General features: G+C 70.0%; 48 protein-coding genes and 1 pseudogene (2 of these 49 running past the window's edge). 29 read left to right on the top strand and 20 right to left on the bottom strand.

Going from position 1 to position 55,734, the window contains the following annotated elements:
* The 5 genes in view from SYV04_RS38750 to SYV04_RS38730 are tightly spaced (each overlapping or abutting the next) and all read right to left on the bottom strand, a layout consistent with a single transcriptional unit that may run on beyond the window.
* A protein-coding gene (locus SYV04_RS38750) for a hybrid sensor histidine kinase/response regulator (protein ID WP_321551098.1) crosses the window boundary here: on the bottom strand, positions 1-1,955 show its 5' portion. The gene continues 208 nt to the left of window position 1, outside the view; the window shows 1,955 of its 2,163 coding nt (coding positions 1-1,955); its start codon is at positions 1,953-1,955; its stop codon lies off the left edge, out of view.
* The gene (locus tag SYV04_RS38745) at positions 1,955-3,595 is read right to left on the bottom strand and encodes a methyl-accepting chemotaxis protein (protein ID WP_321551097.1); all 1,641 of its coding nucleotides are present in this window, start codon (positions 3,593-3,595) and stop codon (positions 1,955-1,957) included. Before SYV04_RS38745 ends, SYV04_RS38750 begins: the two co-directional genes overlap by 1 nt.
* Positions 3,592-4,212, bottom strand: coding sequence for a chemotaxis protein CheW (locus SYV04_RS38740; RefSeq protein WP_321551096.1), 621 nt, complete (start codon positions 4,210-4,212; stop codon positions 3,592-3,594). Before SYV04_RS38740 ends, SYV04_RS38745 begins: the two co-directional genes overlap by 4 nt.
* A complete protein-coding gene (locus SYV04_RS38735) occupies positions 4,212-5,696 on the bottom strand; it encodes a CheR family methyltransferase (protein ID WP_321551095.1) in 1,485 nt (494 codons plus the stop codon). The genes SYV04_RS38740 and SYV04_RS38735 overlap by 1 nt, the downstream gene beginning before the upstream one ends.
* Positions 5,693-6,166 (bottom strand): chemotaxis protein CheW, encoded by a 474-nt coding sequence (locus tag SYV04_RS38730; RefSeq protein WP_321551094.1) that lies wholly within the window; start codon positions 6,164-6,166, stop codon positions 5,693-5,695. The genes SYV04_RS38735 and SYV04_RS38730 overlap by 4 nt, the downstream gene beginning before the upstream one ends.
* Positions 6,167-6,328: 162 nt before the next feature.
* On the opposite strand from SYV04_RS38730, the gene SYV04_RS38725 reads away from it, so the two are divergent.
* The 4 genes from SYV04_RS38725 (at position 6,329) to SYV04_RS38710 (ending at position 9,447) form a co-directional block, all read left to right on the top strand.
* Positions 6,329-7,870, top strand: coding sequence for a phytoene desaturase family protein (locus SYV04_RS38725; protein ID WP_321551093.1), 1,542 nt, complete (start codon positions 6,329-6,331; stop codon positions 7,868-7,870).
* A gap of 133 nt (positions 7,871-8,003) precedes the next feature.
* On the top strand, positions 8,004-8,231 hold the full coding sequence (locus SYV04_RS38720; RefSeq protein WP_321551092.1) for a hypothetical protein: 228 nt from the start codon (positions 8,004-8,006) through the stop codon (positions 8,229-8,231).
* A 75-nt stretch (positions 8,232-8,306) separates the two neighbouring features.
* Positions 8,307-9,140, top strand: coding sequence for a hypothetical protein (locus SYV04_RS38715; protein ID WP_321551091.1), 834 nt, complete (start codon positions 8,307-8,309; stop codon positions 9,138-9,140).
* 115 nt (positions 9,141-9,255) lie between these two features.
* Entirely contained in the window at positions 9,256-9,447 is a 192-nt protein-coding gene (locus SYV04_RS38710) for a CsbD family protein (protein WP_321551090.1), read from the top strand.
* Between the two features lie 72 nt (positions 9,448-9,519).
* Here SYV04_RS38710 and SYV04_RS38705 read toward each other — a convergent pair whose 3' ends face one another.
* The gene (locus tag SYV04_RS38705) at positions 9,520-9,672 is read right to left on the bottom strand and encodes a hypothetical protein (RefSeq protein WP_321551089.1); all 153 of its coding nucleotides are present in this window, start codon (positions 9,670-9,672) and stop codon (positions 9,520-9,522) included.
* A 339-nt stretch (positions 9,673-10,011) separates the two neighbouring features.
* Between SYV04_RS38705 and SYV04_RS38700 the strand changes: the two genes are divergently transcribed.
* Positions 10,012-11,871: an ABC transporter ATP-binding protein gene (locus SYV04_RS38700; RefSeq protein WP_321551088.1), complete on the top strand. Its 1,860-nt coding sequence runs from the start codon at positions 10,012-10,014 to the stop codon at positions 11,869-11,871.
* Positions 11,872-11,876: 5 nt separating this feature from the next.
* Here SYV04_RS38700 and SYV04_RS38695 read toward each other — a convergent pair whose 3' ends face one another.
* Positions 11,877-15,953 carry a DUF3857 domain-containing protein gene (locus SYV04_RS38695; protein WP_321551087.1) on the bottom strand — a complete coding sequence of 1,359 codons (4,077 nt, stop codon included), beginning with the start codon at positions 15,951-15,953 and terminating at the stop codon, positions 11,877-11,879.
* Between the two features lie 282 nt (positions 15,954-16,235).
* On the opposite strand from SYV04_RS38695, the gene SYV04_RS38690 reads away from it, so the two are divergent.
* Both SYV04_RS38690 and SYV04_RS38685 read left to right on the top strand, forming a co-directional pair.
* Positions 16,236-18,062 (top strand): HAMP domain-containing methyl-accepting chemotaxis protein, encoded by a 1,827-nt coding sequence (locus SYV04_RS38690; RefSeq protein WP_321551086.1) that lies wholly within the window; start codon positions 16,236-16,238, stop codon positions 18,060-18,062.
* Between the two features lie 23 nt (positions 18,063-18,085).
* Positions 18,086-20,290, top strand: a complete 2,205-nt coding sequence (locus SYV04_RS38685; RefSeq protein WP_321551085.1) for a cache domain-containing protein — start codon at positions 18,086-18,088, stop codon at positions 20,288-20,290.
* 7 nt (positions 20,291-20,297) lie between these two features.
* Here the strand turns inward: SYV04_RS38685 and SYV04_RS38680 are convergent, their stop codons facing one another.
* Positions 20,298-20,861, bottom strand: a complete 564-nt coding sequence (locus tag SYV04_RS38680; protein WP_321551084.1) for an imm11 family protein — start codon at positions 20,859-20,861, stop codon at positions 20,298-20,300.
* A 203-nt stretch (positions 20,862-21,064) separates the two neighbouring features.
* On the opposite strand from SYV04_RS38680, the gene SYV04_RS38675 reads away from it, so the two are divergent.
* Entirely contained in the window at positions 21,065-22,336 is a 1,272-nt protein-coding gene (locus SYV04_RS38675; protein ID WP_479691457.1) for a type I restriction enzyme HsdR N-terminal domain-containing protein, read from the top strand.
* Between the two features lie 19 nt (positions 22,337-22,355).
* Here the strand turns inward: SYV04_RS38675 and SYV04_RS38670 are convergent, their stop codons facing one another.
* A complete protein-coding gene (locus SYV04_RS38670) occupies positions 22,356-22,703 on the bottom strand; it encodes a thioredoxin family protein (RefSeq protein ID WP_321551082.1) in 348 nt (115 codons plus the stop codon).
* A gap of 39 nt (positions 22,704-22,742) precedes the next feature.
* Positions 22,743-24,557, bottom strand: a complete 1,815-nt coding sequence (locus tag SYV04_RS38665; RefSeq protein ID WP_321551081.1) for a CotH kinase family protein — start codon at positions 24,555-24,557, stop codon at positions 22,743-22,745.
* A 332-nt stretch (positions 24,558-24,889) separates the two neighbouring features.
* Here SYV04_RS38665 and SYV04_RS38660 point away from each other — a divergent pair, with 332 nt between their 5' ends.
* Positions 24,890-26,155 carry an SMI1/KNR4 family protein gene (locus SYV04_RS38660; RefSeq protein WP_321551080.1) on the top strand — a complete coding sequence of 422 codons (1,266 nt, stop codon included), beginning with the start codon at positions 24,890-24,892 and terminating at the stop codon, positions 26,153-26,155.
* A gap of 62 nt (positions 26,156-26,217) precedes the next feature.
* Here the strand turns inward: SYV04_RS38660 and SYV04_RS38655 are convergent, their stop codons facing one another.
* The 4 genes from SYV04_RS38655 to SYV04_RS38640 form a co-directional block, all read right to left on the bottom strand.
* The gene (locus tag SYV04_RS38655) at positions 26,218-27,336 is read right to left on the bottom strand and encodes an AI-2E family transporter (protein ID WP_321551079.1); all 1,119 of its coding nucleotides are present in this window, start codon (positions 27,334-27,336) and stop codon (positions 26,218-26,220) included.
* A gap of 3 nt (positions 27,337-27,339) precedes the next feature.
* Positions 27,340-27,612, bottom strand: a complete 273-nt coding sequence (locus SYV04_RS38650; RefSeq protein ID WP_321551078.1) for a hypothetical protein — start codon at positions 27,610-27,612, stop codon at positions 27,340-27,342.
* Between the two features lie 110 nt (positions 27,613-27,722).
* On the bottom strand, positions 27,723-28,379 hold the full coding sequence (locus SYV04_RS38645; RefSeq protein WP_321551077.1) for a SanA/YdcF family protein: 657 nt from the start codon (positions 28,377-28,379) through the stop codon (positions 27,723-27,725).
* Positions 28,380-28,457: 78 nt separating this feature from the next.
* A complete protein-coding gene (locus tag SYV04_RS38640) occupies positions 28,458-28,883 on the bottom strand; it encodes a response regulator (RefSeq protein ID WP_321551076.1) in 426 nt (141 codons plus the stop codon).
* A 229-nt stretch (positions 28,884-29,112) separates the two neighbouring features.
* Between SYV04_RS38640 and atpG the strand changes: the two genes are divergently transcribed.
* The 15 genes from atpG (at position 29,113) to SYV04_RS38565 (ending at position 43,585) form a co-directional block, all read left to right on the top strand.
* On the top strand, positions 29,113-30,009 hold the full coding sequence (gene atpG, locus SYV04_RS38635) for an ATP synthase F1 subunit gamma (RefSeq protein ID WP_321551075.1): 897 nt from the start codon (positions 29,113-29,115) through the stop codon (positions 30,007-30,009).
* A gap of 110 nt (positions 30,010-30,119) precedes the next feature.
* Entirely contained in the window at positions 30,120-30,914 is a 795-nt protein-coding gene (locus tag SYV04_RS38630; RefSeq protein WP_321551074.1) for a prohibitin family protein, read from the top strand.
* 166 nt (positions 30,915-31,080) lie between these two features.
* On the top strand, positions 31,081-32,526 hold the full coding sequence (gene atpD, locus SYV04_RS38625; protein ID WP_321551073.1) for a F0F1 ATP synthase subunit beta: 1,446 nt from the start codon (positions 31,081-31,083) through the stop codon (positions 32,524-32,526).
* 30 nt (positions 32,527-32,556) lie between these two features.
* Positions 32,557-33,108, top strand: coding sequence for a hypothetical protein (locus tag SYV04_RS38620; protein WP_321551072.1), 552 nt, complete (start codon positions 32,557-32,559; stop codon positions 33,106-33,108).
* Between the two features lie 28 nt (positions 33,109-33,136).
* A complete protein-coding gene (locus tag SYV04_RS38615) occupies positions 33,137-33,541 on the top strand; it encodes a F0F1 ATP synthase subunit epsilon (protein WP_321551071.1) in 405 nt (134 codons plus the stop codon).
* Between the two features lie 171 nt (positions 33,542-33,712).
* Positions 33,713-34,078 carry a group I truncated hemoglobin gene (locus SYV04_RS38610; protein ID WP_321551070.1) on the top strand — a complete coding sequence of 122 codons (366 nt, stop codon included), beginning with the start codon at positions 33,713-33,715 and terminating at the stop codon, positions 34,076-34,078.
* A 15-nt stretch (positions 34,079-34,093) separates the two neighbouring features.
* A complete protein-coding gene (locus SYV04_RS38605; RefSeq protein ID WP_321551069.1) occupies positions 34,094-35,110 on the top strand; it encodes a 2Fe-2S iron-sulfur cluster-binding protein in 1,017 nt (338 codons plus the stop codon).
* A complete protein-coding gene (locus tag SYV04_RS38600; protein ID WP_321551068.1) occupies positions 35,088-35,543 on the top strand; it encodes an RrF2 family transcriptional regulator in 456 nt (151 codons plus the stop codon). The genes SYV04_RS38605 and SYV04_RS38600 overlap by 23 nt, the downstream gene beginning before the upstream one ends.
* Before the next feature lie 11 nt (positions 35,544-35,554).
* Complete coding sequence (locus SYV04_RS38595) at positions 35,555-35,818, top strand: hypothetical protein (protein ID WP_321551067.1); 264 nt, start codon at positions 35,555-35,557, stop codon at positions 35,816-35,818.
* A gap of 66 nt (positions 35,819-35,884) precedes the next feature.
* Entirely contained in the window at positions 35,885-36,910 is a 1,026-nt protein-coding gene (locus SYV04_RS38590; RefSeq protein ID WP_321551066.1) for an ADP-ribosylglycohydrolase family protein, read from the top strand.
* Between the two features lie 173 nt (positions 36,911-37,083).
* Positions 37,084-37,488: a phage holin family protein gene (locus SYV04_RS38585; protein WP_321551065.1), complete on the top strand. Its 405-nt coding sequence runs from the start codon at positions 37,084-37,086 to the stop codon at positions 37,486-37,488.
* On the top strand, positions 37,485-38,063 hold the full coding sequence (locus tag SYV04_RS38580; protein ID WP_321551064.1) for a hypothetical protein: 579 nt from the start codon (positions 37,485-37,487) through the stop codon (positions 38,061-38,063). The genes SYV04_RS38585 and SYV04_RS38580 overlap by 4 nt, the downstream gene beginning before the upstream one ends.
* A gap of 43 nt (positions 38,064-38,106) precedes the next feature.
* Complete coding sequence (locus tag SYV04_RS38575; RefSeq protein WP_321551108.1) at positions 38,107-39,426, top strand: cytochrome ubiquinol oxidase subunit I; 1,320 nt, start codon at positions 38,107-38,109, stop codon at positions 39,424-39,426.
* A complete protein-coding gene (locus tag SYV04_RS38570) occupies positions 39,416-40,420 on the top strand; it encodes a cytochrome d ubiquinol oxidase subunit II (RefSeq protein ID WP_321551063.1) in 1,005 nt (334 codons plus the stop codon). Before SYV04_RS38575 ends, SYV04_RS38570 begins: the two co-directional genes overlap by 11 nt.
* A gap of 450 nt (positions 40,421-40,870) precedes the next feature.
* Positions 40,871-43,585, top strand: coding sequence for a beta-propeller fold lactonase family protein (locus SYV04_RS38565; RefSeq protein ID WP_422724018.1), 2,715 nt, complete (start codon positions 40,871-40,873; stop codon positions 43,583-43,585).
* A gap of 59 nt (positions 43,586-43,644) precedes the next feature.
* Here the strand turns inward: SYV04_RS38565 and SYV04_RS38560 are convergent, their stop codons facing one another.
* On the bottom strand, positions 43,645-45,234 hold the full coding sequence (locus SYV04_RS38560; protein ID WP_321551061.1) for a glucose-6-phosphate isomerase: 1,590 nt from the start codon (positions 45,232-45,234) through the stop codon (positions 43,645-43,647).
* A gap of 267 nt (positions 45,235-45,501) precedes the next feature.
* Between SYV04_RS38560 and SYV04_RS38555 the strand changes: the two genes are divergently transcribed.
* Entirely contained in the window at positions 45,502-47,082 is a 1,581-nt protein-coding gene (locus tag SYV04_RS38555) for an OmpA family protein (RefSeq protein WP_321551060.1), read from the top strand.
* A gap of 304 nt (positions 47,083-47,386) precedes the next feature.
* Here the strand turns inward: SYV04_RS38555 and SYV04_RS38550 are convergent, their stop codons facing one another.
* From SYV04_RS38550 to SYV04_RS38540, 3 genes are all read right to left on the bottom strand, one after another.
* A complete protein-coding gene (locus tag SYV04_RS38550; RefSeq protein ID WP_321551059.1) occupies positions 47,387-48,820 on the bottom strand; it encodes an amidohydrolase family protein in 1,434 nt (477 codons plus the stop codon).
* 85 nt (positions 48,821-48,905) lie between these two features.
* A complete protein-coding gene (locus SYV04_RS38545; RefSeq protein WP_321551058.1) occupies positions 48,906-49,799 on the bottom strand; it encodes a sterol desaturase family protein in 894 nt (297 codons plus the stop codon).
* A gap of 11 nt (positions 49,800-49,810) precedes the next feature.
* Entirely contained in the window at positions 49,811-50,470 is a 660-nt protein-coding gene (locus tag SYV04_RS38540) for a TetR/AcrR family transcriptional regulator (protein ID WP_321551057.1), read from the bottom strand.
* Positions 50,471-50,674: 204 nt separating this feature from the next.
* Between SYV04_RS38540 and SYV04_RS38535 the strand changes: the two are divergent.
* A pseudogene (locus SYV04_RS38535) lies at positions 50,675-51,106 on the top strand (M23 family metallopeptidase); the annotation flags it as partial.
* Positions 51,107-51,283: 177 nt separating this feature from the next.
* Here SYV04_RS38535 and SYV04_RS38530 read toward each other — a convergent pair.
* Positions 51,284-52,990: a GTPase gene (locus SYV04_RS38530; RefSeq protein ID WP_321551107.1), complete on the bottom strand. Its 1,707-nt coding sequence runs from the start codon at positions 52,988-52,990 to the stop codon at positions 51,284-51,286.
* Positions 52,991-53,097: 107 nt separating this feature from the next.
* Here SYV04_RS38530 and SYV04_RS38525 point away from each other — a divergent pair, with 107 nt between their 5' ends.
* From SYV04_RS38525 to SYV04_RS38515, 3 genes are read left to right on the top strand one after another with little or no spacing between them, the layout of a single operon-like run.
* Positions 53,098-53,997 carry a dimethylarginine dimethylaminohydrolase family protein gene (locus tag SYV04_RS38525; RefSeq protein WP_321551056.1) on the top strand — a complete coding sequence of 300 codons (900 nt, stop codon included), beginning with the start codon at positions 53,098-53,100 and terminating at the stop codon, positions 53,995-53,997.
* A 1-nt stretch (position 53,998) separates the two neighbouring features.
* Positions 53,999-54,781, top strand: a complete 783-nt coding sequence (locus SYV04_RS38520) for a hypothetical protein (protein ID WP_321551055.1) — start codon at positions 53,999-54,001, stop codon at positions 54,779-54,781.
* Positions 54,782-54,817: 36 nt separating this feature from the next.
* Positions 54,818-55,552 carry a hypothetical protein gene (locus tag SYV04_RS38515; protein ID WP_321551054.1) on the top strand — a complete coding sequence of 245 codons (735 nt, stop codon included), beginning with the start codon at positions 54,818-54,820 and terminating at the stop codon, positions 55,550-55,552.
* A 3-nt stretch (positions 55,553-55,555) separates the two neighbouring features.
* On the opposite strand, the gene SYV04_RS38510 is transcribed toward SYV04_RS38515, so the two are convergent.
* On the bottom strand, positions 55,556-55,734 hold the 3' portion of the coding sequence (locus SYV04_RS38510) for an MBL fold metallo-hydrolase (RefSeq protein ID WP_321551053.1). The gene runs 472 nt beyond the window's last position; 179 of the gene's 651 nt are visible here — the last part of the coding sequence; the start codon falls outside the window, past its right edge; the stop codon is at positions 55,556-55,558.

The following is a 55,734-nucleotide window of genomic DNA, read 5'->3' as shown; positions in this document are numbered from 1 at the left end:
TCGGAGATGAGCGCGTCGGCGCCCATCCGCTGGAGTCGCTCCCAGGCCTCGGCGCCGTCGGCGCAGGCCGTCACCTCGTAGCCGGCGGCCTCCAGCAGGCTCTGCTCCAGGGCGCGCGTCGTCGGCGAGTCATCCGCAAGCAGGATGCGCTGGCGGACCCGCTGAGCGGCAGGCATGGGGAAGAGGGGAGCGGCCACGGGGCGGCCTCCGGCGGCGCGAATCAGGGAGGCGGGGTGGAGCATCAGCTCCATGCGCCCGTCGGGCAGCACCGCGGCGCCGGAGACATGGCGCGCCCGGCGCACGCGAGGGCCCAGGCCGCGCACGAGCACCTCCTGCTCGGCCAGCACCTCCTCCACGGCCAGCGCGGTGCGCCAGGGGCCCACGCTGAGCACCACCGTGGTGAGGCGGGGCCGAGGCGCTCCCGGGGTGAGCCCCAGCACCGTCGCCAGCGAGGTGAGGGGCACGAGCGCGTCCTCGGCCGCCCACATCTGCCGGCCCTCCACCTCGCGCACCTCGCCAGGGGCCAGCCGCAGCAGCCGGTGGACGTTCTCCGCGGGCAGGGCGAAGTGCTGGCCGCCGGTGCTCACCCGCAGCACCCGCAGCGTGCTCAGGGTGAGGGGCACGTCCATCACGAAGCGCGTACCCTGCCCGGGCAGGAAGTTCACGTCCACGCTGCCGCGCAGCGCCTCCACCTGCGTGCGCACCACGTCCAGGCCCACGCCACGCCCGGCGACGGTCGTCACCTGGGAGGCGGTGGACAGGCCCGGCTGGAAGATGAGGCGGGCGGCGGTGACCGCGTCATCGGGCACCTCCCAGCCCTTGGCGTGGGCCTTCGCGCGGATGGTGTCCAGGTCCAACCCCCGCCCGTCATCCTCCACGGACACCTGGACGCGGCCGCCGGGCATGCGCGCGGCGAGAGTCACGCGCCCCTCCTCGGGCTTGCCGGCGCGGCGCCGCTCCTCGGGAGTCTCCAGCCCGTGGGCCACGGCGTTGCGCACCAGGTGCAGCAGCGGCTCGCGCAGGCCCTGGAGCAGGGTGCGGTCCAGCTCCAGCGCGCCGCCGTGGACCTCGAGCCGCACCTGCTTGCCGGAGGCGAGCGCCACGTCCCGCACGGTGCGCTCCAGCCCCGCGCAGGCCTCCGCGAAGGGCAGGGTGCGCGCGCGCCGCACCTCCTCGTCCAGCCCGTTCACCGCCTGCATCAACGTCAGCCGGTCCGCCAGCAGCTCCCGGGAGAGCTGCGACAGCCGCGTCTCCAACCGGCGCGCGCTGGCCTCCTCGGGCCCTCGCAGCCGGGCGCGCAGCAAGCCCAGCTCCTCGCGCAGCGACTCCACCCGCTCCGAGCGCCCCTCCAGCCGCAGGCTCGCCACCCGCAGCTCGCCGCTGCGTCCCAGCAGCGCATCCAGCTTCTGCGCCGACACCCGGACGGGCAGGGCCTCCGCACCGGAAGCCTCCGCGGGGGGCTCGGCGCGAGCGGCCGGGGCCTCGGCGGGGGCCGGGGTGGGCAAGGGGGGCGGGGTGGGGACCGTCTTGCCCGCCTGGGCCTGAGCGTGGGCCTGGGCCTGTCCCGCCGCGGTCAGCCGGGGCAGCAGGGCCTCCAGCGGAGAGCCCACCAGGTCCTGCTTGCGCTGCAGGCGTTGGCGCGCGTCATCCAGCGCGTCCGCCACGGCGAAGCCCAGCTCGTACACCTCGGCGGGGGCGGACTGCCCCTTGGGCGCCGTGGCCAGCACCTCCTCCAGCCGGTGGCACACCGTCTCCACCAGGGTGAGGCTCACCGCGCGCGAGGCGCCCTTGATGCTGTGGACGGTGCGCAGCAGCGACGTCACCAGCTCGCGCGCCCGTCCCGAGCTCGTCGCCTTCTCCCAAGCGAGGAGGTCTCGGTTGAGCGCGGCCACGTGTCCCTCGAGCTCCTCGAGGAACGTGGCCATCAGCGCTTGTGCCAGCCGGTCCCGGTCCATCAGCGTCCGTAGTCGCTCAGCAGGCCCTTGAGCTTGAGGCCCATGGCGTTGAGGTCCTGCACCGCGCGCTCCGTCTGACGCGTGGAGGCCAGCGCCTGCTGCGCGGACTGGTTCACGTCCCGCATGGCCTGGCGAATCTGTCCGATGCCCGTGGCCTGCTGGTTGGCCGAGGCGGCGATCTGCGCCGCGGTAATCGACGCCTGCGCCAGCAGCTCGCCCAGGGACTGGATGGTGGCGCCCGCCTGGCCCACCACGCGGGTGGCGGAGGAGACGCTCTTGGTGCCCTCCTCGGTGCCGAGCACCGCCGAGTGGGTGGCCTTCTGGATGTGGCCCAGAATCTGCCGCACCTGAGCGGTGGCCTTCTTGGACTGGTCGGCCAGCGCCTTCACCTCGGCGGCCACCACGGCGAAGCCCCGGCCCTGCTCGCCGGCGCGGCTGGCCTCGATGGAGGCGTTGAGCGCCAGCATGTGCGTCTGCTCGGAGATGTCGTTGACGGTGTTGATGATGTCGCCGATGGACTGAGCCTGCTCGGCCAGGGCGAGGATGCGCGAGGCGATGGATTCCACCTGCTCGCGCACGGTGGCCATGGCGTTCACGGCCTCGTCCACGGCCCGGCGGCCGCTCTTGCCCAGCTCCTCGGACTGGCGGGCCGACTCGCTCACGGCGCGGGCGCGGCCGGCGGCCTCCTCGGAGGTCTGGGCGATCTCCTCCACGGTGCTCACCGTCTCGGACACGGCGCTGCCCTGCTCCTGGGCGCTGGCCACCTGCTCGCTGGTGCTGGAGAGGATCTCCGCGCTGGCGCCGGCCAGCTGGTTGACGAACTCGGCCACGGTGCGCAGCACCTGCTCGCGCTGGGTGGACTGCTGGGCCAGCTTCGCCTCCGACTCCTGCCGTCGCTCGGCCATGGCGTTGAAGGCGCGCGCGAGCCGGCCCGTCTCGTCCTCGTTGTCGACGACGATGCGGTGGGCGAGGTTGCCCTGGCCCAGCTGCTCCACGCCCTTCATCAGCCGATCCAAGGGGGTGGTGATGCCCCGGGTGATGATGACGCTGCCCGCGGTGACGCTGATGACCGCCAGCGCCGAGCAGATGGCGAGGATGATGAGGCCGCGCTCGGCGTTGCCGCGGGCCCCCTCCTGCATCTCGGTCCATTGCTGCTCGCCGGTCGCGAGCATCGAGTCGGCCTCCTCGCGGATCTGCTGCATCGTCTTCAGGCTCGTGCCGCCGCGGATGTTCTCCATGGCGGGCTCCATGCCTTTCTCCCGGCGCAGGCGCACGTTGTCCTCCAACTGCCTCAGCCGGGTGTCGATCAGTGCCTCGAGCCGGGGCAGCCGCTCCTGCAGGCTCGAGCCCACCATCAGCTGGCGCAGCTGCGGCAGGTTCTGCTTCAGCGCCTCCACCGCCTCGGAGTAGGGCTCCAGGTACTTCTCGTCCCCGGTGATGATGAAGCCGCGCTGGCCCGTCTCCGCGTCGACGATGAGCGAGCGCACGTCGCGCAGCACGCGCAGCCGCTTGCGCTCCTGGAACAGCTCCTCGGAGGTGCCCGTCATCTGGTGGGCGATCTGGTAGGCCACGGAGGCCACCACCAACAGGATCAGCAGGGACAGGCCATACCCGAGACCGATCTTCTTCCCGATACTCATGAGGTTCCTTCGTCGGCGATGTCGAAGATGAGGCGACTGTCGCTCAGCAGGGCCTCGCCCTCTAGCAGGATGAGGCCTTCACGGTGGATGCCGGACATCAGCTCGCTGGAGGCGAGGTCCAGGGTGGTGGGAGGGGGCAGCAGCTCCTCGCGGTCCAGGAGGGTGACTTCCTCGACCTCGTCCACGCACAGGCCCAGCTCCGGGCGGGTGGTGCCCACCACGAGGACGACGTCCCCGGTGCGCGTGGGCGGGCGGCCGAAGAGCGGGGCCAGCTCCACGAGGGGGAGCACCTCGCCGCGCAGCAGGGTGAGGCCTCGGAGCAGGGGAGGGGCGCCCGGCAGCGGGGTGAGCTCCACGTCGCGAAGCACCTCGTGGACGAAGCGCGTGGCCAGCGCGTAGAGCTGCCCGCCGGAGCGGAAGCGCGCCACCTCCAACACACTGCCCGCGGCCTTCTCGGCGCTGGGGGGCCGTGCCAGCTCGCGCGCGCGCGCATCGAGCACCGCGCGCTCCTCCTCGGGAGTCGAGGCGTGCGCCGTCTCGGCGGTTCGGGCCAGGCGCTCCAGCCGCGCGTGGGCCTGGGCCCAGTCCAGGCCGCCCCCTGTCTTGTTCTCCGCCATCAGCCCTCCTCCCGCGTGTGCTCCAGCCGCTCGAGCTCGGCGCCGGCCACCCGCGCCAGCGCTCCGGCGCGCTCGCCCTCACCCAGGGGCAGGGGGGCGTCCGGAGGCAGGGCGGCGCAGAGGCGCTCCGTGGCGCGGAAGGCCCGCAGGGCACCGGCGGTGTCCCCCAGGCGCCGCAGCACATGGCCCAGGGTGAGGTAGGCCACCGCGAGCGAGGGCTCCAGGTAGAGCACCTGCCGCACGGCGCGCTCGGCCTCGGCGAGCCGGCCCAGGCCCAGCAGGAGCACGGCCTCCAGGTAGCGCAGCTCGGCGGAGAGCGGGTAGCGGGCGGCGGCCTCGGCGCAGGCCCGCACCGCCTTCTCGGGCTCCACGTTGGCCAGGGCGCGCACCGCCACGAGCGCTGTCTCGGGGCTGTCCACCTCTGCCTCGGCGAGCCGCGCTGCCTCGCGCCAATCGCCTCGCGCCAGCGCCTGCCGCGCGGGCTCCAGCGGCGGGGGCGCCACCACGGGGGCCAGAGGGGGCGCGGGGGGAGGCTCCCGGGGCGCGGGAGGAGGGCTCACGGGAGGCGGAGAGAAGATGGCGGGAGGGGGCGTCGGAGGCGCGGGAGGCGGGGAGTAGACGGAGACAGGAGGCAGGAGCGCGCGAGCGGTGCCCGCGGGGGCACGGCGCCAGGCGATGCCCCACGGCAGGAGCAGGGGCTCCAGCGGGGCCAGCCCGTGGAGGGATGGATCCGAGGGGCCGGTGAGCAGGAAGCCCCCCTCGGCCAGGCTCTCATGGAGGCGGCGGGCCACGGCCTCGATGGTGGCGCGGGTGAAGTAGATGAGCACGTTGCGGCAGAAGATGATGTCCATGCCGTGGACGCCGCTGTCGGTGGAGGGCCACGTGTCGAGCGCGAGGTTGAGGTGGCGGAAGCGCACGCGCCGGCGCACCTCGGTGTCGAGCACGTACTGCTTGTCGTCCGGGCGCAGGAAGGGCGTCATCCGCTCGGCGCCTTCGCCCCGCAGGGACCACGGGCCATAGCGGGCCTTGTGGGCGCGTGCGAGCGCGGCGCGGGAGATGTCGGTGGCGACCACCTCCATGTGGTCGCCAAGGCCCTCCTCCATCAGCAGCACGGCCAGCGAGTAGGGCTCCTCGCCGGAGGAGCACCCCGCGCTCCACACCCGGAAGGTGTGCCCCGGGCCGCGCAGCCGCCGCAGCTCGGGCAGGGCCTGCTGGCGCACGAAGTCGAAGTGCTCGTGGGTGCGGAAGAAGTACGTCTCGCCGATGGTGAGCTCGATGAGCAGGTCATCGAAGGCGCTCGGCTCGGTGGAGAGCCGCGCCAGGTAGAGCTCGAAGTCGGAGCAGCCGGCGCGGGCCATGGCGCGGCTGATGCCCTCCTCGGCGGCGGGAACGCAGGTGGGGGCCAGCAGCCCGGCGCGGGCCTGGACCTGCTCGAAGACGCGCCCGTAGCTCGGGTGGCTCCAGGCGACGAGGAAGGGGCTCACGAGGCCCCCGGGGCGTTCGCCAGCGCCGTGTCGAGGGCGAGCGCCTCGGCCTCGGACAAGAAGCTCCGCAAGTCGTGGACGAGCACCAGGCCCTCGGGGAGCTTCACGACGCCGGCCACGTAACCCACGCCGGGCAGGGCGCTGGGGGCCTCGTCCACCGCGCCGGGCTCGAGCGTGAGCAGCCCCTCGGCCCGGTCCACGCGCAGCACCACGGTGCGGGAGCCGGCCCGGGCGACGATGAAGTGGTCGAGCGGGGCCAGGGGGCGAGGGGGCAGCCGGAAGCGGCGGCGCAGGTCCAGCACGGGCAGCAGCTCGCCGCGCAGGTTGAGCAGTCCCTCCACCACGTCGGGGGCCTGGGGCAGGGGGGTGAGCCGCGCGGCGCGGACCAGCTCCCGCACATCCGCCGAGGGCAGGGCGTAGCGCAGGCCTTCCAGGGTGAAGAGCAGGACCTCTCGGGGAGTGGGAGTCATTCGCGGGAGGCTCGGGCGTCCAGACCCCTCGCTTAACAGGGGTTGGCGGGGACGCAAACCACCGTGTTCGCGAGCTGTGTACCTTCAGAAACGAGGGGTCGGCGGCCCCCCGGGGCCACAAGTCGGCTGCAACCGGGGGCGGGGCGGGGCATCGTAGGGGGCATGGTGCGACACGTCATCGTCGTGGGAGCGGGGCCTGGAGGGCTGTCGACGGCCATCAACCTGGCGGGCCAGGGGTTGAAGGTCACCGTGGTGGAGAAGGACGCGGTGCCCGGAGGGCGGATGAAGGGGCTGGCGCTGGGCGAGCGCGGCGAGTACGCGCTGGACACGGGCCCGTCGATTCTCCAGTTGCCGGGAGTGCTGGAGCGCATCTTCGTGCGCTCGGGCAAGCGGCTGGAGGACTACGTGAAGCTGGTGCCGCTGGAGCCCAACACACGGGTCCACTTCTGGGACGGCACGCACCTGGACACCTCGAAGGACCCGGAGCGCATGGCGGCGCAGCTGGCCCAGTACGGCGCCGACAAGCCGGAGGCGCTGCGGGCGTGGCTGGCGGAGGGGCGGGAGAAGTACGCCATCGCCTACGAGAAGTTCATCGCCACCAACGCGGGGAGCCTGGGCTACTACGCGCCATGGCGGCTGGCCTCCACGCTGCGCTTCAAGCCGTGGCAGACGCTGTACCGGCACCTGGATGGGTTCTTCCACGATGACCGGATTACGTACGCGCTGGCGTACCCCTCGAAGTACCTGGGGTTGCACCCGACGACGTGCTCCTCGGTGTTCAGCGTGATTCCGTACCTGGAGCTGGCCTTCGGGGTGTGGCACGTGGAAGGGGGCTTCCGGGAGCTGGCGCGGGGGATGATGCGGTGCGCGCAGGACCTGGGGGCGACGTTCCGGATGGGGGAGGCGGTGGAGCAGGTGCGGGTGGACGCGGGGCGAGCGGTGGGGGTGCGGCTGGCGAACGGGCAGACGCTGGAGGCGGACGCGGTGGTGGTGAACGCGGACCTGGCGTACGCGGCGCAGAACCTGGTGCCGGCGGAGGCGCGTGCGGGCACCCAGCTGTCGGACGCGGCGCTGGAGAAGGCGAAGTACTCGTGCAGCACGTTCATGGCGTACTACGGGCTGGACACGGTGTACTCGGACTTGCCGCACCACCTCATCTATCTATCGGAGAACGCGCGGCGTACGGACCGGGATGCGCTGGAGGACCGGTACGTGGACCTGGAGGATCCTCCGTTCTACGTGTGCAACCCGTGCGTGACGGATGCGTCGGGAGCGCCGAAGGGGCACTCGACGTTGTACGTGCTGGTGCCGACGCCGAACACGGCGCAGCCGGTGGACTGGGCGGCGACGGAGCGGGCGTTGCGCGAGCGGATTCCGGACATGCTGGCGAAGGTGGGGCTGAAGGACGTGCGCCGGCACATCCGCTCGGAGCGCTACTTCACGGCGGAGACGTGGCGGGACGACTTCCACGTGTTCCGAGGGGCGGTGTTCAACCTCTCGCACACGTGGCTGCAGCTGGGCCCGCTGCGGCCGAAGGTGAAGAACCCGGACGTGGAGGGGCTGTACTGGGTGGGCGGAGGAACGCACCCGGGCAGCGGGCTGCTCACCATCATGGAGAGCGCGAACATTGCTGCGGACTACCTGACACGGGAGGCGGGCAAGGGACCGTTGCCGCAGTGGCCGTACGTGCCGCCGCTCGCCTGAAAACCTCATTTCCGGCCAGGACCCGCTACAGTGACGGGGATGAGCCGGAAGCGCCAGGAGCCAGTGCCGGAGGACGCCACCCAGGTCGACGAGGTCGGGAGATGAGCTTGGCGAGGGGCTCGAATCCCTGCCGATGTCGAGCCGCCTCGGGACCATCAAGGGCACGCTCCACCGCCTCTCCATTCGTCTCCTGGCGGATCAGGGCTCGGATGTGCTGGTCGATGGCACCTGTCTGGTACTGCCAGACTGGGAAGGGCCCACAATCCTTGGGGTTCACGGCTTCCTGGAGCGGATTCGCTTCGCTCTGGAACCTCCCACCAGCGCGGGTGCGCTGGCCCGTATCCATTTCAGCGGAGTGTGAGCCTGCTCGCCTGCTGGAGCGAGCGACGCGGTGGGTTATAGGTTTCAGCGATTCGCGCTCAGGAGAGCCCGTCCCATGCCCATCTTCCTTCCCTTCGCGTTGGGAGGCCTCGCGCTGGCCGCGCTGGGGCTGGGGGTGAAGCGGGCGCTGGAGCAGCAGCCTCCACGGCCTGCGTTCCCGGAAGGCACCCGCGCCCGCGAAGCCTGGGCTCGGCACCCGCAGGCCCTGGAGGCGCTGAAGGCCGCGAGGCAACGCGTGAAGCGCCAGGCCCAGGCCTACAGCGAGCGCCAGGAACGCGCGCGTCAGGAGACGCTGGAGCCCTTCGGCGCGCTGCTGGCGAGGCTGGAGCGCTGGGAGCACGCCCGTGCGACCGAGGTGCTCACCCCCGAAGGGCAGGCGGCGCTGCGAGCCCTCCCCGAAGGGCCCACCCCCCGAGCCCTGCGCGTCGCCTGGGCCCTGTGGGGCGTGGGCGCCGAAGCCCCCTCGTCCCTGTGGCCGGTGCTGCAGTGGCTGGAGAATGGCTGGCTGGCGGAGGACATGCCACCGGTCCGCATCGACGGCGTCTCCCTCTACGCCGCAGCTTCCCGGGACTCCACCCCGACGGACGAGACCGAGGCGGCCCAGGCCCTGGAAGCCGCCTGCGCGGAGCTCCACCGCGCCACCGCCTTCCTCGACACCCTGCACGAGCGCCTGCAGGCCCTCGATGCGCGCGTGACCATCCTCCATGGCCGTGCCGCCGCGCAGCTCGCCTACCTGGACGCCTCCAGCTTCGAGCAGGAGCACCCCGAGCCCCGCGAGCGCTTGCGAAGGCTGGGCCAGCTCACCGGTGCCCTGGCCGAGGCGCTGCGCCTGCCGGTGCTCGAAGTCAGCGGAAGCCTGGCGCCGCCCCTCGCGCCCCTGGAGGGCTGAGGCCGCTGCTCGGTGGGCAGACGGGCGGACGAGCCCCTGTCACCTGTCATCCCCTACCGGTGTGCCCATCTTCGTTGCACGCAAGACACCTCGCGCGACGAAGGGAGGCAGGACCATGGGTGAGTGGAACGACAAGATTAAGGGCAAAGTGAAGGAGACGGCGGGCGTGGTGACGGGGGACCGTGAACTGGAGGCCGAAGGCAAGGCCGACACGCTCAAGGGCAACGTGAAGGAGAAGATCGAGGACGCGAAGCGGGCCATCAAGGATGCGGTGGATCCGGACCGTCCGAGCCGTCGGGAGCCGTGAGCGGAGTGAGTCACGGCGGAAGGGGACGCAAGGGCCGTGGGAGCTGGAGGGCTCCCGCGGCTCTTGGCTTGCTCATCGCTCTGGCTGACACGCCACCTCGAGAAAGGTGGTGGACTTACCGCTGACGAGCACCCAGAGACAGCGCACGAGGCAGCTCGCGCCAAACTCCCGGTAGATGAGGCCCAGGTTGGCGACCACCTCACGGCCTGTGATGACTCCGCGCATGACTGCTCCCCCTTCTACGCTCCCGCTGTGTCACCGCCGGTGACGCGCACCTCCTCTGCAAAGCGCTGGCCGACCCGCCCTCTCCGGCCGCGGGAGCGCGGTGTCGGGGGGCGGACGTCCTAAAGGTGTGGATCCCCGTGGAGGGTTGCACGTGTATCTCGGTACAAGTGCGGAGAACTGCGCACACGGCCTGTAACTCTTTCAAAAGGCCATGAGCTGGCGGACGGAATACCTGGGGGCTGTACGCAGGGCTGCACACGGCCGCGTGGCGAGCGTCGCAGGGGCCTCGGTGGGAGAAGCGCGGACTTTGGAGCCCCTGTCGGTTAGGAACAGGAGATCGTGGCCCCACCGCTCCCTTCCGCGCCTCCGCCTTCGCTCAAGTCCCGCCTGAAGAACGCGGGCAGCCTGTTCAGGCAACTGCCGGGAACGTTCCGGCTCTTCTGGCAGGCCAGCCCGAAGCTGGCGGTGGTGTTGGGGGTGCTGACGCTGGTGGCGGCGGTGCTGCCGGCGGCGATTGCCTACGTGGGCAAGCTGATCGTGGACGGGGTGGTGGCGGCGTCCAAGGAGGGCGGGGCGGAGGTGCTGCGCTCGCGGGTGCTGGGGCTGGTGGGGCTGGAGTTCGGGCTGATGTTGGGCTCGGCGCTGGTGGACCGGAGCCTGGCGCTGACGCGGGAGCTGCTGCGGGCCAACCTGGGCAACCTGCTCAACGAGCGGATTCTGCACAAGGCGTTGGAGCTGGAGCTGCGGCACTTCGAGGACTCGGACACCTACGACAAGATGCAGAACGCGCGGCGCGAGGCGAACAGCCGGCCGCTGTCGCTGGTGATGCAGGCGTTCACGATTGTCCGCAACCTGGTGACGCTGTCGACGTACGCGGTGCTGTTGGTGGCGCTGTCGCCGTGGAGCGTGGTGGTGCTGGTGGCGGCCTCGATTCCGGCGTTCATCGCCGAGGCGCGGCTGGCGGCGGCGGGGTTCCGGCTGTACTCGTGGCGGGCGCCGGAGGGGCGCAAGCTGAACTACCTGGAGTGGATCCTCACGCGGGACAACCACGTGAAGGAGGTGAAGCTGTTCGGGCTGGGGCCGCTGGTGCTGGGGCGTTACCGGACGCTGTTCCAGAAGTTCTTCAGCGAGGACCGGGCGCTGGCGCTCAAGCGGATGGGGTGGGGGTTGGGGCTGGGGATTCTGTCGTTGGGGGCGTTCTACGGATGCTACGCGTTCGTGGCGAACCGGGCGGCGACGGGGACAATCACCGTGGGCGACATGGTGCTCTACCTCTCGGTGTTCCGGCAGGGGCAGGCGGCGTTCCAGGGAATCCTGACGAGCATCGGTTCGATGTACGAGGACGCGCTCTTCATGAGCAACCTGTTCGCGTACCTGGAGATACCGACGGGCTCGGAGCAGCCGCGGGTGCTGCCGGCGAAATCGCCGCCGCGGGGGCCGGGTAATGCCATCGAACTGAGGGATGTGTCCTTCCGCTATCCAGGGAAGGAAGCGTGGGCGCTGCGGAACGTGACGTTGAAGCTGCAGCCGGGAGAGAAGCTGGCGCTGGTGGGGGAGAACGGCGCGGGAAAGAGCACGTTGGTGAAGTTGCTGCTGCGCCTGTACGAGCCGACGGAGGGCAGCATCCTCTACGGGGGCGTGGACATCCGAGACATGGACGTGGCGGATCTGCGGAGCCGCTTCGGAGCGGTGTTCCAGGACTTCGTGCGCTACCAGTTCAGCGTGGCGGAGAACATCGGGCTGGGGCACGTGCCGGCGCTGGAGGACCGCAACCGAATCGTGCGAGCGGCGGACCTGGGAGGAGCGAGCCCGGTCATCACGGCGCTGCCACAGCAGTACGACACGATGCTGGGCGGGTGGTTCGAGAAGGGGCAGGAGCTGAGCGCGGGGCAGTGGCAGAAGCTGGCGGTGGCTCGGGCGTTCATGCGCGAGGACGCGGAGGTGCTCATCTTGGACGAGCCGACGGCGAGCATCGACGCGGAGGCGGAGCACGCGCTGTTCGAGCGCTTCCAGGCGCTGGCGGCGGACCGTATCGCCATCGTGATTTCGCACCGGTTCTCGACGGTGCGGATGGCGGATCAGATCGCGGTGCTGCACAACGGGCAGGTGGAGGAGCTGGGCAGCCACGACGCGCTGATGGCGAAGGACGGGCGCTACGCGCACCTGTTCAACCTGCAGGCGCGCGGTTACCGGGACTGAACCTGTCAGGGCGCGGGCTTGGCGATGGCCTTGGGCGCCGAGTCCAACGCCTTGAGCCGCGAGTCGGTCAACGCGTTCACGTTGTTGATGTCTGGCTCGGAGCTCCGCGCCTTCGCGTACGCCGCCCGGGCCTCCTCCTGGAGCCCATACCCCTCGGCGATGCGGCCCACCACGTACCAGTCATAGGGCAGCGGCGTGCCCGTGCCCCTCAACTCCAGGGACTTGAGGAGCAACTGGCGTGCCTGTTGCCCATCGCCCACCTCCGCATAGAGCGTGGCCAGCGTGTGGACGTAGGACGCATTTCCATAGTTGGTGAGGGTGTTGGCCTTGAGCGCATCCGCCACCGCCGCCTCGTCCACCGTGCCCAGGAACAGCGTGTTCCACGCCAGCTCGTTGTACGTGTGCGCCGTGGCCTTGCCCGTCTCGACGATGCGCCGCCGGTACTCCTGCGCCTTCGCCAGCTCCCCACGCATCCGCGCCACGTTCGCCAGCGTCTCCAGCGCGATGTCGTCCTCCGGCAGGAGCTTCATCCGCGCCTCGGCGCGCTTCGCCAGCTCCTCCGTCCGATTCGTCTGTCGCAGCGCGTAGGTGGCGTGGAAGTACGCCAGCTCGTCCACGGGCGCCGCCTCCAGCAGGCGGTCCGCCGTCTCCAGCAACTCCGGCATGCGCTTGAGCGTGTAGTACGCCCCCATCAGGTCCCGGTCCAAGCCCCGCCGCTCCGCGTCCGTCGTCGCCTTCTCGCGCGCCAGGCTCAGGAAGGGAATGGCCCGCACCGCCTGCTTGCCGTAGGCCATGAGGCTCGCCGCCGCCACGCGCACCTGCTCCGCGCTGCCCGCGCTCCCCTTCTTCCACAGCCGCAGGAAGTTGGCGCCGCTCTCACTCTCCGGACGCGTCGCCGGAAGCATGTCGCGAGCCCAGTCCAGCCATTGTCGCGCCCCCGCCAGGTCTCCCGCCTCCACCCGCCGCATCGCCTCCTGGCCGAGCGTCGGGGTGTGGTACCCGGTAGCCAGCAGCCGGTACTCGCCGCCGGAGCGCACCACGAACCACGACTCGCTCGCACTGGAGCCCTCGAAGGGCAGGCGCGACTGGATGCGCAAGGCGCTCTTCGCGTCCCCCTCCACGCGCAGCTCCATCATCGAGAGCGCCAGGTCCACCGAGGCATGCAGCGGCACCTCCGCCAGCACCCCTCGGCCGAGCTGCGCGCGCACGATGCGCAGCACCTCGCTGGCCATGTCCGGCTCCGAGGTGAGCGAGGCCTTCACCAGGTTCCGCTCCACCTGGGCCATGCCCCCGTCCTCCTCCAGCACGGCGAGGAAGAGCCGTTGCACCACCGTGCGCGGATCCTCGTTCTTCAAGGCCCTGGCGTCGAAGCGCGTGGCCTTCATCAGGGGTGTCACCCGCTGCTGCAGCTCCACGGCGTTGGGGGCACCCCGGGCCGCCTCGGAGAGGAACGCATGCGCCTCCGGGTAGCGCCGCAGCCGCATCAACCGGTTGGCGGCATCCTGCAGCGCCTCGCGTCGGTCATCGACGGCGGGTACCCACCGGGAGGCGTTCTTCACCGCCGCCGCCGGGCCGTCCACCAGCGCCGAGGCGCTCAGCCGCACGCTGTGGCGCAGCTTCGAGGGCTTCATGTCCTGCGCCAGCCGCAGCACCTCCGCGTACCGCTCCAGCAGGAACACGTCCAGCAGCAGGTGGTCATCCATGTCGTCGCGGTCCAGCAGCTCGCGCAGCTCCTGGTACTCGGCCACGGCCTCCTTCAGGCGCGAGCCCTCGGCGTAGCGCTCGCCCTGGGGGTTGTACTCGAGGAGGATTCCCAGGTCGCCGCGCGTCTCGAAGTCCTTCGGCTCCAGCGCCTTGGCCTTGCGGTAGGCGGCCAGGGCGGCCGCGTGGTCGAAGCCCGGCAGGAAGCGGCGGCCCAGCATGTCGTGCTGCAGCACCCACCCCAGCGTGCGCCAGGCCAGCGCCGAGCCCGGCTCCACCTCCGTGGCGCGGCGGGCCTCCTGGCGGGCCTCATCCCCCACGCCAGCCCCCAGCAGCGCGAGCGAGAGCTGGGTGCGGTGCAGGGCCTCGTTCGGGTGCAGCGTCACGAGGCGGCGGTAGGCCTCCAGCGCCTCGGATACGCGCTCGGCGGCCAGCAGCGCGGCGCCCTCATGGTCGAAGGCGGCCTGCGCGTCCTCCTCCGTGCGCAGCGGCGTGAGCGCGGTGCGGAATGTCTCCACCTCCGCCGCTGTCCACCGGCGCTTGCTGGTCTGGAAGCGGAAGGTGGCGTGTACCTCGCGGCCCTGGAGCGAGAACTGGCCCGAGTAGGTGGCCGGGCCCAGCTTGTGGTTGAAGGCCTTGGGCAGCGGCCGGGGCACATAGCCCGGCGGAGGCACCACGCGGTAGCGAAGCTCGGCGGTGTAGGGTTCCAGCAACACCAACTCCCCCTGGCGCCGGGCCCCCGACGGCTCCTCGCTCGATGAGTCGAGCAGGAAGTCCGGCAGTCGCCCCAGCAGGGCCATGCCGCCCAGCGCCAGCACCGCCTCCGTGTCGTCCGTGTAACCCCGAGAGGCCCGCGCCACCTCCAACTCCACCTCGAAGGGCTTCTCCAGCGCCTTCAGCTCCCGAGGCTCCAGCCGCCCCAGCTCCTCGGCGGCGAAGGCGCTCTTCACGTACTCCGTATAGCCCTCGCGCACCCGGGCCAGCTCCGTGCTCGCGAAGTGCTCGCGGTACGCGGAGGCCACCGCGCCGGTGGATGCCTTCACCTCGACGATGCGGGCGGGGCCGCGCTCGGCCAGGAACACCTCGCGCCGGGTGGTGAAGGTGTTGGCCGTGGCCGGCGCCTCGGGGGTGCGCACCAGGCCCTTCGTCTCCGGGTGGGCCACCAGCGCCAGGCGCCCCTGCACCAGGACGGGAAGCTGTCCCGGAGCGCTGAAGGCATCCGTGGCATCCACCCACAGGGCGGGTGTGCCGGGGAGGTAGACGATGGCGTGGTCGAAGAGGCCGAAGCCGGGCAGCGCCTCGCGTACATCCTCCGGGCCGGTGCGAAGCAGCGCCACCGAGGCCGGAATGCCCGAGGCGCGCAGCAGGCCCACCAGCAGCGTGGACAGGTCCTTGCAGTCGCCGTAGCGGCGCACCAGCGTCTCGGCCGGCTGGCGCGGCACCACGGCCGCCGCGCCGAACTGCAGGCTCGTGTAGCGCACCTGCGAATGCACCCACGCCATCAGCTTGCCGGCCACCACCTCGCGGCGCTTCTCGTCTCCGACGATCTCCTTCGCGGTGCGCTCCAGCGCCGCGCCGGCCAGCTGCACCTCCACCGTCTCGTGGTAGCTGCGGGCCAGCTCGCCCCAGCCGCGTCCGGTGGAGAAGGCCACGTGCGGCCAGGTGACGGCGTCCGCGGGCAGGAAGGGCTCGGGGGCTTGCAGGGGCTCCAGCGGCCCATCCTCGAAGACGAGCCGGGTACGCCCCTGAGCCTCGGTGCGCCGGGGCTTCACCCCCACGCCACGCGTGGCGAAGTGCAGGGCGCTGCCCTGGGGCACCTCCAGCGTGAGCCGCACCTTGCGCACCGGCACCTCCTTGCCCCAGAAGAAGCGCCGCGCGGCACCGCTGGCGAACAGGCTCTCCGTCTCGCGCGTGATGATGAGCTGCTCCACCACCGCGCCCACGGTGATGGCGGGCAGCGGGCCGCGCAGCACGCGCCGGTCCGACAGCGTCTCCGGCTCGCTCTCGGCGGGCGTGGCCTCCACCAAGGTGGCGGGATCCAACACGTGCGCCACTCCGTCCGGAGTAATGACGCGGGCGCGAATCTCCGGGCGCTCCTCGTGCCAGGGCGCGTAGCCCATGGCCACCGTGTCCCAGGTGTGCGCCCCCTCGGTGGTGAGCACGCGGTAGACCTGGCGCAGGGTGACGGTCTCCCGGCCGTGCGCGTCATAGGAGAAGGTGCCCTCCTCCAGCAGCACCTCCACCTCGGCCCCCTCGGGAGCAGGCAGCGCGGCGGCGGCCCCCGCGAGAGCCGCGGGCTCGGCGGAGAAGGCGGGCGCCTCCCAGGGGTTGGCGGCGAGCGCGGGCAGGGAGGCAAGCAGCACGGCGAGGGCGAAGCGCATGGAGGCCCGCAGTCTGGCACTCTCCCCCCGGAGCGGGCGAGAGCCCTCCCCGGCCGTCCAGGCTTCGGACAACCCACCGGAGAGGCCACCCCGGGTCCTACTTTCCCGCTTGGAAGCCGTACCCCCCTGGCATTTCTAGGAGTTGTCTGGTCTTCTTCGGGTGACAGCCCCGGTACGCCCCCTGCAACACCAGGGCCTGTTGCCTGCTTGGGGTCGAAAAATCCTTCTCAGTCGGAAATTCTGATCCAGGCCCGAATCCCTCTGCCCTGGATGCCTCGCGCCATGGTCCGTCGCCTGAAGTTGTTCTGGAAGCTGGCCCTGATTGCGCTGCTCATCCCGGTATCGGTCATCGCCATGACGCTGGTGGCGCTGGGAGGCACGGGGACGCTCAAGTCCGAGTACGAAACCCTCTACAGCTTCATGCTGTTGCCCATCCTGGGGCTGGAGGAGGGCAACCTGCACCGCGAGGCGCTGGCGGGGGACTTGCGGTTGTTGGCGCGGGCCACCTCGCTGACGGAGGAGGAGCGCGGCACGCTGGTGAAGCGGGCGCGCGAGCACGACGTGGCGCTCAGCGCGGTGATGGCCCGCTACAAGAGGGAGTGGCAGTCCACGTTGGACCCCGAGTTCACCGAGACGCTGGAGGAGCTGGATCAGCAGAAGCTGCAGGAGGAGGAACTCGCCGCGCTCACGCTCTTCGAGGTGGCGTACGCGGGCTTCCAGCCGGTGCGTGAGCGGGTGCTGAACAACACCCCGGTGGACGTGGCGCAGCTGGAGGAGTCGCTGGGGCGGCTGGAGGCCTCGGTCACGAAGCTGATGGCGCTGCACCGCCAGTTCGCGGCGCTCTCCAACCAGAGCGCCCAGTCCTCCATGTTCTGGATGCGGCTCTTCCTGCCGCTGCTGGGGCTGGCGCTGAGCAGCGCGGGCATCGCGGTGGCGTGGAAGCTCTCGCGCATCATCGTCGAGCCCATCTCGCGGCTCACGCGGATGACGGCGCGGCTGGCGCGCGGGGAGCTGGAGCTGTTGGAGGAGGGCGAGCAGGCGCTGCCGGTGGATCCGCAGACGCAGGACGAGGCGGCGCAGCTCCTGCGGGCGACGCTGGAGATGGTGCGCTCGCTGCAGCAGATGGTGGCCACGGCGGTGAGCATCGCCCATGGCGACCTGATGGTGCGGGTGGAGCCGCGCTCGGAGAAGGACGCGCTGGGCAAGGCGCTGGCGGAGATGGTGACGCGGCTGACGCAGGTGGTGGCCGAGGTGCGGGCAGGGGCCTCCTCGCTGGCGACGGCGTCGGCGATGCTGGCCTCCTCCTCGCAGACGTTGGCGCAGGGCACCAACGAGCAGGCGACGGCGATTCAAGAGAACACGCAGACGCTCAAGGAGATCAGCGTCTCGGTGCAGCGCAACACGGAGAGCTGCAAGAAGATGGAGGAGATGGCGCGGGTGGGGGCGCTCAACGCGGAGGCGAGCGGCCAGGCGGTGGGGCAGACGGTGGCGGCCATGCGGCGCATCTCCACGAACGTGTCGCTCATCGAAGAGCTGGCGCACCAGACGAACATGCTGGCGCTCAACGCGGCCATCGAGGCCATTCGCGCGGGCGAGCACGGCAAGGGCTTCAGCGTGGTGGCGGGCGAGGTGCGGCGGCTGGCCGAGCGCAGCAAGTCGGCGGTGCGGGAGATTGGCGAGCTGGCCATGTCGAGCATGGGCGTGGCGGACCAATCGGGGCGGCTCTTGAGGGACCTGGTGCCGTCGATTCACCGCACGGCGCAGCTGGTGACGGAGGTGGCGGGCTCGACGAGAGAGCAGTCGACGAGCGTGGAGCTGATGAACCACGCGATGATTCACGTGGAGCACGCCACGCAGGGCAACGCGCGCTCGGCGGAGGAGCTGGCGAGCGCGGCGGCGGAGCTGGCCTCGCAGGCCAACGCGCTGCAGCGTTTGACGGGCTTCTTCCGGGTGGGCTTCTCGGATGAGCTGCTGGTGCAGCTGCCCCCGCTGGCGGTGGAGCTGCCGCCGATGATGCCGCCTCCGCCCGCCGAGCCGGTCGTGGCGACGGTGGAGGCCGCGCCCTCGTCCGCGGCGAGTGGCGAGGGAGATTTCGATCGCTTCAGGTGAAGTGAGGCGCGATGTCCGGGAACATGAAGAAGTGGGGGGCGTTCCTCGTGCTGACGCTGGGCGCGCTGTTGGCGCTGGGCTACGGCTATGAGTCCTACGAGCGCCGGACGCTGCAGGGTGAACTCGACAGGATGCGCAAGTCCTCGCATCTGGCCATCCAGAGCGTGGATGACTCGCTCCACCGGCTCATGGTGCTGAGCGAGCAGGTGGCGCGCATGGACCGGGCGGCACTCAGCCGCGAAGAGGTCTCCTCCCGGCTGTGCGACATGATGCGGGCCGAGCCGCGGCTCAAGCAGCTCGGCTACGCGCTCGACCCCACCACCACGCCCGACCATCAGCGCTTCGCGCCCTACTGCGTGCGCAAGGACGGCAAGCTGTCGCCCGCGAGCCTGGAGGATGATCCCTCCTACGACTACACCACCCGGAGCCCCGAGACGGAGTGGTACCACCGGGCCAAGAGCGAGGGGGAGGGGTGGAGTGAGCCCTATTACGACCCGATGACGCGCGCCATCCTCGCGGAGCACACCCGGCCCCTGAGCGCGGAGGGCGGCTTCGCGGGCGTGGCCTTCGCCAACTATTCGCTGAAGACGTTGACGGACCTGGTGAAGAACCTCGACCTGGGGCGGGGCGGCTATGCGTTCGTCATGACGCGCCAGGGGCGGCTGCTGTCGCACCCGAACTGGACCGACGTGGTCAAGGGGCGGACGCTGCAGCAACTGGCGAGCACCCACGACTCGGCGGAGCTGGAGCAGATCAGCCAGTGGGTCCAGACGCCTGGGGCGGGGAGCCTCTCGCTGCGGATCGAGGATCCGATGACCCAGGGGCCCGCGTGGGCCTGGTGCGAGGCGCTCTCCAAGACCGGTTGGGCGATGTGTACCGTGACGGTGGCGGGCTCGGCGCTCCATGGCGAGAAGGGGCTGGCGAAGTGGCGGCTGGCCATCGTGTTCTCGGTGATGCTGTTTGCCCTCATCGGGCTGGCGATGCTGTTGAAGGTGGAGCAGCGGCAGCAGTGCTCCCTGTGGATCTTGTCGACCGCCAGCACCGCGCTGCTCTGCGGCGCCGTGGGCTACACGTGGCACCTGGCCCACAAGGGCAGCCTCGGGGAGGCCCAGGTCCCGGCCATCATCTCCGCGTCGGAGGTGGACCGGCTCATCCAGGAGAACCGATCGCGGCTCCAGGAGGTCCATCGCCGGGATGACCTCGTCGTGGTTCCGACGGGCATCCACGTCAGTCAGATCTCGTCCTCGGACAAGACGCTGAGCCTGACGGGCATCGTCTGGCAAAGCTATCGCCAGGAAGCGCGGGGAGACGCGCCAACTGGGGCACCCGTCACGGCCAAGGCGGCAGGCGGAGCCCAGGGGATGACGGTCCTCGCGGCGGCCCGCGAGGAGGCGCCTCAGGAGACAGCGGACGCGCTGCCACCGAGCGTGGGGGTCGACTTCCCGGGAGCGCTGTCCGTCGAGATGGAGGAGCTCTTCCGCAAGGAGGTGGAGGGCAACCAGGTGATTGGCTGGAGCTTCCAGCTCGAGTTGCCGGAGAAGTTCGATGCGAGGGACTTCCCGCTGGATCGAGAGAGCATCAAGATCGACATGGTGCCGCGGGCGTTCGACGCGCCGGTGATCCTGGTCCCGGACCTTTCGGCCTACGACAACATCATCACCTCGGCACTGCCGGGAGTGGGCAACGCGATCGGGTTGCCGGGCTGGCAGCTGGAGGAGTCGTTCTTCAGCCACGTGGAGCGGGTGATCAACAGCGACCTGGGCTTGAGGCAGGCGGACCTCTTCCGGGACGTGCTGACGCTGCGGTTCACCATCAGCGCGCGGCGTGTGTTCACCAATCCGGTCATCGGCCACGTGCTGCCGTTGGTCATCCTGCTGTTCCTGATGTTCGCGGTGCTGATGCTGAGCAGTCGCAGGGAGGGGCTGATGGAGCGCCTGGGCTTCAACGCCAGCACCATCATCGGGGCGTACGGGACGTTCTTCTTCATCGCCGTGCTGCAGCACGTGTCGCTGCGCGAGTCGATGGGGACGGCGCAGTTGGTCTACTTCGAGTGGTTCTACATCCTGGTGTACGTGCTGCTGTTGTTGCTGTCGCTCAACGCGCTGCTGTTCTCGACGAACAGTGAGGTGGGCTTCGTCCTCTACGAGGACAACCTATGGCCCAAGCTCATGTACGGACCGCTCACGGCGGGAGGGGCCCTGGCCGCTACCTGCGTCTGGTTCTACTGAGGAAGGGCTATACCTCCTCGAATTTCGTTCCTGTCGCGCCCATGCGCTCCAGCGCGGTCTTGATGTCCCCAGAGATGATCAGTGTTCCGGACCAGCCCTCTGGGCGGAACACCTGGGTGGCGCCTACCGTTGCCTTGTCGATGCGGAGATCATCGACGGCGTAGTACTTCCCTACTTTGTGGGGCGAGCCGTCTTCAGGGGTCCAGAGCTGGACCTTGGAGGCCTTCTCGTCAATGCAGCGGATCAGTCGCGTGGCCACGAGGATCACATACTGGTCCCGGTAGCCTTCGATCTCGACGGGGATGACCTGCACATCGGTGGGCGCCATCTCCAGAAACGCATTGGCCGCCCGGATGTGGAGCACGGGGATCTTGATCCCCGCTTCGGAGAAGTCCAAGGGCCTGCCTGCATGCTCGATTGGAACCCTCAAGCGTCCCTGGAGCTGTAGCGGCTTCCCGTCACTGAACTGCCAGTCGTCCACCTCGTGGCCCTGACTGTCCGTTGGCGTGGCAAGGTGCCAGCGGTGGGGGAAGGACACATCATCGGACAGCGCGAAGTAACGCAGCGGCATGCAGGGAGCACCTATCGCGGTTTGCCTTGGGTGACGAGTTGGTGCAGTTCCGTGCCAGGTGTGGCGATCTCGTTGGCCAGCTTCTTGAGAGCGATTCTTTGCGGCGCCCCAGTGTCTTCAGGGGTGGCGCGCGGCTTCCCATCCTGTTGTACGATGCGGCTTCTCAACGGGGGGACCTTCCACAGGTCCGAGGGAGGTACAGCATGGAAGCCAATCAGCTTCTCGATTTGGTCAAGCGGTACAACGAGAACCGGGAGTACATCACCAACGAAGAAACCGCCAAGATGGCACTGGTGGTTCCGTTCATCCGGTTGCTTGGGTACGACCCCAACATTCCCAAAGAGGTCCGCCTCGAATACGCGGCGGAGTTCACTCAAGGGGATGGAAAGCGCCTCCAGGATCGCATGGACTTCGCGATCTTTGATCAGACCGGTGCCAAGCCCTTGATGGTGATCGAGACCAAGCCGCTCGGTACGGACTTGATGGCCAAGTCACAGCAGCTGGCTCGCTATATCGCGCAGATGGCGGATCTCCATTTCGGGATCATCACGGACGGCTGCCACTATCTGTTCTTCGGAGATCTCGAGAATCCGAACCAGATGGATCGCGAGCCCTTCTTCAGCTTCTCCCTCGAAGACACCAAGACCGACTGGTCCAAGGTCGCCAAGTTCCTCTCGAAGTTCAGCCGCGAGTCCTTCAATGCGGAGACCCTGGTCACGGACGCGGAGAACAGTCGCTACCGCCAGGCCATGATCGACAGGCTCTCGGCCGCGTTGCGCTCTCCCGCTGACAACGAAGGCTTCATGCGGTGGCTGACCGAGGAGGTCTACAAGGGCAAGCGGACGGGCGCTGTGATGACCCGGCTGGGAGAGGTCGCGAAGGAAGCCATCGAGCCAGCGCTGCTCCGGGTCATGGGCGATGACTTCCTCGAGAAGCTCAAGGAGCGCATCCAGCGTCTGCGTGACACGGGAGAGGCGACCGGGGAGCCCGCTCAGAACGTCATCAAGCCAGAGTCAGCGAGGCCATTCGAAGAGGTGAAGGGAGCCGTCGCTGAAGAGAAGCAACGGATGGCCATTGAGACGACCCAGGAGGAACTCGACTTCTTCGGGCTCATTCGGGACATCTGCGTCAAGGGTGGCGCCAACCCCGAAGAGATCCTCTACAGAGACACCACCGCCTACTTCAACATCTCCTACCGCAAGCCCACCAAGTGGTTCTTGCGCTTCTTCAGCAATGCCAAGCGCAAGAGCATCGTCACCTGGGTGCCGGCCGAGGAAGCCAAGCAGCTCGTTTCTGGCTTCGCGATCGAAGAGGCCCCCGTCGCTTTTGGGCTCTCTCGCGTCTACATCGAGAACATCGCGCAGATCTGGGCCTTGAAGTCCCTCGTGCTGCGGAGCCTTGAACTCTCGAAGGCCAGTAAGGACGAGGCGCCGGTTGAGGCTGCGGCGCCTGTCAAAGAGGCCCCACCGGCCTGAATCGAGTCCTTCGCCCCGCTCAGGAGGCGCGGGGCAGGTGCTCGCGGACGACACCGAGCCAGTAATCCCGGCCGTAGTACTGGCTCATCTTCCCCAGCAGCTTGCCATCGCGGAACAGCAGGAAGGTGGGGATGCCGAACAGGCCGAAGCGCAGCGCCAGCTCTTCGTGCTTGTAGGCGTTCACCTTCACCACGCGCATCGGGGCGCCCTCCAGCTCGGAGAGCAGCGAGGGCTCCGCCGCCGCGTACACGTCGCAGTTGGGGCAACCCTCGCCCCAGAAGTCCACTACCACCAGCTCGTCCTTCGGCTGGAGCACCAGCGCCTCGAAGGTCTCCGCAGTCGCCTCGTATGTCGCGGGATGTGCCATGCCCTTGCCTAACGAGCAGCCTCGGTCCCTTTCAACCCCTCACGGCACCAGGGGCCGGCGCTCGAAGTCCTCGCTCGCGGGCGTCTTGCGCCCGTACACCGTGCCGTAGGCCAGTGGCCCGTAGTACACGACATCCTCCGGGCTGTGCAGGCGCGGCTTGCCAGTGCTCGACACGAGGTTGCCGTTGAAGAGGCCCACCTCGCCGCCCTGGCGCGAGAGCGTGAACGGCAGGTGCGTGGGGCCAGCGGCCGTGTTCCCATCCGCCTGGAGCCGCAGCGTCTGTCCCGGCTCCAGCGTGAGGGCCGGCAGCGCGTACCGCGTGGTGGCGCGCAGGTCGTTCGTCACCTCGTACCCCTGGAGCGACAGCGTCGCGGTGCCACGGTTGTACAGCTCCACGTAGCCGGCGCTGCCGGCGTTGATCTCCCGGATGACCAGCGCTCCGCTGCCATGGGCCTTCAGGTCCTGCAGCGCGCGCTGTAGGAAGGCGCGGCGCTCGCGCACGTACTGCTTCAGGAAGCCCCGCGCCCGCGCCAGGTGCTCGGGGGAGATGTACGGGTCACTCGCCAGCTCCGAGCTCACCCGGGCCCACAGCGCGTCGATGTGCGCGTTGGCCTTCGTCTCCGAGAAGGGACCCGCGAGCGCCGCCTCCAGCTTCGCCAGCATCCGGGCGCGCAGGGCCGGCCGGTCCCACACACGCGTGGCGAGCACGCTCCAGGTCGGACGCTGCGAGGGGCGCTCCCCCACGCGCAGCTCGTAGAGGTCCTGCACTCCCGGGTCATACAGGGTGAAGGGCTGGGCCCAGCGGTCCTCGATGGGCGGATCCGTGGGAGCCCAGGTGCGCCAGAAGAGCATCCGCGCGTTGTTCAGGTCCCACGGCACGTACTGCCACCGGTCCTTGCCGTGCTCGTGGACCCAGTAGCTGCGCGAGTCCTCCACGATGTTGTTGGAGATGAGCATGTCGGCGGCGAGGTTGCCCAGGTACGCCTCCACGTCCACGTGGCGCTCCAGCTTCGCCTCGAACTCCGCGTCATCCGAGCGGTTCACCCAGGCCAGGAACGTGTCCAGGTCCGCGCGGCCGGTGTCCTCGTTCGTCTTCTTCTCGAAGTCGGTCTGGTACGAGCCCGGGCGTGGCGTCATCTCGCAGTTGCGGTGGCCGCAGCGGTAGATGGAGGCGTTGCGCTCCAGGCCGTGGTGCTTGAGGTAGTCCTTGCCCACGTGCTCCATGTCCACGTACAGCCCGTTGGGCTGGCCGTTGATGCTCACCTTCACGTAGCTGGCGCGGGGCACCGGCAGCTTCATCGCCGTGTACAGGTCCACCGCGAACTTCTCCGTGAGCTTGCCGCTGTCGTACCACTCGGCCAGCAGCTCGAAGTGGTCTCGGTCGGCGAACTCGTAGCCCGGGTCCAGCTCGATCTTGAAGCTCTTCTGGGGCAGCGTCCGGGTGCTGGCGCCTCGGAAGCGCAGCTGTCCCGGCGCGCTCTCGCCGTCGAGCACCACCGTCACGGGCACCGTCTCATCCGTCTCCGGGTTCTGCTCGAGCCACGCCAGGTGCTCGGGAGCGATCTGCAGGTCGAACGACGGAATGCGGCTCTGCACCGGCGGGAACTCGAGCGGAGGAGGCCCCGCGTCCGGCGCTCCGGCGTCGGGCTTGCCCGCATCCGGCGCTCCCGCGTCCGGCGCTCCGGTGTCCGGCGTGCCCGCATCCTCCGAAGGAGGCGTGCCCCCGTCCGGGGTGGTGGGCAGGGGATTCTCGCCGGTGCGGTCCGGGGGCTCCGGCAGGCTCGGGGCGGACTCCGGCCCACATGCCCCCAGCCCCAGCATCCCCATGAGCACCAGCCAACGCCATCTCCCCATTCCACTCCTCCGTTCCGGGGCGGGGGAGGGTGCAGGGGGCATGCCCTCGCGGGTGTTGGGTGGCGGATGCTGGAGCGGCCCTGGGGGAGGGCCCTGGGAAGGCGGCTCCCATGGGAGGGAAGGGTTTTTCCCAGCCAGGGGCCCCGAGTGCCCTTCGGAAGGCGATCAGACGTCACCCGGGTGCGGGAAGATGCGGTGAGAGAAGGACGGAGCGGTGTAGAACTCCCAAATGTCCGACATTTCCCCCTGGCACGCGGGTGCGGGAGCACCGAGATTGGCCGGGCAGGGGGGCATGGGCGCCTGAAGCGAGGCGCCATCGAAGTGGAGGGGCCATGCACGAGTGGTTGGAGGCACTGCAGAAGTCGGCGCGGAAGACGTCCCCCGGGGTGGCTGCGGAGGAGCTGCGGCGAGCCGAGACGGAGTGCGGGGTACCGCTGCCCGGGGAGCTGGGGGACTTGTACTCGGCCTTCAACGGCGGCGAATTCGAGGGCGAGGTGATGCTCTACCCGCTGCACGGCGAGGGCGAGGCGCCCAGCGTGCTGGAGAAGACGCGCAAGATGTTGGTGGGCCTGCCGGTGGCGGGCGTCTGGCGCTTCGGGCTGAAGGGGGCGCACCGGCACCTGTTCACCTCGCGCAAGTCGGCCATGGTGGAGCAGGGGGACGGGGGCGGACCGCTGCCGGAGTGGGTGAAGGCGCTGGGGGACGAGGACTGGCTCTTCGGCACGTGGGAGACCGAGAAGAAGGAGATGCGGCTGTACCGCTCGTTGTCGAACATGCTCAACGTGCTGGTGCCTCCGGTGGAGCACGAGCAGTTCGGCGACCGCACCTTCGCGCGCGCCATCGCCGCGGTGCAGGGCGCGCTGAGCGAGCTGTCCGAGGACGAAGAGGGCAAGCAGGCCGAGGAGGGCGAGGAGCTCGAGTACGAGTACGAGGAGGGCAAGGCCGAGGAGGCGCCCGCCGAGGCCGAGGAGGAAGATCAGGAAGTCCTGGTGGAGGCCGAGGCGGAGGAAGAGCCCACCGAGGCCGAGGAGGAGGAGGAGGAGGGCGAGGCGGCAAAGCCCGAGGAGAAGGAGCTGGAGAAGCCGGCGGTGGTGGCCGCTGAGCGCCGCATGAAGCGCCTCCAGGAACAGGCGGGAGCGGGGAAGAAGGAGAAGGGGATCGAGAAGCCGGCGGTGATTGCCGCCGAGCGCCGCGTGAAGCGCCTCACGGAGCAGGCGGCGGCCCCGGAGCCGACCGCGAAGCCTCGCGAGACGGCAGCGCCGAAGAAGGCCGCTGCCGTGAAGAAGGCCCCCGCGAAGAAGGCTGTCCCCGCGAAGAAGGCTGTCCCCGCGAAGAAGGCGCCCGCCAAGAAGGCCGTCCCCGCGAAGAAGGCTGGGACGAAGAAGGCGCCCGCCAAGAAGGTCCCCGCGAAGAAGGCTGCCCCCGCGAAGAAGGCGCCCGCCAAGAAGGCCATCCCCGCGAAGAAGGCTGGGACGAAGAAGGCCCCTGCGAAGAAGGTTCCCATGAAGAAGGCTGGGACGAAGAAGGCCCCTGCCAAGAAGGTCCCCGCGAAGAAGTCCTCCGCCAAGAAGGCAGCGGGAGCGCGGCGCAAGCGCTGAGCCAGTTCACCGCCTTTCTGAACTCGGGCGTGGAGGAGGCAACCTCCCTCCACGCCCAGGCTTCAGTGCCGTGCCTCGGGCGATTCCCCGTCCGAGGCCGTGGGCGGAGGGCTCCCCATGAGGGAATTCTCCTGCTCGCCGGAGATGCGCCACAGCTCCTGGCGCCGGGCGAGCCGATCCTGCGCCACCACCTGCACCGCCCCCGCCACCGGCAGCGCCAGCAGCGCCCCGAGCACGCCCGCGAACGCGGTGCCCACCAGCATCGCCAGCGCGATGAGCAGCGGGTTCATGTGCAGCGTGCGCCGCTGGATGAACGGCTGCAGCAGGTGGTTCTCCACCTGCTGGTAGACGAGGAAGACGATCAACGTGATGACGCCGGCGCGCGTGCCCGCAGAGGCGAACGTGGTGCCCACCACCAGCATGCCGCCGAGGAAGGCCCCGATGAAGGGGATGAGCCCCAGCACCGCCATGGCCAGCCCCAGCGGGAGGAAGTAGGGCACATCCAGCAGCAGCAGCGTCACCGTCGTCACCCCACCGCCGATGAGCGAGATGAGGAACGAGCCCGCCACATAGCGGCCCACGGTGCGGTTCATCCGTGAGGCCAGCTTGCGCGTGTGCTCCCGCTTCCGCGGAGGCACCCACAAGAGCGCCTTGTCGAACAGGTCCTTGCCGAAGGCCAGGAAGAAGGCCGCCAGCACCATGATGGTGATGAAGGCGGCCAGGCGATGGAGCAGGCCCGTCACCACCCCGAGCACCGGCATCGCCGCGCCGGGCAGCCGCTGGCGCAGCTCCGCCGCCATCCGCTCGAAGACGCCGTAGCGCTCGTCCAAACGCTGCAGCCACTCCCAGTGGCGCATCGACTCGAGGTAGCCGGGGGCCGCCTCCACCAGCGCCCGCGCCTGCTCCACCATCATGGGCACGAACGTCGTCAGCAGGGCCGCCATCCCGCCCAACGCGGACAGGAACACCAGCCCCACCGACATCCCGCGCCGCAGGCCCCGGCGCTCCATCCAGGCCACCAGCGGATGGGCCGCCAAGGCAAGGAAGAGCGCCACCAGCACCCAGGACAGCACGCCGCTGGCGGCCCGCAGCAACATCAGCAGCGCCAGCATCCCCAGGACGTTGAGCCCCACCGTCCACACGGTTCGGGGCGAGACCTGGGAGCGCGGCGCGTGGGCCACGTTCTAGCTCTCCGGGAGCTGATCCCGACGCATCGGCCGCAGGCTCTCGCTCGGCCGGGCCGTCAATTCCTCCTCCTCTTCCTCCTCTCCGCTGGCGCGGAACTCCTGAATCTGGTCGGGGAGGATGTCGCGGAAGTCCGGCTCCTCCTCCAGCGGCGGCGTGGCGGCCAGGTCCTGGTCGGTGATGTTCACCTCTTCCTGGCCCGTGACAGGGTCCACATGGCGACGCGAGGTCGATTCGCCCACATCCTCGGAACCCAGCTTCTTGAAGCGCATGACAGTCCTCCTCTCGAGGAACCCGGTGGGTCGGCTGCTTCCGAGCTAACAGTGCGGACCCAGGCCGGGCGCGGCAAACGGAGGCCGCCTGCCCGCCTGCTGTCTTCCGCTCAGGGCCCCGGGCGCCCGGAGGTTTCGGTGCGGCGGGCCGGGTAGGCGGGCGCCTTGCCCGACACCACCATGGCCAGGGCGAGCACCCGCGAGAACATCTCCCGCACCGCGTAGCGCCGGGTGGAGGGCCGGCCCTCGTCGGCCGCCACGCCCCAGGCGTCCATGCCCACCGAGTTGGCGATGAAGAGGGCGCGCGGCAGGTGGAAGCGCTGGGTCACCAGCAGCGCCTGGCGCACCTGGAAGACGGTGAAGGCCCGCACGCAGCTGTCATAGGTGGACAGGCCCGAGTCATCCCCCAGCACCGCCGCCTCGGGCAGGCCTCGCTCCAAGAGGTAGCGGCGCATGGCGCGCGTCTCGTCATGGAAGCGGTCCGAGTTGTCCCCGCTCACCAGCACCGCCTTGACGCGCCCCGCCTTCCAGAGGGCCACCGCCGTGTCCAGCCGCTGGGCCAGCACCGCCGAGGGCACCCCGCCCGGCGCCAGCCCCGCGCCGAACACGAGCGCCACCGGGGCCTCGGGCGCCTGGCTCAGGGGGACGATGCGGTCCTCGTAGCGAACCCGGACGAGGTGCGACAGGCCGAGCACCACCAGCAGCGCCACCGCGCCGGCGAGGAGCCCTCTGCGCAACCAGACTCCAAGCACGCCGCGACGCCCCATGGGTTAGGTAGAACCGTGGTCCGGGGGCATTGTCGCCCGACCCCCCAACGCCTGGAAGGGGGGCGAAGCGGGCCCGTTTCAGGCCGGGGCGCCCGCCGAGGTGCCGAGCGGCCGCAACGCGTGGCGCTCCACGGCCTCCACGAGCGTCTGGAGGTCGGCTGGCTTCTTGATGAAGGCAGCCACATTGTAATTGGAGGCGTACAGGGCCCGATCCCGGGGGTGCATCGCCGCCATGCCCGCGGAGAGGATGACCACGGGAATCTCCGAGAAGCCGTCCGTCTGCTTGCGGAAGGTGAGCAGCCGGTGCCCGTCCATGATGGGCAGCCCCATGTCCAGCAGGATGAGGGCGGGCCGAGGCCCCCGCGTCAGGTGCTCGACCGCCTCGCGGCCATGGCTGGCCACGCGCACCTCATAGCCCTGGAGCTCCAGGAAGCCCTGGAGGGCTTCGCGAATGTCCGGGTCGTCCTCGACGACGAGGATGGGGCCGCTCAGAAGAGACGCCATGGTGCTCCCTCCGGTCCAGGGGGCCTGCCTTGAAAGGCTATGTGCCCGAGGGTGGGATGGCATGGGAGGCCTCACCGCCCGGCCGCCTGGTCGAGGACAGCCGTCTTCCATGACACGGTGCGGTTGACCGGCTGGCGTGCCGCTTATATAGGGGGCGCCGCCCGGTACCTGCCCTCCCCGTTGTTGGGACTCTCGCAGGGCCGCGTCCGAACAGGAGCTTCAGGCCCCCATGGCGTCCCTTCGCGACATTCGCAAGCGCATCCGCACGGTGAAGAACACGCGGCAGATCACCAAGGCGATGAAGATGGTGGCGGCCGCCAAGCTGCGCAAGGCGCAGGATGCCATCATCGCCGCGCGTCCCTACGCGCAGATGCTGGACCAGATCATCGCCGACCTCGCGGCCCGCTCGGCCGAGGAGGAGGTCGCCCACCCGCTGCTGACGGCCCGCCCCATCCGCCGCGCGGAGGTGGTGGTGCTCACCTCGGACCGTGGCCTCGCCGGTGGCTTCAACTCCAACGTCATCCGCCGCGCCAGCCGCTACATCTACGAGAACAGCTCGCTGGAGCGCATCCAGCTCTCCACGGTGGGCCGCAAGGGCCACGACTTCTTCCGCCAGCGCGGGCAGAACATCCGCAAGGACTTCGGTGGCCTGTACCAGCGGCTGAACTACCTGGCCGCCCGCGAGGTGGCCGAGGAGCTCACCGCCAGCTTCACCAATGGCGAGGTGGATGCCGTCTACGTCGTCTACAACGAGTTCCTCTCGGCCATCAGCCAGCAGGTGAACCTGACGCAGATCCTGCCGCTGCAGACCTTCGGGCCCGGCGCGGCGGCCCCGGCGGCTCCCAAGGCCGGCACCGGTCCGACGCTGGTGGACTTCAAGTACGAGCCCGGCCGCCGCGAGGTGCTGGACCGGCTGGTGCCCCAGGCCGTCTCCATCAAGCTGTACCGCGCGCTGCTGGAGAGCCAGGCCAGCGAGCACGGCGCCCGCATGAGCGCCATGGAGAACGCCACCAGCAACGCCACGGACATGATCGCCAGCCTCTCGCTGCACTACAACCGCACGCGCCAGGCCGTCATCACCAAGGAGCTGATGGAGATCGTCTCCGGCGCCGAGGCGCTCAAGTAGTCGCCTCCAACCGTCCTGCGCAGCACTCCGGGGCCTGTTCTTCCACCTGATTCGGTGGAGGGCGGGCCCTGCGGCTTTTAATGTCCCGGCGCGAAAGCGAGGAGGGGCACATGAAGCGACTGTGGGGGATGCTCGTGCTGTTCACGGTGTCCGGGTGTACGTGTGGCACGGTGCCCAGCGGTCACGGTGGCATCGTCTTCGACTCCTTTGGCCAGGGCACGCAGAAGGACCTCTACGGCGAGGGGCTGCATGTGCTCCGGGTCGGCAAGGACCTCATCGTCTACGACTTGCGCGTGCAGGAGCTGAAGGAGGACCTGGCCGTGCTGTCCAACAACGGCCTGGACCTGAAGGTGGACGCCAGCGTGCGCTACCGGCCGGAGGCGGCCAAGATCTTCGAGCTGCACACCCAGACGGGCCCCCGCTACGCGGACATCCTGGTGGGCCCCATCGTCCGCTCGGAGGCGCGCAAGGTGTTCGGCCGCTACGCGCCCGAGGAGATCTACTCCAGCAAGCGCGAGCAGATCGAAAAGGAGATCTACGACGAGGTGACCCGGGCGCTGGCGGGCAAGCACGTGGTGGTGGAGGCCATCCTGGTGCGCGACGTGGGGCTGCCAGAGGCCATCCGCCAGGCCATCGGCGACAAGCTGGCCGAGGAGCAGCGCAGCCAGAAGATGCGCTTCACCCTCGACAAGGAGCGCCAGGAGGCCGAGCGCAAGCAGATCGAAGCCGAGGGCATCGCCAAGTACCAGAGCATCGTCCGCCAGGGGCTGACCGAGGAGTACCTGCGCCTCAAGGGCATCGAAATCACCGAGAAGCTGGCGGCCAGCCCCAACTCGAAGATCATCCTGGTGGGCAGCGGGGGCAGCGGCGGCCTGCCGCTCGTCTACCAGCCAGACGGCAAGTAGCCCTTGGCACGGTGGCACCCGGGGACTTAAGACGCTCTTCTGACTGGCGTGCCACGAGGCTTGACCCCGTAGCAGCCCCCCGGTAAAGGGGGCCCGCCCTCCCACCCTCGGGCCGATTTTCGACGCGAGGCGGCCGCGCCGCCCTTCGCAAGAGGCAGACGAACTCATGAGCGCTCAAGCTGCGACGGTAGGCAAGATCACCCAGGTTCTCGGACCCGTGATTGACGTGGAGTTCCCGCCCGGAGGACTGCCGGAGGTGTACACCGCCCTCACGGTGTCCAACCCCACGGTGAGCTCCGAGGCCGACAACCTCACCATCGAGGTGGCTCAGCACCTGGGCGAGAACATGGTGCGCTGCATCTCCATGGACTCCACCGAGGGCCTGGCCCGCGGCCAGACGGTGAAGAACACCGGCGCTCCCATCCAGGTTCCGGTGGGCAAGCCCACCCTGGGCCGCATCCTGAACGTCACCGGCGCGCCGGTGGACGAGAAGGGCCCCGTGAAGGCCCAGCAGACCTGGCCCATCCACCGCCCGGCTCCGCTCTTCGTGGACCAGGACGTGCGCGTGCAGGCCTTCGAGACGGGCATCAAGGTCATCGACCTGCTCGCCCCGTACACCCGCGGTGGGAAGATCGGCCTGTTCGGCGGCGCCGGCGTGGGCAAGACGGTGCTCCTGATGGAGCTCATCCGCAACGTCGCCAAGGAGCGCGGCGGCTTCTCGGTGTTCGCCGGCGTGGGTGAGCGCACCCGCGAGGGCAACGACCTGTACCACGAGATGCAGGAAGGCGGCGTCATCAACACGCAGGACCTGGAGAAGAGCCAGTGCGTGCTGGTGTACGGGCAGATGAACGAGCCGCCCGGAGCCCGCGCCCGCGTGGCCCTCTCCGCGCTGACCATCGCCGAGTACTTCCGTGACGTGGAGGGGCGCGACGTGCTCCTCTTCGTGGACAACATCTTCCGGTTCACGCAGGCCGGCTCCGAGGTGTCCGCGCTCCTGGGCCGTATTCCGAGCGCCGTGGGTTACCAGCCCACGCTGTCCACCGAGATGGGCGCCCTGCAGGAGCGCATCACCTCCACCACCAAGGGCTCCATCACCTCGGTGCAGGCCATCTACGTGCCCGCCGACGACCTGACGGACCCCGCGCCCGCCACCACGTTCGCCCACCTGGACGCGACGACGGTGCTCAACCGCGCCATCTCCGAGCTGGGCATCTACCCCGCGGTGGATCCGCTCGACTCCACCAGCCGCATCCTCGACCCGAACGTGGTGGGCGCCGAGCACTACAGCGTGGCCCGCAAGGTCCAGGGCATCCTCCAGAAGTACAAGGAGCTGCAGGACATCATCGCCATCCTCGGCATGGACGAGCTGTCCGAGGCGGACAAGCAGACGGTGGCGCGCGCGCGGAAGATCCAGCGCTTCCTGTCGCAGCCGTTCTTCGTCGCCGAGGTGTTCACCGGCAAGCCGGGCCGCTACGTGAAGCTCCAGGACACCATCCAGGGCTTCAAGGAGATCGCCGACGGCAAGCACGACGACATCCCCGAGGCGGCCTTCTACATGGCGGGCGACATCAACGAGGTGCTCGAGAACGCCCGGAAGATCGCGGCCGCCTAGTTCGCCGGCGTGCCGGCCCGGAGGTGCTCCATGCTGCGCCCCCTGTTCGCCATCGCCTTGTTGCTCGCGCTCCCCGGCCTTGCCGCGGAGCGCGCCAGCAAGGCGCGGGTGAGCGCCAATGGTCTCTACAGCGTTCGCCTGGTGGAGGATGCGCCGGGCCAGTGCCGCGTGGAGATGCTCAAGGAGAGCGGGCTGGCGTGGCAGTTCTCCGGGTGCGTCGGCACGGTGAATGACCTGTACTTCGCCTCCAACGACGGGGAGCGCTTCTGGGTGCTGCACCCGCTGGCGGAGAAGGGCACCAAGGGGCTGGTGCTCAAGCAGGGCAAGAGGAAGGTTCGGATTCCGGGCTGGGCGAACACGCCGGTGGCGGCGCTGTACGACCGGGCCGGGCAGAAGCTGCAGGAGAAGCGGCTGCCGGACTTCCTGAAGTCGAAGGAGCTGAGTGAGGTGCGGCAGATGCAGGGCCACTTCAAGTGGCTCGAGGGCACGCTGGGGATTCCCGGCAAGGGCCCGCGCCTGACGGACCAGGAGAAGGTGGAGTTCGAGGCGGTAGGCGGCAAGTTCTACTCGCTGTCGTTCTGAATGCAGCAGCGCGGTACCCGAGGAGCACATGGCGAAGCTGACCGTGGAGATTGTGACCCCTGAGAAGCGCATCCTCTCCGTGCAGGCGGATGAGGCCATCGTGCCGGGCGGCCATGGCCTCTTTGGCGTGCGGCCGGGCCACACGCCGTTCCTGTCGCTGATGGAGCCGGGGGCGCTGACGATCATCGACGGCGGCCGGCGCGAGTCGTTCTTCGTGGCGGGCGGCTTCGTGGAGGTCGGCAACGACAAGGTGCTGGTGCTGGCCGATGGCGCCGAGCCGGTGTCGGGCATCGACGTGGAGGCGGCGCGCCGGCGGATGAACGAGGCGCAGGAGCGCCTCAAGGGCCTGGCGCCCGAGGACGCCCGCTACCAGCTGGAGCAGGCGACCGTGCGCCGTGAGACGGCGCGCATGACGGCCGCCGGTACGCGCTAGCTCACTCTCAGACGTCGCGAAGTGGCGCGCTGTGGGTCCTTCCAGCGCGCCCTCGGGGCGTCCCTTATCCCCACCATTCGAGACCCGCATACTCCCCTGATTTGACTCCGTGCCGTAAAAGATGCATTTGATATACATCTTTTCGGGCCATGAAAGGCCAGGAGGCAAACCATGAGCACCCTGTACGAGCAGATTGGCGGAGCGAAGGCGATGGACGCGGCGGTGGACATCTTCTACCGGCGGGTGTTGTCGGACGACCGCATCAGCCGCTTCTTCGAGGGGGTGGACATGGAGCGCCAGGCGGCGAAGCAGAAGGCGTTCCTGACGATGGTGTGCGGCGGGCCCAATAGCTACACGGGGCAGGACATGCGCCGGGGGCACGCGCACCTGGTGAAGCAGGGGCTGAACGACACGCACTTCAACGTGGTGGTGGAGCACCTGGCGGGCACGCTGAGCGATCTCGGGGTGCCGGCGCCCCTCATCCAGCAGGTGGGCGCGCTGGCCGAGAGCGTGCGCGCGGACGTGCTCAACAAGTAGCGGGAGGAGGCGGCCATGTCCCGGGTGAACTACCAGGAGCGCTGGTACCCGCTGGAGGCACAGGAGTCCGTCCTGGACGGGCTGTTGCGGCAGGGGGTGGGGGTGCCGCACGCGTGCAAGGCGGGGGTGTGCCAGTCGTGCCTGATGCGGGCCTCGAGCGGCGCGGTGCCGGAGAAGGCGCAGGCGGGGCTCAAGGAGACGCTGAAGGCGCGCAACTACTTCCTGGCCTGCTCCTGTCAGCTGGAGCCGGGCATGGACCTGGAGGTGGCGGGCGGTGAGGAGCTGCGGGTACCGGCGCGCATCGAGGCGCTGGAGCCCTTGAGCGCGGACGTGCTGCGGGTGCGGCTGTGGGCGCGGGCGCCCTTCGAGTACCGGGCGGGGCAGTACCTCACATTGCTGCGCGAGGACGGGCTGGCGCGCAGCTACTCGGTGGCGAGCCTGCCTCGGGAGGAGCACCTGGAGTTGCACGTGCGCCTGCTGCCGGGCGGGGCGATGAGCACCTGGCTGAGCACGGAGGCGAAGCCAGGCGACACGGTGAGCCTCCAGGGGCCGGCGGGGGAGTGCTTCTACGTGGCGGGTCGCCCCGAGCAGACGCTGGTGTTGGCGGGGACGGGCACGGGCCTGGCGCCGCTGTACGGCATCGCCCGGGACGCGCTGGCGCAGGGGCACACGGGCCCCATCTGGCTGTTCCACGGCGCGAGGGACTCGCGCGGGCTGTATCTGGTGGAGGCGCTGAGGGCGCTGGCGGCGCGCCATCCGAATCTGCACTACCGGCCGAGTGTGCTGGAGGGCCGCCTGGAGGAAGGGCTGCACGTGGGCGCGCTGGATGCGCTCATCCGCGCCGAGTGTCCGAAGCCCACGGGTGGGCGCGCGTTCCTCTGCGGCAACCCGGAGCTGGTGCTATCCCTGAGGAAGAAGCTCTTCCTGGCGGGGCTCTCGATGAAGGACATCCACGCGGATGCCTTCCTGCCGAGCGCGTCCCCGGCGGCGGGAGCGGGAGCCATGCCTCGTGCATCTAACGCTTCACGCTGACTACTCGCTGCGCGTGCTGCTGTACCTGGCCGCGCGCCCGCAGGGGCTCGTCTCCACGCAGGAGGTGAGCGAGGCCTACGGCATCTCCAAGAACCACCTGGTGCGCGTGGTGCAAGCGCTGGGCAAGGAAGGCTTCATCGAGGTGCGCCCCGGGCGCGCGGGGGGCCTCACGCTCGCGCGCACGCCCTCGGAGATTCCGCTGGGCAGGGTGTTCCGCGCCACCGAGCCGGACTTCCACCTGGTGGAGTGCTTCAACAAGGCGGAGAACACCTGCCCCATCGCCCCCGCGTGTGGCCTCAAGGGCGTGCTGTACGAGGCGCGCGAGGCGTTCCTGGCCGTGTTGGACAAGTACACCCTGGCGGATGTCATCCAGCGATCACGCAAGGACCTGGCGGACTTCTTCCTGCCCCCCGCGGCGGCGGGTGGTCCATAATCCTCGGGCAGATGACCTCGGCCCAGCTCGAGCTGTTCCACCACATCGCCGACCCGGCGTCGGCGGTGGCGCGGCGCTACGTGGTGGACTACGGGCTGGAGGACCGGGTGCGCTTTCGCAACCTCACCTACCCGGAGGTGGAGGCTGATTTCCACCGCCTGGGTGGGAAGACGGCGCCCGCCCTGTGGGATGGGACACACCTGCACCAGGGCGCGGAGGCGGTGGTCGCGCGGTTGCAGGCGGTGGTGAACCTGGGGCGTGACGGCGACACGTAGCCGTGTGTGAGCCCTGCATCTGGGGGCTGGTGCTGGAACGAGCCTCGGGTAATCTGCGCGCCTCCGATGCCGCTGACCCCCGCAGAGCGCCAGGACAGGTTCCATGCGGCCTTCCTGGGCCTCGCCATCGGGGACGCCCTGGGGTTTCCGCTGCGGGGCATTCCGCCGGCGAGCCTCACGCGGCTCACGCACCTGGCGGATGACTTCGCCCCACGCCCGCGTGGCAAGTTCGCCAAGGGGCAGTTCTCGGACGACACGCAGCTGTTGCTGGCCGCCAGCGAGAGCGTGATTCGCGAGGGCAAGGTGGACGGGCGCAGCGCGGCGGCGCACTTCGCGTGGCTGTGGCAGGAGGGCGTCATCCTCCAGCCGCCCCGAGGGCTGTCCGAGGCGCTGCAGCGGCTGGCGGGCGGCAAGCCGTGGATGAGCGCGGGGGCGCCGCTGGGGCTCAAGTGTCCCTCGGTGCTGAGCCGGGCGATGGTGGTGGGGCTCTTCGAGAACGGCAGCGCGCGGTTGCCGCACGACGCCGGGGTGCTGGCCATCATCACCCACAAGGATCCGGTGTGCGCGGCGGCGGCGGCGGCCTTCGCTCAGGCGGTGGCGCTGGGCATGGAGGAGGAGCCGCTGACGTCGGCGGACTTCTGCGAGCGGCTGGCGCTGGCGGCGGCGGTACATGACAAGGGGCTGGCGGAGGAACTGCGGCACCTGCCTCGGCTGCTCACGTGGGACAAGGGCCGGGCGCTGGATGCGCTGCGGAAGATTGGCGTACCGCGCGCGGAGCTGCAGGGCGTGGACGGGCTGCCGGCGCACGTGGTGCCGGTGTTGCTGACGTCGCTGTACGCGGTGCTGAAGGTGCCGCACGACTTCCGCGAGGCGCTGGCGCTGGTGCTGCGCTGTGGCGGCGAGGTGGACGTGGCGGCGGCGGTGACGGGGGGCCTGCTGGGCGCCCACCTGGGCACGCGCGCCCTACCGCCTCGGCTGAGAAAGCAGGTGCTCTACCTGGAGAACCTGGTGGACACGGCGGACCGGCTCTTCCAGGCACGCCAGGTGCGCGAGACGCTGGCTACGGCGCTGGCGCTGCACCGCAAGCGCTGAGCTCCTCCTACGCTCATTCCATCCCGCCGCACGGGAAGCAGGCAGGCGAACAGGTGCCAGCTGCCCCGAGCGGACTTCACCCCGTGCGCAGCCCTGCCCACCTTCTCTCAGGAATGGGGCACGAGGCGCTGGATGTGGCGCCCGGTCGCCCTCTGAAATCCGGAGGCGGGGACGTGGAACTCGAATCGGAGCGTCTGGAGCGAAGCCAACTGGAGACGTTGACCACCGCCGAGCTCATCCGGCACGCCTTCGCCGAGGCGAAGCTGCTGGTGAAGGCCGAGGTGCTGCACGCCAAGAAGGAGCTGCGCGAGGAAATCAAAGCCGCGCGTACCAGCGGCATCCTCATCGGAGCGGCTGTCACCCTGGTGCTGTGCGGCCTGTCGGCGCTCTTCGTCACCATCGGACTGGCCCTGCCGCTGACGCCCTGGCTGGGCGTGCTGCTCGTCGGGGTGGGCCTGCTGCTCATCGCCGGCGGCATGGCCTGGTTCGGCGTGAAGAAGCTGCCGAAGAAGCCGCTGCCCCACACCCAGGAGCGCCTCAAGACCGACTTCGAGCGGGCGCGGGAGACACTGCAATGAACGAGTGGGGCCACCTCGAGCAGAGGAACGAGAACGGGCACGACACCTCGAACAAGGATCGCATCTTCCGCAGCCCGGACCAGAGCACCCGTGAGCAGATGGAGCGCACCGTGCATGACAAGGAGCAGGAACACGAGAAGGAGCATGCGCTCGCCGGCAAGAGCGCCCGCGAGCAGGTGGAGCGCACCGCGGACCGCATCCGCGACGAGCTGATGCTCACCCTGGAGGAGCTGGAGCGGCGGCGCGAGCGCGTGCTCAACGTGCGCTACCAGGCCTCTCGGCACCAGGAGGTCATCATCGGCGCGGCCGTGGCGGCGCTCGTGCTGACCGGCGTGGGCGTGGGCGTGGCCATGTGGCGGGCCCGTCACCGCGAGCAGATCCTGGCCAGGCAGCGCATCAAGGCCGTCCAGCGGGCGTGGCAGCACCCGGCCCGCGTGGCCTCCAGCGCCGAGCAGCGCCCGCTCGCCGTGGAGATGGGCCGCAAGCTCATCATGATCTTCGGCACCGCGCTGGCCACCTCCATCGCCCGTAGCTCCGTCCAGTCGCTCGTGCCTCAGCGCGCTGAGCAGAAGTAGATTTAATTGCGCGGAACGCGCGCATAAAGCAGAGTGATTGTCTGTGGACGACCTGCTCTATGCGCGTGCGCAGATGGGGATGTCGCTGGCCTTTCACATCGTCTTCGCCGCGGCAGGCGTGGCGCTGCCGGTGTTGATGGTGCTCAGCGACTTGAAGGCGCGGCGGACGGGCGACGCGGACTACCGGCTGCTCAGCTACAAGCTGGCCAAGGGCACCGCCATCCTCTTCGCGGTGGGAGCGGTGAGCGGCACGGTGCTCTCGTTCGAGTTGGGCCTGCTGTGGCCCGAGTTCATGGGACAATACGGGGAAGTGATTGGCCTGCCCTTCAGCCTGGAGGGCGTGGCCTTCTTCACCGAGGCCATCTTCCTGGGCATCTACCTGTACGGGCGCGAGCGGGTGTCGCCGGGCCTGCACCTGTTCTCCGGGGTGATGGTGGCGCTGAGCGGGGCGGCGAGCGCCTTCTTCGTCACCCTGGTCAACGTCTTCATGAATGATCCGTCCGGCTTCACGCCGACGCCGAACGGCCCCACGGACATCCAACCCCTGGTGGCCATGTTCAGCCCGGGCTGGCCGTACCAGACGGCGCACGTGCTGCTCTCGTGCTACCAGGCGAGCGCCTTCGCCATGGCGGGCATCCACGCCTTCGTGCTGCTGCGCCACCCGGGCTCGGCCTTCCACCGCAAGGCGCTCTCGGTGGCGCTGCCCCTGGCGTGCGTGACCGCGCTCGCCCAGCCGCTCGTGGGCGACTTCCTGGCCAAGCACGCCGCGGAGGCCCAGCCGGTGAAGCTGGCCGCCATGGAGGGCCACTTCGACACCGAGCGCGGCGCCTCGCTGCGGGTGGGAGGCCTGCCGGACATGGAGACGGCCACCACGCCCTATTCGCTCGAGATTCCGTATGGCCTGTCCATCCTCGCCTTCGGGGATCCGCATGCGGAGGTGAAGGGGCTCAAGGAGTTCCCCCGAGAGGATTGGCCCCCGGTGGCCAAGGTCCACCTGGCCTTCCAGCTCATGGTGGGCACGGGCAGCGCCATGGCGCTGCTGGCCCTGGTGACGCTGGGGCTGCGGTGGCGCAAGCGCGAGTGGCCCTCGGGGCCGAGGATGATGCGGCTGTGGCTCCTGGCCTCTCCGCTGGGTGTACTGGCGATGGAGGCGGGGTGGCTCGTCACCGAGTGGGGCCGCCAGCCGTGGATCATCCACGGGGTGATGCGCACGAAGGACGCGGTGACGCCGGTGCCGCACCTGGCCGCGCCCTTCTGGACCTTCACGCTGGTGTACCTCTTCCTGGGAGCGATGGTGACGTTCCTGCTGGCACGCCAGGTGGCCGGCACGCTGCCCGGCCGGGAGTCGGACGATGCCCACTGAGCTGGTGCTGGGCTTCGCGGTGGCGGGGACCTTCGTCCTCTACTCGCTCTTTGGCGGGGCGGACTTCGGCGGCGGGGTGTGGGATTTGCTCGCCTCGGGCCCTCGCAAGGCGGAGCAGCGCGCCCTCATCGCCCACGCCCTCGGCCCGGTGTGGGAGGTGAACCACGTCTGGCTCATCGCCGGGCTGGTGCTGCTCTTCAGTGGCTTTCCGCGCGCCTTCTCGGCGCTCACCGTGGCGCTGCACGTGCCGCTGACGCTGCTCCTGCTGGGCATCGTCTTCCGCGGCACGGCGTTCACCTTCCGCACGTATGACGCACGGGGGGACCTGGTGCAGCGGCGCTGGGGGCTCGTCTTCAGCGTGGCCAGCCTGGTGTCCCCCGTGTTGCTGGGCATGTGCGTGGGCGCGGTGGTGAGCGGCCGCATCCGCGTGGAGGGGCGCGTGGTGGTGAGCGGCTTCTTCGAGCCCTGGCTGACGCCGTTCGCCCTGGCGGTAGGCGTGCTGGCGCTCTGCCTCTTCGCGTTCCTGGCCGCCGTGTACCTCACCGCCGAGGCGGACTCCGAGCCGCTGCGAGAGGACTTCCGCCGCCGGGCCCTGGGCGCCGGCGTGGCCGTGTTCCTCGCCGCACTCGGGGTGCTGCTGCTGGCGCGCCAGGGTGCTCCGCGCGTGTGGCAGGGGCTGCTGCACGAGCCCTTCGCGCTGGCCCTGCACGCGGTGACGGCGCTCTCGGCCCTGGCCGCCTTTGCCCTGCTGTGGCGCCGCTCCTTCCGGCTGGCGCGCGTGGCCGCGGCGGTGCAGGCGGGCTTCATCGTGCTCGGCTGGGCCGCCTCGCAGTACCCCTACCTCGTGGTGCCGGACATCACCCTCCAGGCCACCGCGGCCAGCCCCGCCGTGCAGCGCGTTCTCCTCGTGGCGCTGGTCGTGGGCATCCTGACGGTGGTGCCCTCCATCGCCCTGCTGCTGCGCATCTTCCAGTCCCCGCCCACGCGGCGCTGAGGGGTGTGCGTACACCCCCGGCCGGGTCATGCTCACCCGGCGCATGCGCGGCCCGAGACTGAAAAGCCAGACATGCTCGAACCGAATCCCTCGCATCCGCTCCGAGCGGCACGGGGGCTTCATTCTCATGTCTCGTGAGTCGAGAAGCAGTGCTTTCCTGGGAGTCTGCCGCGACTCGCTGCGAGTCAGGGGAGACTCCCTTGTTCGACCCATCCTTTCTGGGTATCCAGATCTGGATTGGCTGCTCTGCTTCTAGGGTATCGAAGGTTTTCAGCGGAGATGCTTCGGTGCCTTGGCGTCCCATGGAGGCCAGACACTCGGAATGACAATATATAAAAATCCTCGAATTCCAATGGGTTCAGTCATTTACAAGGAGAACTGAACGTTTGATTAGATTTTTCTAATGCATTACTGGATCAGCTGAATCCCCACCCCCTCGGAGGCTGCCCGATGCCCTTCGCCCCTCGCTCCCTCTTGCTGTGGAGTCTCCTCTTGGTATGGGTTTTCCCTCTCACCGTTCGAGCTCAGGGCTCGTTCGTGAATTGGGAAAACCCTCACGTCCATCCGCTGGAGCTGACACCGGATGGTTCGCGCTTGCTTGCCGTCAACACGGCGGACAATCGCTTGCTTGTCTTTGATTTGACCGGCCCCGGTCGTGAGCCGAGGTTGGTGGCCACCATCCCCGTGGGGCTCGAGCCGGTGTCGGTGCGCGCTCGCTCCAACACGGAGGCGTGGGTCGTCAATCACATCTCCGACAGCGTGAGCATCGTGAACCTCACCACGCTCAACGTGGTGGCCACCGTGCCTACCGACGATGAGCCCGCGGACGTCGTCTTCGCCGGCTGGCCCATCAAGCGGGCCTTCATCACCTGCTCCCAGGTCAACACGGTGCTGGTGGTGGATCCGAACTGGCCCCTGGCGGCTCCTCGGCGCGTGAAGATCCTGGGGGAGGATCCGCGCGCCCTGGCGGTGAGTCCGGACGGGCGCAAGGTGTACGCGGCCATCTTCGAGTCGGGCAACGCCACCACCGTGCTCAGCGGCGGCGGCACCCTGGAGGGCCTCTTTCCGCCCAACGTGGTGAGCGATCCGCTCGGCCCCTACGGCGGCATCAACCCGCCGCCCAACGCGGGCTCGGCGTTCAACCCGCCCATCCGCTCGGGGCTGCCGACGCCTCCTCCCGGGCCACTCATCGTGCGGAAGAACGCCCAGGGCCGGTGGATGGACGACAACGCCCATGACTGGACGGCGCTCGTCAGCGGTCCGAACGCGGCGGCCTCCGGGCGGCCGGTGGGCTGGGACATGCCGGACCGGGACCTGGCCATCATCGACGCGTCCTCGCTGTCGGTCTCCTATGCCCGGGGATTGATGAACCTGAACATGGCGCTGGCGGTTCACCCCAGCGGCGTCATCACCGTGGTGGGCACCGACTCCACCAACGAGGTGCGCTTCGAGCCGAACGTCAACGGCCGCTTCCTGCGCGTGCGGTTGGCCGCGGTGTACCCGACCGCGCCGGGCCTCGTGTGGCAGAAGGACCTGAACCCGCACCTCACGTACGTCACGCCCACGCTTCCTCAGTCCGAGCGCGACAAGTCCATCGGAGACCCGCGCGCCATCGTCTGGAACGCGCTGGGCACGCGCGGGTACGTGGCGGGCATGGGCTCCAACAACGTGGTGGTGGTGGGCGCCAACGGCCAGCGCCTGGGACAGCTGGACGTGGGCGAGGGGCCCACGGGCCTGGCGTTGGATGAGCAGCGCGGCAGGCTCTACGTGCTCAACCGCTTCGCCGCCAGCGTCTCGGTGGTGAGCGTGCAGGACCTCCAGGAGCGGGCCCGGGTCCCCTTCTTCGATCCGACGCCCGCGGCCATCAAGATGGGCCGCAAACACCTGTACGACACGCGTAGGACTTCAGGCCTGGGCCACATCTCGTGCGCTTCGTGCCACGTGGACGCGCGCATCGATCGGCTGGGGTGGGACCTGGGAGACCCGAGCGGGGAGATGAACCCGCTGACGGGCCAGAACAAGGGCATGGGCATCCCCGGGCTGACCACGGGCTTCGAGCCCGTCCACCCGATGAAGGGGCCAATGACGACGCAGACGCTCCAGGACATCATCGGCAAGGAGGCGCTGCACTGGCGTGGGGACCGCGCAGGGCTGGAGGACTTCAACCCGGCCTTCATGCACCTGCAGGGGGATGACGTGATGCTCAGCCCCGCGGAGATGCAGCAGTTCAAGGACTTCCTGGCCACGCTCACCTTCCCGCCCAACCCGTTCCGCAACCTCGACAACACGCTGCCCACCCACCTGCCGCTCACGGGCCGCTACACCACGGGCCGCTTCGCCCCCGCGGGGCAGCAGTTGCCCAACGGCAACGCCGTCCGCGGACTGGCGCTCTTCCGGCCGCCGCGCCTGCTGGGCCTGGGCGCCTTCGCCTGCTCCACCTGCCACACGCTGCCCAGCGGCCTGGGCACCAACATGACGTGGGATGGCACGCGCTTCGTGCCCCTGGCGCCGGGCCCGAACGGCGAGAGCCACCTGGGCCTCGTCGCCGCGGACCCCAGCACCAACATCGTGTTCAAGGTGCCGCAGCTGCGGAACCTCTATGACAAGGAGGGCATGGAGCTGACGCACACCGAGAGCCTCGCGGGCTTCGGCTTCAGCCACCACGGCGTGTCCGACTCTATCGCCCGCTTCATCGCCGCCCCCGCCTTCCAGGTGCAGAGCGACCAGGAGCTGGCGGACCTCACGGCCTTCATGCTGGCGTTCTCCGGCTCGGAGCTGCCGCACGGCTCGGAGACCACCGTGCTCGAGCCGCCCGGTCCCGACAGCAAGGACACCCACGCGGCGGTGGGCCAGCAGGTGACGCTGCGCACCCCGTGGCCGGGCTCGGAGCAGAGCGCCCTGCTGGATACCTTCCTCTCCCTGGCCGACAGCGGCAAGGTGGGGCTGGTGGTGAAGGGTCGGCAGGGCGGCCGGCAGCGCGGCTACACCTACCGCGGGGGCGGGGACTTCCAGTCCGACCGCGCCCATGAGCGGGTGAGCGCCGCGCAGCTTCGCAGCCGGGCCGGGCTCGGCAGCGAGCTGACGTGGACCGTGGTACCCAAGGGCACCCAGTGGCGCATCGGCGTGGACCGAGACGAGGACGGGGTGCTCGACGGCGACGAGTAGCCAGGGGAGGGCGGTGCGGAGCTTCGAGGCTCCGCACCCTCACCCGGGCGCCGGGCGCCTTACGCCACGCTGAAGCGGGCCTCGAACGGGGTGGCGGCCTCGGCGCGCGTCACCCCGTGGTCCGGGTTGGCCGCCAGGTGCTCCAGCACCTTGAAGACGGTCTCCACCTCGTCCGCGGCGCCCACGGCGGCGGCGAGCTGCTCCGCCGTCTGCGCCTGGCCCTTCTGGCCGCGCAGGTGTGAGAGCAGCTTGCGCTGGATCTCCAGCACCACGCCGGCCGCCTTCTTCCCGGCCTCGACGCCCGGCTGGTGGTAGGCGTTGATGTTTACCAGCGAGGCGTAGATGCCCACCGCCCGCTCGTACAGCGCGATGAGCGCCCCGAGCGAGCGCGCGCTCACGTCCGGCACGGTGAGCGTCATCGACTCGCGGTCCTTCTCGTACAGTGCCCGCCGCGTGCCCAGCAGGAAGCCCACCAGGTAGTCGCCGGTGGTGGTGTCCTCCTCCACCTTCATGGAGGGGCCCTCGCGGTCCTTGAGCACTTCGATGAAGGTGGCGAAGAAGTTGTGGACCCCTTCGCGGAGCTGCTGCACGTAGGCGTGCTGGTCGGTGGAGCCCTTGTTGCCGTAGACGGCCAGGCCCTGGTTCACCACCTTGCCGTCCTTGTCCAGCTCCTTGCCCAGCGACTCCATCACGAGCTGCTGGAGGTACTTGGAGAACAGCTGCAGCCGGTCCTTATAAGGAAGCAGGACCATGTCCTTGGCGCCGCGCCCGTTGCTGGCGTGGTGCCACATGAGCGCCATCACCGCCGCCGGGTTCTTCATCACGTCGCGGTTGCGCGTGGCCCGGTCCATCTCCCGCGCGCCCGACAAGAGCCCGTCCACGTCCAGCCCCTGCAGCCGCGCCGGCAGCAGGCCCACCGCCGACAGCACCGAGGTACGCCCGCCAATCCAGTCCCACATGGGGAAGGTGCGCAGCCAGCTGTTCTTCTTCGCGTACCGGTCCAGCTCGCTGTTCTCACCGGTAATGGCCACCGCGTGCGCGCCGAAGTCGAGCTTGCGGCCCTGGTAGGCGCGCTCGGCCTCCAGCATGCCGTTGCGCGTCTCCTTGGTGCCGCCCGACTTGCTGATGACCAGGGTGAGCGTCTCCGGCAGCTTGTCGCCGAGCTGCGTCAGCACCCGGTCCATGCCGTCCGGGTCCGTGTTGTCGAAGAAGAAGATGCGCATCGCATCCGCGCTCGTTCCCAGCGCGTCCGCCACCAGCTGCGGCCCCAGCGCCGAGCCGCCAATGCCGATGACGAGCAGGTGCGTGAAGCGCTCGGCCGTCTGCGGCGCGATGCGGCCGGCGTGCAGCTCCTCGGCGAACCAGTGGACGTCCGCCAGCGTGTCGCGGATGCCTCGGCCGATCTCCGCCTCGGGGGCCGTCTCCGGAGCGCGCAGCCAGTAGTGGCCCACCCGGCGCTTCTCGTCCGGGTTGGACAGGGCGCCCTGCTCCAGCGCTTCCATGGCATCGAGGGCGGCCTCCATGGGCCAGCGCATCTGCTCCAGGAAGTCCTCCGTGAACTTCATGCGCGAAACGTCCAGCGAGAACCCCAAGGACGGGCAGACGCACAGGTACTTCTTGTACCGCTCCCACAGCTCACGCTGGCTCATCGCTCCTCCACGCCGGGGTTTCCCCCCCTGTCCTAGCGCCTCCCCTTCAAGCGGGAAAGGCGTGTGAAGCCCTCATTTCAGTGAGGTGGGGGATTCGCATGACATTGAACACACTGTCGGCAAGGGCGAAAAGGGGGATTGCGGGGCCAGGGGACAAGGGCGAGTTCGGGCAGGAAGCGGCTGTTTCGGGGAGGGATGCAAAACTTCCTCGGACCGCTGATCCGGCGGAGAGTGGGCGCCGAGGTACGCGTGTACCTGGAGTCGTCCATGTCCTTGCCCATCCATCGACGAGGGGGCGGCGCCCGTTGGGGTGTGGCGCTGGTGCTCGTGGGGCTCGCCGTGGCCTCGGCCCACGCCCAGGAGTCGTCGCCGCTGCCGAACTTCTCGCTGGAGCGCCTGGAGCTCAACCCGGGACGTGGGCCCGTGGTGCTGAGCGGCGCGGAGCTGCTCTCGGCCCGGGAGCTGCGCGTCGTGCTGGTGGGCCATTACCAGCGCAAACCGCTCTCGGTGTACAGCGAGGGGCAGCGGCTGTCGCTCGTGAAGGACCGCGCCACGGCGGTGCTGGCGCTGGCGTATGGCGTGCTGCCGTGGCTCGAGCTGGGCGCGGGGCTGCCGGTGGTGGCGCTGCAGCAGGGCGATGACCTCACCGCGCAGGGCATCTCCTCTCCGTCGAGCAGCGGCGTCGGCTCGCCCTGGCTCCAGGGCCGCCTGGGGTTGCTCAGCGAGGCTTCCGAAGATCTCGTGGACGTGGCGTTGAAGGTGGGCGTGGGCCTGCCGGTGGGCAGCACGTCGGTGCTGGCACGCGAGGCGGGCACGAGCGTCGGGGCCCAGGTGATGGTGGGCAAGCGCCTGGGCCTGGTGGCGCCCGTGCTCGAAGCCGGGGTGCTGCTGCGCCCCTCCGTCGCGCTGGGGGATGCCTCGGGCTCACAGGATGAGGTGGGCAACGAGCTGCGCGTGGGGGCGGGGGTGACCACGGTGACTTCGCCGCTGCGAGGCGAGCTGGGCCTGCGCGCGACGTTCTCCCAGGGCCGCACCACCGCCACCGTGGAGGCCCTGGCTGGAGCGCGCTATGCGCCCGTGCCGACGATGGAGGTGTTCGCCGTGGGAGGCATGGGCTTTGGCCAGGAGCCGGGCACCCCGCAGTTCCGCGTGCTCATCGGCCTGGCCTTCACCCTCGCGCCCGATCCCCCGCCCGAGCCTGAGATCATCTACGAGTTCGTCACGCCCGTGCGGCCGCGCAGGCCCGAGGCCCCGTCCGAGGAAGAGGAGGCTGACTCCGAGGCTTCGCCTCCCGAGTCTTCCGCGCCGAGCTCCGCGCCTCCCGCGCCCAGCAGGCTCGCGTCTCCGGAAGCCGACACCGACGGGGATGGCGTGGTGGATGTGCTGGATGCGTGCGTGCGGGAGCGAGGCTCGCCGGAGCACCATGGGTGCGCGGCCGACATGCCGCAGCTCGTCACCCTCACCCGCGAGCGGCTCGTGCTCAACGGTCAGGTCTTCTTCGAGACGGGCAGCGCCACGGCGCCCGAGAACTCGCGCGTGCTGGACCGGGCGGCGCAGGTGCTCCAGGAGCACCCGGAGATTCCGCTCGTCGTCATCGAGGGTCACACGGACGCGGTGGGCGGCCCCGACTACAACCAGGCGCTCTCGAAGGAGCGCGCCGAGGCGGTGCGCCGCTACCTCATCGAGCGGGGCGTGCCCGCGGACCGGCTGCGGGCCCGGGGCTTCGGCGCGGCGCGGCCCGTCGACACCAACGCCACCGAGCAGGGCCGCGAGAGCAACCGCCGCGTCGAGGTACACCTGCGGCTCGGCAACCCCACGGCGGTGATGACCTCCGAACCGCCACGCTAACCCCTTTCAGCAAAGTTGCCGAAGCTACTGAGCGATGGTCACCGTTTCCGTGGAGGCAGAGCGATCAGGACTTGAGCGCCTGCCCAGAGCGGGGGCTGAGCAAACCTGTCAGACATCAGACAGGTTTGACGGAAGCGCCGCCGGGGCGGCCTCTAAGGCAAGACTCGGAGCCAACTTTCCGCTGAGCAGCCCTCAGCACCTGGCGGAAGCGCCTGAGCGGCTATGCACATGAGAGGCGGCGGTCCTCTCTGGGGAACTGGGTCTTCACTCACTTACCTGAAGGGGATTAAGGCGCGGGCATGGGTTACTTCCCGGCGGCCTTGGTGGCCTTGGCGGCGGTGGCCGCTTCCTCCAGCTTCGCATCCAGCTCGCTCTTGGGCAGCCATTGGCCACGCGCCATCACCCCGGCGATGGCGCGCGCGAGCTGGATGTCCTTCAGCGGGTTGCCGTTGAGCAGCAGCAGGTCCGCGCGCTGGCCGGGAGCCACGGCGCCCCATTGGCTGGACTCTCCGAAGTAGGCCGCCGCGTTGCGCGTGGCCGCCTGGAGCACGGCGAGCGGAGGCAGGCCGGCGGCGACCTGGGCCTCCATCTCCCGGTGCAGGGCGAAGCCGGACACCATGAAGAGCTGGGGCGAGTCCGAGCCCACCAGCAGGGGGACACCCGCCGCGTGCAGGCCGCGCAGCACCTGGCGACGCAGCTCGAGGAACTTCTGCTTGTTGGCGGCGGGGGCCTGCGAGAGGGGGCCCGTGAGCAGCTCCTTCGTCCACGCATCGACCGCGGCGCTCGGCACGTAGCGCAGCTCGCGCTGCGTGCGCAGCTCCGGCACGGCCCCCTCGCTGGCCACCACCTCGAAGAGGGCCAGGGTGGGGGAGTTGAAGATGCCCGCGCGCTTCGTCGCCTCGGCGATGGCGGGCAGGCGGGCCAGGTCCATCCGGGAGAGCACGTCACCGAGCTCCACCTGGCCCACCTCCGCCTTGTCCCCGGGAGGCAGGAGCGCGGCGAGGTACCCGTCGAGGTGTTCGATCTGCTGGCCCGCCTCGAGCGCGCGCGCAAGCCCCACGTCCGGCGTCACGTGCCCGCTCACGCGCAGGCCTTGGGCCTTGGCCTCGGCCACCATCGCGTCGTACGTCTCGCGGCCCAGGCCGCCATGGGTCTTGATCAGGTCATAGCCGGCGGCCTTCTGCTCCCGCACCTTCTGTCGGGCCTGCTCCGGGCCCTGCACGCTCTTGCCGTGGAAGGAGGGCCCCGCCACCCGCAGCAGGGGACCGAGCACCTCCCTGCGCGCGACGCGCTCACGCAGGGCGAGGGCGGTAGGAGGCGCCACCAGGGCGCGCGCGGTGGTGATGCCGTTGGCCAGGAGCAGCGAGAGCTGCTGTACCGCCGGGTCCGAGGGAGCGCCCTCGCCGGGCATCAGGTGGAGGTGCATGTCCACCAGGCCGGGCATGAGGTAGCGGCCCGCCCCATCGATGCGCGTCGCCCCAGCCGGCACGGGCGTGGAGGGAGTGGGACCGATGGCCTCGATGCGCTCGCCGCGCACCACCACGGTCTGGTCCACGAGCACCGTGTCGGAGTCCAACGGGAGGACGGAGACGCCCACGAAGGCCGTGACCGGCTCTCCCGAAGTGGCGGAGGCCGGAGCGGCACCGGACTCCGCGGACTGCGCGGTGGCGCACCCCATGAGAGCCATCAACAGCCCGAGCCACCACGCGCGTGGAGCCCTCCCGGAATGCGCCTTCATGTGCGGTTCCCTCCCGTGCGCCCCGTGACGGCGCGGCGCGGGCGCGAACACTGGCTCAGGTCGGCTTCTTCCCCAAGCGGAAGCCTCAGGCCGGCAGGGTCGGCGTGGGCGTGGGCGTGGGGGCGGGGCGGGCCTCGGGCTCCGGGCGCTTCCAGCCCGGGCCTCGGAAGATGTGGCTGAGCCGGATGCGCAGCGGCCCGGGGCGCCGCACGTCCCGAATGATGGCGGCGTACTCGTGGAAGGCGATGCGCACCGGGTTGAAGGTGTGGATGTTCTTGGTCAGCCCGTAGACGGGGCGCTCCGTCTCGGGCTCGAAGGTCCCGAAGAGCCGGTCCCAGATGATGAGGATGCCGCCGTAGTTCTTGTCCAGGTACCGCTCGTTGGAGGCGTGGTGGGCCCGGTGGTGCGAGGGCGTGTTGAGCACCCACTCCAGCGGCCCCATTCGGCCGATGGCCTCGGTGTGAATCCAGTACTGGTAGAGCAGGCTGATGGACTGCGCGGTGACGATCATCGCCGGGTGGAAGCCGAGCAGCGCCAGCGGAGCCCAGAAGGGCAGCCCCGTCATGGGCGTCCACGTCTGCCGCAGCGCCGTGGACAGGTTGTAGTGCTCGCTGGAGTGGTGGATGACGTGCGAGGCCCAGAAGAGCCGGACCTCGTGGTGGATGCGGTGGAACCAGTAGTAGCAGAGGTCATCGGCGAAGAAGAGCAGCACCCAGGCCGCCACGCCCGAGCCCATCCGCAGCGGCGTGAGCTGGTAGAGCGCCAGGTAGAAGGCGAAGGCGATGCCCTTCCAGAAGATGCCGACAACGAGGTTGCCCAGCCCCATCGAGAGGCTGGCGGCGGTGTCCTTCACCGTGTGGCCCAGCAGCGGGCGTCCCGAGTCCTTCATTCGTTTCGCTACCCAGCCCTCGATGATGAGCGAGACGACGAAGAAGGGGACCGCGGGGGTGATGAGGTCGGGAATGTGAGCGGTGTCCATGGGTGACCTCCTCAAGTCCGTTTGAGCGGACGGTGCCGGCCGCGAGAGAAGCTGCTGCGTACGAAGCGGGTGAGGACCTGCCGCATCCGCTGGAGCGCGGGGTGGTCGGGCCGGGCCACGCGCGCGATGGCGCTGCCCTGGATGGCGTCGATGACGAGCTCCACCACGGCCTCGAAGTCCGGGTGCGAGGCGCCCTCGGGGAACAGCTCGCGCGCCACGCGCACCAGGTTGTCCCGGTGGGGGCCCTCCATGGAGGCCAGCGCCGCCTGCAGCTCCTTGTCCGTGCGCGCCGCCACGTACAGCTCGATGGCGGCCTGCAGCTCGGGGCGCTGGAAGATGGACCACAGCATCTCCACCGCGGCGCTCACCCGGTCCGTGCTGCTGGTCAGCCCGCCGAAGCCAGCCAGGTAGTCCTGGATGAGGCGGGGGAAGAGGTGCTCGACCGCCGCGCCGAGCAGGTCCGCCTTGGTGTCGAAGTGGGTGAAGACGGCGCCCTGGGAGACGCCCGCCCGCTGGGCCACCTCCACCGTGGTGAGTCGGGCATAGCCCTGCTCCACCAGCACCTCGATGGTGGCGTCCAACAGCCGGCGCCGCGTCTCCTCGCGGCGCTGCTGCTGCGTGCGGCGGGGACGCGGGGGTGGCTCGGCGGGTGTGCCCTTACGGGGAGGCATGCCCTCGTTCTACCTCTTCGATTAAAAAGTGACCAGTCAGTCAGAGTTTTTAACAGCCTAGGGGAGGGAGGGCCATGCGGGGCACGGGTGAGCAGCTGGCCGAGCGAGGGCCTTTCTCCTGGTCCGCGCGGCGGCCGGCCCACTAGCGAAATAGGGTCACGGAATATGCGAAGGATCTCCCTCCGTTGAGAGGCGGCCCCAACCATGATCCTTCCCACCCTCCTGATCCTCGCTTCGGTTCCGGTGGTCTCCCCCAATTCCCTCGCGGCGATGCCCGAGGTCGGCGTTCCGTTCGCCTGCGGCCGCATCTACACGGTGAGCCAAGGTCACGACACGGGCAGCCACAAGCACAACGACACCTACGCGTGGGACTTCCGCATGCCGGAAGGCACCCCCATCGTCGCCGCACGGGACGGGGTGGTGCGCCTGGCGCGCGGTGACAGCACGCAAGGTGGTTGCGACGAGAAGTTCGCTCCGCAGGCCAACTACGTCGTCGTCTCCCATGGCGACGGGCTGGAGACGCAGTACCTGCACTTCAGCGCCGTGGTGGTGAAGTCCGGCGCGCGCGTGAAGCAGGGCCAGCTCCTCGGCTTCTCCGGCTCCACGGGCTGGTCGTGCGGTCCGCACCTGCACTTCAAGGTGGCGCGCGAGTCGGGCCGCGGGTGGAACAACCCCTCGGTGCCGGCGCGCATCGTCGGCTATGGCGACCCGGTGCGTGACACGCGCATTGCCGCGCCGGTGTGCCGCGAGTCCCAGGAGAACATGGTCGCGGCGCGCGAGCGTCAGCAGGTCGGCGAGCCGATGGTGTCGCTCTCAACGGGTGCGGATGAGCGCGAGCAGGCGACGCGCGGCCTCCCGCCCGGGGCGAAGGCTGTCATCGACAGCCTCTCCCAGCCTCCCGCTCAGGGTGGCGAGGGCCTGGGAAAACCGCGCCCGGCCCGCCCGGTGAGCGGCTCGGCCAGCGCCCGCGAGACTCGCTGAGGCCAGGAGCGCCCCCACGCCGGCGAGCAGCATGAAGAGCGCGCCGGCGTTGAGGAAGTACTCCGTGCTCAGCAGCGGTCCCTCCAGGTAGGCGCGCACCACGCGGTAGCCCACGTGCCCCAGCAGGACGAACAGGGGCAGGTTGATGAGCGGCAGCACCAGCCACCGCGCCACGCTCCACCAGTCGGAGACCGCCCCCGCCACCGCCGTGGTGGCGGTGTAGCGCCAGGTGCTCGCGCGTGCCGACTGCAACTCCGTCAGCAAGGTCTGCGTGTTGGGGATTCCGAGGGTCTCGGGCTCCAGCCCGCTGGCGTGTGCGACGGCGCGGGCCTCGGTGAGCGCGGCGCGCGCGGCCGCCTCCACCGTCAGGTCATCCTCGAAGGGCTCCACCACCGCCGACTCGGCGGCATGGGCGCGGGTGCGCTGTCGCACCGCGTCCAGCGCGGTGGAGGCCGCGGCCACCGCCAGCCCCACCGGAAGGCTGGTCCGGGACAGCAGCGTCGCGGCGCCGAGGCCGCCCGCTCCCCACATGGACAGGCGCAGGCCCCAGGCCGCCGGACCCCAGAAGCGGCCCGCGGCCTGCCGGCGCACCTCGGTGGCGAGGTGCCCGTGGGCCAACTCGAGGCGCATGTCGAAGTCGTGGTGCAGCCCTTCGCCGATCCGGGTGAGGCCGGCCTCCAGGGAGAAGCGGGTGCGGCCGATCAGCTCCTCGGTGTCCCGCAGGGCGGTGTCCACCCGCGAGGCCACCTCGCCCAGAGCGCCCAGGGCGTTGCCCCGGCGTACGCGCGAGGCCACCGCCTGGGTGGCCAGCTCCCGGAGGTGGAAGAGGAAGGCGCCGAACTCGCCCGAGACATCCTTGCCCTCGCGCGCGGACCGGGCGCTGATGGCGAAGGCGGGCACGGCGTCCTGCGAGAGCCCCAGCCGCTCGGAGGCGAGCTTGCGCGCCTGGGCCTTGAGGGCCTCGCGGGACTCGGCGGACAGCTCGTCGGCGAAGTTGATGAGGAAGACGAGGGCGCGGCGCGTGGCGAACTCGGCGAGGAACTGGAGCTGGGAGGCCTCGGCCACGCTCCCGCGGTGCATCACCACCAGGGCCACGTCGGCCAGCTCCAGCGCGGCGCGCGCCACGTCGCGGTGGGCGGTGGCCACGCTGTTGAGGTCCGGCGTGTCGATGAAGATCTGCCCGGCCCACAGGCCGTGGGGGCTGGCGGTGTAGCGCACCACCGAGGCACCCACGCGGGCGAGCGACTCCAGGTCCGCGCCGGCCGGGGCGAAGACGGTGGAGGCGGTGCTGGTGGGCCGGTTCTCTCCCTCGCGGGCCAGGTGTTGGCCGGCCAGGGCGTTGAGCAGGGTGGACTTGCCGGCGCCGGTGGCCCCCACCAGGGCGACGGAGAGGGGCGCATCCTTGCGCTCCACGCCGCGGACATAGTCCTGGCGAAGGCGCTCCAGGCGCGCGGCATGGGGGCTCAGCGCCGGCAGGGACACCACGGCGGAGAGCAGGCGCTGTAGCTCATCGGGTTCGGGCAGGTTGGTCTCGTCCACGCGGGGACAGAGCCTCATCGACTCGCGCGTCCGAGGCCAGAGATGGATGCATCGACGTTTGGCCATCGTGCATTGCCGCCCGGAGGCCGGGATAAGCTGAGAAAGCGATGATCGACCTATTCCTGATGTCACCGCCGGGGCCTACGTGGGCGCTGCGCGGACGGGCCAACTTCCGCAGCCAGGGCGCGGGGCAGGTGGACGCCCGCGCGGCGCGCCAGGAGTGGCTGGGCTTCGCGCGAGCGCTGGAGTCGCGCGGGGCGATGGTGGTGGCGCTGCCCTCTCCCTCGGCGGAGCTGACCGGCATGCCCTACGCCGCCGAGTCCGGCCACATCCTGGCGCGCAAGGGCGCCGCGCCGCTCTTCCTGCTGCCGCGCATGTTCTCGGCTCACCGCCAGGGCGAACAGGCGCACTGGTCCGGGCTGGCCCAGCGCATGGGCCTGGAGGTGGTGGACCTGGGCGTGGGCATCTGGGAGGCGCATGGGGACGTGGCGACCTTCGACGGGGCGACGCTCCTCTTTCACGGAGTCCGCACGAACCTCGAGGGCATGGAGGCGGCGGCGCGGTACTTCCCGGGCGAGGTGCTGCGCATCGAGCTGCGCGAGCCCGCCTTCCACGGCAACATGGCCCTGCTGCCACTGCCCGCGGTGGACCGGATGCTGGTATGCGCGGAGGTCATGACGCCAGCCTCCCACGCCCTGCTGGAGCAGCGCTTCGGCCGAGAGCGGCTGCTGCCGGTGACGGGAGAGGAGATCCGCCGCTACGCCACCAATGGCTTGCCGTTCGGGCGGGAGCTGCTCGCGCCGAGCGTGGTCCCGGAGCGGGTGCGAGCCCTGGTGGAGGCGCAGGGCATGCGCGTTATCCCGTTTGTCATGCGGGAGCTGTGCGAAAAGGGGGGCGGCGCGTCCCGGTGCCTGGTCTCCCAGGCGCGGCTGGAGCCGGGTTCGTTCACCGTCCCGGAGGAGCACCGCCTGTCCGCGGTGGCGGCGCGAATGGAGGCCGAGGGCTGACATGCACGGGCTGGCCGCTGACTTCTTCTCGCGTCACCCGGAGCTGTCGCTCGCGGCGTTGGGTGCCTCCGCCAACGCGCAGGCACTGGACCTGAAGCCCGCGGGAGTCCCGGCGACCTTCCTGCCAGCCGAGGAGCACGGAGCGCTGGTGCTGCAGTACCGGGAGCTGAACCAGCTCGCGTTCGGTGCGCTGGGGACTCCGAGCTGGGTGGTGTCGGATCTCTACCTGCTACCGGGAGCCATCGGCCTGCTGCGCTGTCCGGCGAGGCTGCTCGAGGACTCGGCGCGTGAGCGGCTGGGGCTTCCGGACGAAGCGCTGACCGTCGGCGCGGCCTACTACGCGGCGCCCTCGGTGGTGTCCGGGGTCTTCATCGGAGTCTCGCTGCTGAGCTTCGTGCGCGGCATCCGTGCCGGGATGTGGGCGAAGATGCTGACGCTGAGGATGCTGCGCGCGCGGCGCCTGCGAGGCGTGGCGCAGTGGCACAACCCGAGCGTGCGCGTCCACACGCGCCTGGGGCCGCTGCGGCTGGTGGGGCGGGTGCCGGGCGCTCATGAGTATGTGGAGCAGAGCTTCCTCTACGAGACGGAGCTGGAGGACGAAGCGCGCCAGGTGGCGGCCATGGAGCGCCGGCTCACCGTGGCCCCCACGATGCGGGTGTCCGTGAAGGACACGGCGGCGCTGCGGAGGCTGCTGGAGCGCGCTGAGGCGGGAGAGGTGCTGCACCTGGTGCCGCCGGGGTTGGAGGAAGGCCACGTGCTGGTGCGCGAGGGGCCCCTGGAGTAAGGCCCGGGACCGTCTCTGCCCGTGGAGCCTCGTGCCATGTCCCTGCGTCGTTCGCTGCTTTCCTGCTGCATGCTGCTGACCCTGCTGTGGACGTCCTGCGGTGATGGGGGCCGGGGCATCTCCTATGCGTCGAGCTATCGCGAGAAGAGCAACCCGATGCCGGCCGTGCCGGGGACGCCTTCGAGCGCCGACACGGTGGTGCGGCCGGATCTGATGGTGGTCTCCTTCTCCTTCTGGAAGGACACGGCCTCGGTGGACGGTGTGGTGCCGGCGCTCAAGGCCGCGGTGGAGCCGTATGTGCGCACGGCGCAGGACACCACGAAGGCGGAGCTGGCGGTGCGGATGCGAGGGGTCGGAGTCCAGCCCGTCTCCCTGGAGGACAACAAGGTGGGCCGCAGGGTCTCGGTCCACGGGAGCCTGGAGGTGACGCTGCCGCCGACGCTGGACTACTGGGGGCGCGCCGAGCTGATGACCGCGCTCCTCCGCGTGGGAGACCAGGCGCGTGCGGCGGCGGAGAAGGCGGGGCTCGGGACGACGTTCTCCGAGCCGGCGGTTCAGCTCAAGAATCCGGAAGCCCACCGCGCCGAGCTGATGAAGCGCTGGGTGGAGCAGGCGCAGGCCTTCGCCGCGGTGGCGCAGGGCGATCGGCCGCTGCGGCTCGCCAACTGCGCGCCGCCGGGCGCGGTGGAGCAGCAGGTGGTGACGCTGGAAGAGGTGGTGCTCAAGCTGGCGATGAACTGCCAGCTCGAGGAGACGCCCGCGGCGAAGTGAGCCTCAGGGCGCGGGCGCCGAGGGCTGCTCGTCATCGAGCTCCAGCGCGAGCCGGAGCGCGGACTTGCCCGCCCCCACGATGGGCTCGCCATGGGCGAAGCAGAGGGTGTCCGCGGGGAGGTGGTCCAGCACGCGCTGGACGCTCACGCGGGTGCGCATCGGGTCGTCCTGGTACTGGCCGG

Origin of the sequence: Hyalangium ruber, from assembly GCF_034259325.1 — a bacterium.
Lineage (GTDB): Bacteria > Myxococcota > Myxococcia > Myxococcales > Myxococcaceae > Hyalangium_A > Hyalangium_A rubrum.
The sequence above is the reverse complement of the archived record's forward strand: the minus strand, read 5'-3'. Positions and strand labels throughout refer to the sequence as shown.

What these genes read in the sequence shown, in the direction of transcription:
- SYV04_RS38745 (WP_321551097.1), bottom strand. Translation starts at nt 3,595, where the DNA reads ATGAGTATCGGGAAGAAGATCGGTCTCGGGTATGGCCTGTCCCTGCTG.
- SYV04_RS38740 (WP_321551096.1), bottom strand. Translation starts at nt 4,212, where the DNA reads ATGGCGGAGAACAAGACAGGGGGCGGCCTGGACTGGGCCCAGGCCCAC.
- SYV04_RS38730 (WP_321551094.1), bottom strand. Translation starts at nt 6,166, where the DNA reads ATGACTCCCACTCCCCGAGAGGTCCTGCTCTTCACCCTGGAAGGCCTG.
- SYV04_RS38725 (WP_321551093.1), top strand. Translation starts at nt 6,329, where the DNA reads ATGGTGCGACACGTCATCGTCGTGGGAGCGGGGCCTGGAGGGCTGTCG.
- SYV04_RS38720 (WP_321551092.1), top strand. Translation starts at nt 8,004, where the DNA reads ATGTCGAGCCGCCTCGGGACCATCAAGGGCACGCTCCACCGCCTCTCC.
- SYV04_RS38715 (WP_321551091.1), top strand. Translation starts at nt 8,307, where the DNA reads ATGCCCATCTTCCTTCCCTTCGCGTTGGGAGGCCTCGCGCTGGCCGCG.
- SYV04_RS38710 (WP_321551090.1), top strand. Translation starts at nt 9,256, where the DNA reads ATGGGTGAGTGGAACGACAAGATTAAGGGCAAAGTGAAGGAGACGGCG.
- SYV04_RS38705 (WP_321551089.1), bottom strand. Translation starts at nt 9,672, where the DNA reads ATGCGCGGAGTCATCACAGGCCGTGAGGTGGTCGCCAACCTGGGCCTC.
- SYV04_RS38695 (WP_321551087.1), bottom strand. Translation starts at nt 15,953, where the DNA reads ATGCGCTTCGCCCTCGCCGTGCTGCTTGCCTCCCTGCCCGCGCTCGCC.
- SYV04_RS38690 (WP_321551086.1), top strand. Translation starts at nt 16,236, where the DNA reads ATGGTCCGTCGCCTGAAGTTGTTCTGGAAGCTGGCCCTGATTGCGCTG.
- SYV04_RS38685 (WP_321551085.1), top strand. Translation starts at nt 18,086, where the DNA reads ATGAAGAAGTGGGGGGCGTTCCTCGTGCTGACGCTGGGCGCGCTGTTG.
- SYV04_RS38680 (WP_321551084.1), bottom strand. Translation starts at nt 20,861, where the DNA reads ATGCCGCTGCGTTACTTCGCGCTGTCCGATGATGTGTCCTTCCCCCAC.
- SYV04_RS38675 (WP_479691457.1), top strand. Translation starts at nt 21,065, where the DNA reads ATGGAAGCCAATCAGCTTCTCGATTTGGTCAAGCGGTACAACGAGAAC.
- SYV04_RS38670 (WP_321551082.1), bottom strand. Translation starts at nt 22,703, where the DNA reads ATGGCACATCCCGCGACATACGAGGCGACTGCGGAGACCTTCGAGGCG.
- SYV04_RS38665 (WP_321551081.1), bottom strand. Translation starts at nt 24,557, where the DNA reads ATGGGGAGATGGCGTTGGCTGGTGCTCATGGGGATGCTGGGGCTGGGG.
- SYV04_RS38660 (WP_321551080.1), top strand. Translation starts at nt 24,890, where the DNA reads ATGCACGAGTGGTTGGAGGCACTGCAGAAGTCGGCGCGGAAGACGTCC.
- SYV04_RS38650 (WP_321551078.1), bottom strand. Translation starts at nt 27,612, where the DNA reads ATGCGCTTCAAGAAGCTGGGTTCCGAGGATGTGGGCGAATCGACCTCG.
- SYV04_RS38645 (WP_321551077.1), bottom strand. Translation starts at nt 28,379, where the DNA reads ATGGGGCGTCGCGGCGTGCTTGGAGTCTGGTTGCGCAGAGGGCTCCTC.
- SYV04_RS38640 (WP_321551076.1), bottom strand. Translation starts at nt 28,883, where the DNA reads ATGGCGTCTCTTCTGAGCGGCCCCATCCTCGTCGTCGAGGACGACCCG.
- atpG (WP_321551075.1), top strand. Translation starts at nt 29,113, where the DNA reads ATGGCGTCCCTTCGCGACATTCGCAAGCGCATCCGCACGGTGAAGAAC.
- SYV04_RS38630 (WP_321551074.1), top strand. Translation starts at nt 30,120, where the DNA reads ATGAAGCGACTGTGGGGGATGCTCGTGCTGTTCACGGTGTCCGGGTGT.
- atpD (WP_321551073.1), top strand. Translation starts at nt 31,081, where the DNA reads ATGAGCGCTCAAGCTGCGACGGTAGGCAAGATCACCCAGGTTCTCGGA.
- SYV04_RS38620 (WP_321551072.1), top strand. Translation starts at nt 32,557, where the DNA reads ATGCTGCGCCCCCTGTTCGCCATCGCCTTGTTGCTCGCGCTCCCCGGC.
- SYV04_RS38615 (WP_321551071.1), top strand. Translation starts at nt 33,137, where the DNA reads ATGGCGAAGCTGACCGTGGAGATTGTGACCCCTGAGAAGCGCATCCTC.
- SYV04_RS38610 (WP_321551070.1), top strand. Translation starts at nt 33,713, where the DNA reads ATGAGCACCCTGTACGAGCAGATTGGCGGAGCGAAGGCGATGGACGCG.
- SYV04_RS38605 (WP_321551069.1), top strand. Translation starts at nt 34,094, where the DNA reads ATGTCCCGGGTGAACTACCAGGAGCGCTGGTACCCGCTGGAGGCACAG.
- SYV04_RS38595 (WP_321551067.1), top strand. Translation starts at nt 35,555, where the DNA reads ATGACCTCGGCCCAGCTCGAGCTGTTCCACCACATCGCCGACCCGGCG.
- SYV04_RS38590 (WP_321551066.1), top strand. Translation starts at nt 35,885, where the DNA reads ATGCCGCTGACCCCCGCAGAGCGCCAGGACAGGTTCCATGCGGCCTTC.
- SYV04_RS38580 (WP_321551064.1), top strand. Translation starts at nt 37,485, where the DNA reads ATGAACGAGTGGGGCCACCTCGAGCAGAGGAACGAGAACGGGCACGAC.
- SYV04_RS38570 (WP_321551063.1), top strand. Translation starts at nt 39,416, where the DNA reads ATGCCCACTGAGCTGGTGCTGGGCTTCGCGGTGGCGGGGACCTTCGTC.
- SYV04_RS38565 (WP_422724018.1), top strand. Translation starts at nt 40,871, where the DNA reads ATGCCCTTCGCCCCTCGCTCCCTCTTGCTGTGGAGTCTCCTCTTGGTA.
- SYV04_RS38560 (WP_321551061.1), bottom strand. Translation starts at nt 45,234, where the DNA reads ATGAGCCAGCGTGAGCTGTGGGAGCGGTACAAGAAGTACCTGTGCGTC.
- SYV04_RS38555 (WP_321551060.1), top strand. Translation starts at nt 45,502, where the DNA reads ATGTCCTTGCCCATCCATCGACGAGGGGGCGGCGCCCGTTGGGGTGTG.
- SYV04_RS38550 (WP_321551059.1), bottom strand. Translation starts at nt 48,820, where the DNA reads ATGAAGGCGCATTCCGGGAGGGCTCCACGCGCGTGGTGGCTCGGGCTG.
- SYV04_RS38545 (WP_321551058.1), bottom strand. Translation starts at nt 49,799, where the DNA reads ATGGACACCGCTCACATTCCCGACCTCATCACCCCCGCGGTCCCCTTC.
- SYV04_RS38540 (WP_321551057.1), bottom strand. Translation starts at nt 50,470, where the DNA reads ATGCCTCCCCGTAAGGGCACACCCGCCGAGCCACCCCCGCGTCCCCGC.
- SYV04_RS38525 (WP_321551056.1), top strand. Translation starts at nt 53,098, where the DNA reads ATGATCGACCTATTCCTGATGTCACCGCCGGGGCCTACGTGGGCGCTG.
- SYV04_RS38520 (WP_321551055.1), top strand. Translation starts at nt 53,999, where the DNA reads ATGCACGGGCTGGCCGCTGACTTCTTCTCGCGTCACCCGGAGCTGTCG.
- SYV04_RS38515 (WP_321551054.1), top strand. Translation starts at nt 54,818, where the DNA reads ATGTCCCTGCGTCGTTCGCTGCTTTCCTGCTGCATGCTGCTGACCCTG.